The 57,671-nt window shown below is 59.9% G+C and carries 42 protein-coding genes and 1 pseudogene (1 of these 43 cut by a window edge); 32 read left to right on the plus strand and 11 right to left on the minus strand.

Going from position 1 to position 57,671, the window contains the following annotated elements:
- Position 1 precedes the first annotated feature (1 nt).
- The gene (gene kefC, locus HZ993_RS19620) at positions 2-1,819 is read right to left on the minus strand and encodes a glutathione-regulated potassium-efflux system protein KefC (RefSeq protein ID WP_209394389.1); all 1,818 of its coding nucleotides are present in this window, start codon (positions 1,817-1,819) and stop codon (positions 2-4) included.
- A gap of 35 nt (positions 1,820-1,854) precedes the next feature.
- Between kefC and HZ993_RS19625 the strand changes: the two genes are divergently transcribed.
- Together HZ993_RS19625 and HZ993_RS19630 are read left to right on the plus strand one after the other, a co-directional pair.
- Positions 1,855-2,472: a ParA family protein gene (locus HZ993_RS19625; RefSeq protein ID WP_209394390.1), complete on the plus strand. Its 618-nt coding sequence runs from the start codon at positions 1,855-1,857 to the stop codon at positions 2,470-2,472.
- A gap of 28 nt (positions 2,473-2,500) precedes the next feature.
- Positions 2,501-2,956, plus strand: a complete 456-nt coding sequence (locus HZ993_RS19630) for a MaoC family dehydratase (RefSeq protein WP_209394391.1) — start codon at positions 2,501-2,503, stop codon at positions 2,954-2,956.
- Positions 2,957-2,962: 6 nt separating this feature from the next.
- Here the strand turns inward: HZ993_RS19630 and trmL are convergent, their stop codons facing one another.
- Together trmL and HZ993_RS19640 are read right to left on the minus strand one after the other, a co-directional pair.
- Positions 2,963-3,430: a tRNA (uridine(34)/cytosine(34)/5-carboxymethylaminomethyluridine(34)-2'-O)-methyltransferase TrmL gene (gene trmL, locus HZ993_RS19635; RefSeq protein ID WP_209394392.1), complete on the minus strand. Its 468-nt coding sequence runs from the start codon at positions 3,428-3,430 to the stop codon at positions 2,963-2,965.
- A gap of 91 nt (positions 3,431-3,521) precedes the next feature.
- Positions 3,522-4,217 (minus strand): phosphoribosyltransferase family protein, encoded by a 696-nt coding sequence (locus tag HZ993_RS19640; RefSeq protein ID WP_371816945.1) that lies wholly within the window; start codon positions 4,215-4,217, stop codon positions 3,522-3,524.
- Positions 4,218-4,273: 56 nt separating this feature from the next.
- Here HZ993_RS19640 and HZ993_RS19645 point away from each other — a divergent pair, with 56 nt between their 5' ends.
- From HZ993_RS19645 to HZ993_RS19675, 7 genes are all read left to right on the plus strand, one after another.
- Positions 4,274-5,188 carry a methyltransferase domain-containing protein gene (locus HZ993_RS19645; protein WP_209394393.1) on the plus strand — a complete coding sequence of 305 codons (915 nt, stop codon included), beginning with the start codon at positions 4,274-4,276 and terminating at the stop codon, positions 5,186-5,188.
- A 164-nt stretch (positions 5,189-5,352) separates the two neighbouring features.
- Positions 5,353-6,540, plus strand: coding sequence for a cytochrome c oxidase subunit II (gene coxB, locus HZ993_RS19650; protein WP_209394394.1), 1,188 nt, complete (start codon positions 5,353-5,355; stop codon positions 6,538-6,540).
- A gap of 55 nt (positions 6,541-6,595) precedes the next feature.
- Complete coding sequence (gene ctaD / locus HZ993_RS19655) at positions 6,596-8,206, plus strand: cytochrome c oxidase subunit I (protein ID WP_209394395.1); 1,611 nt, start codon at positions 6,596-6,598, stop codon at positions 8,204-8,206.
- Between the two features lie 2 nt (positions 8,207-8,208).
- A complete protein-coding gene (locus tag HZ993_RS19660; RefSeq protein WP_209394396.1) occupies positions 8,209-8,322 on the plus strand; it encodes a cytochrome oxidase small assembly protein in 114 nt (37 codons plus the stop codon).
- A gap of 3 nt (positions 8,323-8,325) precedes the next feature.
- Positions 8,326-8,925, plus strand: a complete 600-nt coding sequence (locus tag HZ993_RS19665; RefSeq protein WP_209394397.1) for a cytochrome c oxidase assembly protein — start codon at positions 8,326-8,328, stop codon at positions 8,923-8,925.
- On the plus strand, positions 8,925-9,140 hold the full coding sequence (locus HZ993_RS19670; RefSeq protein WP_209394398.1) for a DUF2970 domain-containing protein: 216 nt from the start codon (positions 8,925-8,927) through the stop codon (positions 9,138-9,140). The genes HZ993_RS19665 and HZ993_RS19670 overlap by 1 nt, the downstream gene beginning before the upstream one ends.
- A gap of 73 nt (positions 9,141-9,213) precedes the next feature.
- Positions 9,214-10,095 (plus strand): cytochrome c oxidase subunit 3, encoded by an 882-nt coding sequence (locus HZ993_RS19675; RefSeq protein ID WP_209394399.1) that lies wholly within the window; start codon positions 9,214-9,216, stop codon positions 10,093-10,095.
- Between the two features lie 54 nt (positions 10,096-10,149).
- On the opposite strand, the gene HZ993_RS19680 is transcribed toward HZ993_RS19675, so the two are convergent.
- On the minus strand, positions 10,150-10,371 hold the full coding sequence (locus HZ993_RS19680; protein WP_209394400.1) for a twin transmembrane helix small protein: 222 nt from the start codon (positions 10,369-10,371) through the stop codon (positions 10,150-10,152).
- Positions 10,372-10,386: 15 nt separating this feature from the next.
- Here HZ993_RS19680 and HZ993_RS19685 point away from each other — a divergent pair, with 15 nt between their 5' ends.
- The 6 genes from HZ993_RS19685 to HZ993_RS19710 all read left to right on the plus strand — a co-directional run bounded on the left by HZ993_RS19685 (position 10,387) and on the right by HZ993_RS19710 (position 15,348).
- Positions 10,387-11,127 (plus strand): SURF1 family protein, encoded by a 741-nt coding sequence (locus HZ993_RS19685; protein WP_245213702.1) that lies wholly within the window; start codon positions 10,387-10,389, stop codon positions 11,125-11,127.
- Positions 11,120-11,809 carry a hypothetical protein gene (locus HZ993_RS19690; RefSeq protein WP_209394401.1) on the plus strand — a complete coding sequence of 230 codons (690 nt, stop codon included), beginning with the start codon at positions 11,120-11,122 and terminating at the stop codon, positions 11,807-11,809. Before HZ993_RS19685 ends, HZ993_RS19690 begins: the two co-directional genes overlap by 8 nt.
- Positions 11,810-11,830: 21 nt before the next feature.
- Positions 11,831-13,000 carry a heme A synthase gene (locus tag HZ993_RS19695; RefSeq protein ID WP_209394402.1) on the plus strand — a complete coding sequence of 390 codons (1,170 nt, stop codon included), beginning with the start codon at positions 11,831-11,833 and terminating at the stop codon, positions 12,998-13,000.
- Complete coding sequence (cyoE, locus tag HZ993_RS19700; RefSeq protein ID WP_209394403.1) at positions 12,997-13,896, plus strand: heme o synthase; 900 nt, start codon at positions 12,997-12,999, stop codon at positions 13,894-13,896. The genes HZ993_RS19695 and cyoE overlap by 4 nt, the downstream gene beginning before the upstream one ends.
- Positions 13,897-13,908: 12 nt before the next feature.
- The gene (locus HZ993_RS19705) at positions 13,909-14,508 is read left to right on the plus strand and encodes an SCO family protein (RefSeq protein WP_209394404.1); all 600 of its coding nucleotides are present in this window, start codon (positions 13,909-13,911) and stop codon (positions 14,506-14,508) included.
- Positions 14,509-14,616: 108 nt separating this feature from the next.
- The gene (locus tag HZ993_RS19710) at positions 14,617-15,348 is read left to right on the plus strand and encodes a Crp/Fnr family transcriptional regulator (protein ID WP_209394405.1); all 732 of its coding nucleotides are present in this window, start codon (positions 14,617-14,619) and stop codon (positions 15,346-15,348) included.
- A gap of 21 nt (positions 15,349-15,369) precedes the next feature.
- Here HZ993_RS19710 and HZ993_RS19715 read toward each other — a convergent pair whose 3' ends face one another.
- Complete coding sequence (locus HZ993_RS19715) at positions 15,370-16,734, minus strand: CHASE3 domain-containing protein (protein ID WP_209394406.1); 1,365 nt, start codon at positions 16,732-16,734, stop codon at positions 15,370-15,372.
- A 50-nt stretch (positions 16,735-16,784) separates the two neighbouring features.
- Between HZ993_RS19715 and HZ993_RS19720 the strand changes: the two genes are divergently transcribed.
- Entirely contained in the window at positions 16,785-17,423 is a 639-nt protein-coding gene (locus tag HZ993_RS19720; RefSeq protein WP_209394407.1) for a response regulator transcription factor, read from the plus strand.
- Between the two features lie 6 nt (positions 17,424-17,429).
- Here HZ993_RS19720 and HZ993_RS19725 read toward each other — a convergent pair whose 3' ends face one another.
- Positions 17,430-17,840: a response regulator transcription factor gene (locus HZ993_RS19725; RefSeq protein ID WP_209394408.1), complete on the minus strand. Its 411-nt coding sequence runs from the start codon at positions 17,838-17,840 to the stop codon at positions 17,430-17,432.
- 201 nt (positions 17,841-18,041) lie between these two features.
- Positions 18,042-18,983 carry an RNA polymerase sigma factor RpoH gene (gene rpoH / locus HZ993_RS19730; RefSeq protein ID WP_209394409.1) on the minus strand — a complete coding sequence of 314 codons (942 nt, stop codon included), beginning with the start codon at positions 18,981-18,983 and terminating at the stop codon, positions 18,042-18,044.
- 699 nt (positions 18,984-19,682) lie between these two features.
- Here rpoH and HZ993_RS19735 point away from each other — a divergent pair.
- Positions 19,683-20,444 (plus strand): hypothetical protein, encoded by a 762-nt coding sequence (locus tag HZ993_RS19735; protein WP_209394410.1) that lies wholly within the window; start codon positions 19,683-19,685, stop codon positions 20,442-20,444.
- 35 nt (positions 20,445-20,479) lie between these two features.
- The gene (locus HZ993_RS19740) at positions 20,480-21,502 is read left to right on the plus strand and encodes a type I restriction endonuclease (RefSeq protein ID WP_245213703.1); all 1,023 of its coding nucleotides are present in this window, start codon (positions 20,480-20,482) and stop codon (positions 21,500-21,502) included.
- Between the two features lie 52 nt (positions 21,503-21,554).
- On the opposite strand, the gene HZ993_RS19745 is transcribed toward HZ993_RS19740, so the two are convergent.
- Together HZ993_RS19745 and HZ993_RS19750 are read right to left on the minus strand one after the other, a co-directional pair.
- Positions 21,555-22,925, minus strand: a complete 1,371-nt coding sequence (locus tag HZ993_RS19745; RefSeq protein ID WP_209394411.1) for a DUF3987 domain-containing protein — start codon at positions 22,923-22,925, stop codon at positions 21,555-21,557.
- 15 nt (positions 22,926-22,940) lie between these two features.
- Positions 22,941-23,396, minus strand: a pseudogene (locus HZ993_RS19750) (plasmid partitioning protein RepB C-terminal domain-containing protein); the annotation flags it as partial.
- A 211-nt stretch (positions 23,397-23,607) separates the two neighbouring features.
- Here HZ993_RS19750 and HZ993_RS19755 point away from each other — a divergent pair.
- The 9 genes from HZ993_RS19755 to HZ993_RS19795 all read left to right on the plus strand — a co-directional run bounded on the left by HZ993_RS19755 (position 23,608) and on the right by HZ993_RS19795 (position 47,828).
- On the plus strand, positions 23,608-24,189 hold the full coding sequence (locus HZ993_RS19755) for a Panacea domain-containing protein (protein ID WP_209394413.1): 582 nt from the start codon (positions 23,608-23,610) through the stop codon (positions 24,187-24,189).
- 68 nt (positions 24,190-24,257) lie between these two features.
- Positions 24,258-24,593, plus strand: coding sequence for a hypothetical protein (locus HZ993_RS19760; RefSeq protein ID WP_209394414.1), 336 nt, complete (start codon positions 24,258-24,260; stop codon positions 24,591-24,593).
- Between the two features lie 700 nt (positions 24,594-25,293).
- Positions 25,294-31,614, plus strand: a complete 6,321-nt coding sequence (locus HZ993_RS19765) for a carboxypeptidase regulatory-like domain-containing protein (RefSeq protein WP_209394415.1) — start codon at positions 25,294-25,296, stop codon at positions 31,612-31,614.
- A 130-nt stretch (positions 31,615-31,744) separates the two neighbouring features.
- Positions 31,745-40,126 (plus strand): RHS repeat-associated core domain-containing protein, encoded by an 8,382-nt coding sequence (locus tag HZ993_RS24905; protein ID WP_305847099.1) that lies wholly within the window; start codon positions 31,745-31,747, stop codon positions 40,124-40,126.
- 89 nt (positions 40,127-40,215) lie between these two features.
- Positions 40,216-40,968 (plus strand): SMI1/KNR4 family protein, encoded by a 753-nt coding sequence (locus HZ993_RS19775; protein ID WP_209394417.1) that lies wholly within the window; start codon positions 40,216-40,218, stop codon positions 40,966-40,968.
- A gap of 324 nt (positions 40,969-41,292) precedes the next feature.
- Positions 41,293-41,529, plus strand: a complete 237-nt coding sequence (locus tag HZ993_RS19780) for a hypothetical protein (RefSeq protein WP_209394418.1) — start codon at positions 41,293-41,295, stop codon at positions 41,527-41,529.
- Positions 41,530-42,455: 926 nt separating this feature from the next.
- The gene (locus HZ993_RS24910; protein ID WP_209394419.1) at positions 42,456-44,447 is read left to right on the plus strand and encodes a methyl-accepting chemotaxis protein; all 1,992 of its coding nucleotides are present in this window, start codon (positions 42,456-42,458) and stop codon (positions 44,445-44,447) included.
- A 307-nt stretch (positions 44,448-44,754) separates the two neighbouring features.
- Positions 44,755-47,232: an adenosylcobalamin-dependent ribonucleoside-diphosphate reductase gene (locus HZ993_RS19790; protein WP_209394420.1), complete on the plus strand. Its 2,478-nt coding sequence runs from the start codon at positions 44,755-44,757 to the stop codon at positions 47,230-47,232.
- A 38-nt stretch (positions 47,233-47,270) separates the two neighbouring features.
- Entirely contained in the window at positions 47,271-47,828 is a 558-nt protein-coding gene (locus HZ993_RS19795; RefSeq protein WP_209398630.1) for a nitroreductase, read from the plus strand.
- On the opposite strand, the gene HZ993_RS19800 is transcribed toward HZ993_RS19795, so the two are convergent.
- Both HZ993_RS19800 and HZ993_RS19805 read right to left on the minus strand, forming a co-directional pair.
- Positions 47,825-50,995, minus strand: a complete 3,171-nt coding sequence (locus HZ993_RS19800; RefSeq protein WP_209394421.1) for an ATP-binding protein — start codon at positions 50,993-50,995, stop codon at positions 47,825-47,827. The genes HZ993_RS19795 and HZ993_RS19800 overlap by 4 nt on opposite strands.
- Positions 50,996-51,015: 20 nt before the next feature.
- Entirely contained in the window at positions 51,016-52,002 is a 987-nt protein-coding gene (locus HZ993_RS19805) for a substrate-binding domain-containing protein (RefSeq protein ID WP_209394422.1), read from the minus strand.
- Positions 52,003-52,127: 125 nt separating this feature from the next.
- Between HZ993_RS19805 and HZ993_RS19810 the strand changes: the two genes are divergently transcribed.
- The 5 genes from HZ993_RS19810 to HZ993_RS19830 all read left to right on the plus strand — a co-directional run.
- Positions 52,128-53,033 carry an EamA family transporter gene (locus tag HZ993_RS19810; protein WP_209394423.1) on the plus strand — a complete coding sequence of 302 codons (906 nt, stop codon included), beginning with the start codon at positions 52,128-52,130 and terminating at the stop codon, positions 53,031-53,033.
- A 66-nt stretch (positions 53,034-53,099) separates the two neighbouring features.
- Positions 53,100-54,332: a multidrug effflux MFS transporter gene (locus tag HZ993_RS19815; protein ID WP_209394424.1), complete on the plus strand. Its 1,233-nt coding sequence runs from the start codon at positions 53,100-53,102 to the stop codon at positions 54,330-54,332.
- Positions 54,325-56,370 carry a GGDEF domain-containing protein gene (locus HZ993_RS19820; protein ID WP_209394425.1) on the plus strand — a complete coding sequence of 682 codons (2,046 nt, stop codon included), beginning with the start codon at positions 54,325-54,327 and terminating at the stop codon, positions 56,368-56,370. Before HZ993_RS19815 ends, HZ993_RS19820 begins: the two co-directional genes overlap by 8 nt.
- A gap of 81 nt (positions 56,371-56,451) precedes the next feature.
- Positions 56,452-57,171 carry a translesion DNA synthesis-associated protein ImuA gene (imuA, locus tag HZ993_RS19825; protein ID WP_209394426.1) on the plus strand — a complete coding sequence of 240 codons (720 nt, stop codon included), beginning with the start codon at positions 56,452-56,454 and terminating at the stop codon, positions 57,169-57,171.
- A protein-coding gene (locus HZ993_RS19830; RefSeq protein ID WP_209394427.1) for a DNA polymerase Y family protein crosses the window boundary here: on the plus strand, positions 57,140-57,671 show its beginning. 881 nt of this gene lie beyond the right edge of the window; only the first 532 of its 1,413 coding nucleotides appear in the window; its start codon is at positions 57,140-57,142; the stop codon falls past the right edge of the window. The genes imuA and HZ993_RS19830 overlap by 32 nt, the downstream gene beginning before the upstream one ends.

The following is a 57,671-nucleotide window of genomic DNA, read 5'->3' on the forward strand; positions in this document are numbered from 1 at the left end:
GTTAGGCGCGCCGGGCCGTCTGCTGCTCGGCACGTTCCTTGGCCATTTGTTCTTCCAGTTGCTGGCGCCCCTGCTTGACCACCGAGATCAGCTTGGCGTTGTCCTTGTAGTGGGGGTGCAACTTCTCAAACAGCTCCAGGTTGTGTTGGCGGAACACCTGCACGGTGGCCTGTGCGGCCTCGGGTGCCTGGCCCAGCAGCTCCAGCACACTCTTGGCGCTGAGCAGGCTGGATTCAAACAGTTCACGCTGCACCAGCATCACATCACGGTCGCGTAACTGGTTCCAGTGTGTCACGTCGCGGGCACGGGCCACGATCTGCAGCTGCGGAAAATGTTCACGCGCCAGGTCCACAATTGCCAGCGATTGCGTTACGTCGTCCACAGCCACCACCAACACCTTGGCCTTGGCTGCACCGGCGGTGCGCAGCAGGTCCAGCCGGGTGGCATCGCCATAAAACACGCGGTAACCAAAGTTGCGGGCGGCCTCGATCATCTCGGCATCGTGGTCCAGCACCGTGCAGGACTGGCCCTGGGCCAGCAACACACGCGACACGATCTGCCCGTAGCGGCCGAAACCGGCCACCAGAATCGGAGCCTCCTGCTGTTCTGAGATTTCCTCCATGACCGGTACGCCGCAGTTGGCATAACGGGGCAACAACAACTTGTCGATGGCGACCAGCAGCAGCGGGCTGACCAGCATGGACACGGCCACCGCGGCCACCAGCAGCGATGCGGTCTGCGCCGGCAGCACATTGGCACCCGCCGCGGCCTGGAACACCACAAACGCAAATTCGCCACCCTGGGCCAGCAGCAGGGTGAACACCGGCCGCTCCTGGAATGGCAATTTCATCAGCCGGGCAATCGTGAAAATGACCACACCTTTGACGGCCAGAAAACCCACCACCACGGCGGCCATCTGCAGCGGGGCGTCGCGTAACACGCCCAAGTCCACGCCCATGCCCACGGCGATGAAAAACAGGCCCAGCAACAGGCCCTTGAAGGGTTCGATGTTGGTCTCCAGCTCGCGCCGGTATTCGCTCTCGGCCAGCAGCACACCGGCCAAAAAGGCGCCCAGCGCCATGGACAGGCCGACGATCTGCATCAGCGCGGCAATGCCCACCACCAGCAAGAGCGAGGCGGCGGTGAAGATCTCGGGCGTCTTGCTGCGGGCAATCCAGCGCAACAGCGGGCGCAGCAGGAGTCGGCCACCAACCACGATACCGGCGATGACTGCTATTATTTTGATAGCTTCATAAATCCGTTCCACGGGGGCTACAGCCTGATTTGGCTCAAGCGACCCGGCCAGCAGCGGCAGCAGGGCCAAAATCGGAATGGCCGCCACGTCCTGGAACAGCAGAATGGAAAAACCCGCCTGGCCGCTGCCGGTGGGCAACAGGTTGCGTTCACCCATGACCTGCAGCGCAATGGCCGTGCTGGACAGCGCCAACCCCAGGGCCGCCACCACGGCGATGGGTGTGGACACGCCGCAGGCCCATGCCAGTACAAAGATCCCTGCGGCGCAGCCCGCCATCTGGGCGCTGCCCCAGCCAAAAATGGGGCGGCGCAGACTCCACAGGCGCTTGGGCTCCAGTTCCAGCCCCACCAGGAACAGCATCAGCACGACGCCGAACTCGGCGAAATGCAGAATATCCTGCACATTGGTGACCAGGCCCAGCCCCCAGGGACCAATGGCAATGCCGGCTGCCAGGTAGCCAATGATGGAGCCCAGGCCCAGGGCCCGGCTGAGGGGCACCACGATGACGGCGGCGCTGAGGTAGATAAAGCTGTTGATCAGCCAGGAGGGTAAATGTGGTTCCATGGCGCTAACATAGCATTACTTCGAGAGGAATAAGCATGCCCATCATCGTTGTAGCCAATCCCAAAGGCGGCGTCGGCAAGTCCACGTTGTCTACCAATATTGCCGGCTACTACGCATCACGCGGGCATGCGGTGATGCTGGGTGATGTAGACCGCCAGCTCTCCTCCAAACTCTGGCTGGGCCTGCGCCCCTCGGCCGCCCGGCCCATCACCAGTTGGGAGATCGACGCCGACGCCATCGCCAAACCCCCCAAAGGCACCACCCACGTGGTGCTGGACACGCCAGCCGGCCTGCACGGCAAACGCCTGAACGAAGTCGTCAAGATGGCCGACCGCATCGTGGTACCGCTGCAACCCAGCGTGTTCGATATTTTTGCCACCCGCGCCTTTCTGGACGAACTGATCCAAAGCAAACACGCCAGCAAGACGCAGATTGCGCTGGTCGGCATGCGGGTGGATGGCCGCACCATCGCGGCCGACCACCTGCACGAGTTTGTCGACAAGGTCGGCGCGCCGGTGGTCGGTTATCTGCGCGACACCCAAAACTACATCCACTTGGCGGCCCGTGGCCTGACGCTGTTTGACGTGGCGCCGGGCCGGGTCGCCAAGGACCTGGAGCAGTGGCAGGATCTTTGTCGCTGGCTTGACAGCTAGAGTGAGCGGCTGGCCCTACAGTGGGCGCATGAAAACCATCCAAACCCTGGCAGAAATGCCGGCCCTGATCGGGCAAGAAGTCGTCGTCAGCGACTGGATCACTATCACCCAGGAACAGGTCAACCTGTTTGCCGAAGCCACCGGAGACCACCAGTGGATCCACGTGGACGTGGAGCGGGCCAAGGCGGGCCCCTTTGGTGCGCCGATTGCACATGGTTTTTTGACGCTGTCGCTGCTGCCGCGCTTCTTTGAGTCTTCGCTACGCATCGCCGAGACGCGCATGGGCGTCAACTACGGGCTGAACAAGGTGCGTTTTGTGTCGCCCGTGCCGGTGGGCAGCCGCCTGCGCGCGCGCATGAAGTTATTGGCCTGCGATCCTATCGACAATAACGGTATGCAGATGACCTGGGAGGTCACGACCGAGCGCGAAGGTGCGAGCAAGCCGGTGTGTGTAGCCGAGTCGATTGCGCGGCATTACCCCTGACGCGACTTAACCAGCCGCAAATCCGTTTTGCCGCCAGGCCTCGAACACCGTCACCGCTACGGCGTTTGATAAATTGAGGCTGCGCTGGCCCGCCACCATGGGCAGTTTCAGACATTGCGGCGGCGCAAAGTGGGCACGCACCGCGTCTGACAGACCCCGTGTCTCGGCGCCAAACACCAGCCAGTCACCGGGCTGGAAGGCAGTCTCGAAGACTTGGCCCGTGCCCTTGGTGGTCAGCGCAAACAGGCGGTCCATCGCCGGTTGTTCGGCGTCCATAAAAGCCTGCCAGCTGGCGTGCACCTTCAGCGTGGCGTACTCGTGGTAGTCCAGCCCGGCGCGGCGCATGTGTTTGTCGTCCATCGAGAAACCCAGGGGCTCGATCAGGTGCAGCGTGCAGCCCGTATTGGCCGCCAGGCGGATGACGTTGCCCGTGTTGGGCGGGATTTCGGGTTCGACGAGGACGATATGGAACATAGGCTTGGTATTGTCGCTTCTAATGAAATCGGCCTCTAGCCCCCGTCCTTGCTCATTGAGTTGCTATGTAAATAATAGTGACTGTGTGCGGCTACTCGGTGCGAGCCAGCACCAGGGCCGTAGTGTGCGCCGCCCCGGCCTGCCGCACCACGCGTGCCGCGGCGTGTAACGATGCGCCGCTGGTCATCACATCGTCCAGCAAGACCACGTGTTTGCCTTGCACCCTGTGGACCTGCAGCGGGTCGATGGCGAATGCATCCTTGACAGCGCGCAGGCGTTCGCTGCGGGGCAGGGTGCGCTGCGGTGGTGTGTCCCGCACCCGCAGCAACACGCCGTGTGCGACCTTGGGAGCATCCAATGCGCGGGCCAACACATGGGCCTGGTTGTAACCGCGTTCACGCAGCCGCTCTTTGGACAATGGCATCGGTATCAACAGATCGGCGGCATCGATTGCGGGTTCTACCCATGGCGCGGCACGCAGCAGTGCGGCAAAACTACTGGCCCAGCCCGGGTGCTGGTGGAATTTGAAGTCGGCCACCAGGGTGGACCAGGGGTAGGCATAGGGCAGGGCGGCTAGGCAGGCATCCAGCGGTGGCGGGTTCAGCATGCAGGCGCCGCACTGGTGTACGCCGGGTGCAACGGGCAGGGCGCAGGTGGTGCAGCGGGCCACCGGTTGGGCAAACGCGGCCACGCAGGCCTCGCACACACTGTGGGCAGGCCAGGCATGGCAGACCGCGCACTGGCTGGGCAGGTGCCTGGAGAGACCTTGAAACAGTTTTCGCAACACCGAACCAATATACTCGGGCCGCCCGTTCGTCTTGGCTCCCACGCCACCTTCGCCCCATGCCAGCCCAGCCTTCCGATTTGCCACCCACCATTGCGCCCGTAGCAGCCGCCCGCTGGGCTGCCAGGCTGCCCAGCGCATCCCCGTGGTTGCATGAAGAAGTGGCGCGCCGCATGGAAGACCGTCTGCAGTGGATGACTCTGCAGCCCGAAAGCTGGGTGCACTGGGAGCCGCTGCAAGGTGGCTTGCAGGCCCAGGCGCTGCTGGCTGCCCGTTACCCCAAGTCCCAGTGCTTTGTGGCGCTAGCCCGGGCAGAACATGTACAGGCCGCTAGCAAATTGATAACACCTGCCTGGTGGAGTCCGTCCCGCTGGACTGGCCCGGCTCTGCATTTCGGCCTGCCCGAACAGCCTGCCCAAATGGTATGGGCCAATATGGCGCTGCACATGGCGGCCGACCCACAGGCCTTGATAGCCGAGTGGCACCGCCTGCTGCAGCCCAAAGGTTTTTTGATGTTCTCCTGCCTGGGGCCTGACACGCTGCGCGAAATTCGCGCCCTGTATGCGGCCCAGGGCTGGCCGCCGGCCTCGCATGCTTTTACCGATATGCACGACTGGGGCGACATGCTGGTGCACGCCGGGTTCTCAGAGCCGGTGATGGACATGGAACGCATCACGCTGAGCTTTGCAACGCCTGAGCGATTGTTGGTGGAGTTGCGCGAGCTGGGCCGCAACCTGCACCCGCAGCGGTTTGGGGCCTTGCGCGGCCGGGCCTGGCATGCGCAACTGCTGGCGCAACTGGGACAGTTGGCCCAGACCGACGGCGACGGCCAGCTGCGCCTGACCTTTGAAATCGTCTACGGCCACGCTTTCAAGGCGCCGCCCCGTCTGACGGTGGCGAGCGAGACCGCGGTGTCGCTGGATGCCATGCGTGAAGCCCTGCGCCAAGGCCGCAGAAATGGCGCTTCGGGTTGACTTCGGGGCTTGACACGGGTCTAAGACCCCAATTCTCAGAGGGTTGGTGGGCTACAATAATAGACAAACCGCGTTCTTGCCCTTCCTGTCTGCCCGTGACTTTTTGCATGGGCGGGGCCAGGTTTTGGCACTGTTTAATCTGATTCGACGAAGAAATGACCAAGATGAAGAGCATTTTCAATAAATCGGCTTCACTGCTCCTCGCGGCAAGCGCATGGGCCGGTACTGCAGCCTTCAGCCTGGCGCATGCGGTCAATGACCTGCCTGGCGGCCCAGCAGTTAACCAGTTGAACCTGCACCCTGCGGTTACTGTGATTGCCAAAGAGCAGGCCTGGTTGCACTGGTTTATGCTGATTGTGTGCAGCATCATCTTTGTGGGCGTGTTTTCGGTGATGTTTTATTCCATCTGGAAGCACCGCAAGTCCCAGGGCCACAAGGCTGCCACCTTCCATGAGTCTGTGCTGGTGGAAGTGATATGGACCATCATTCCCTTCATCATCGTGATTCTGATGGCCCTGCCAGCGACCAAGGTCGTGGTTGCCATGAAAGACACCACCAATGCCGACCTGACAATCAAGGCCACTGGCATGCAGTGGAAATGGGGTTATGACTACCTGCGCGGCGAAGGTGAAGGCATCAGCTTCCTGTCCACGCTGGACAACTCCCACCGCATCATGTCGGACAACGGCGGCCCCAAACAAGGCGAAGTCGCACCGGATGACTACCTGTTGAAGGTGGATAACCCTCTGGTGGTGCCTGTGGACCGCAAGATCCGCATCATCACCACGGCCAACGACGTGATCCACGCTTTTGCGGTGCCATCCTTTGGTATCAAGCAGGACGCCATCCCCGGTTTTGTGCGCGACACCTGGTTCCGCGCCGAAAAAACCGGCGACTTCTATGGCCAATGCCAGGAGTTGTGCGGCAAGGAACACGCCTACATGCCTATCCATGTGAAGGTGTTGTCCGCAGAAGACTACTCCAAGTGGGTCGCTGGCGAAATGAAGAAGCTGGCCGCCAAAGCGGATGATCCTTCCAAGGTCTGGGAGCTCGCAGACTTGGCCAAGCGTGGTGAGAAGGTCTACGCCGCCAACTGCGTCGCTTGCCACCAGGCCAACGGCAAGGGCGCTGGCCCCATCAAGCCGGTCGACGGCTCGGCGGTGGTGCTGGATGCCGACAAGACCAAACAAATCGCCGTCATGCTGAACGGCCAGAACAATGGTGCCATGCCAGCCTGGAAGTCGCTGAGCGACACCGATATTGCTGCCGTGATCACCTACACCAAGAACAACTGGTCCAACAAGACCGGTCAGGTCGTGCAACCGGCGGACGTGCTGGCCCAGCGCAAATAAGCGCTGCCAGACCCCGTCCATTGACCGAAATTAGTGAATTGAGAAGGAAACCAGGATGAGTGCCGTTCTAGACCACCACGACCACGCCCATGACCACCACGCCCCTGCGGGCTGGCGTCGTTGGGTCTACGCGACCAACCACAAGGACATCGGCACGCTGTATTTGCTGTTTGCCTTCACCATGTTGATGATCGGCGGCGTTCTGGCGCTGCTGATCCGTGCCGAGTTGTTCCAGCCCGGCCTGCAGTTGATGCAGCCCGAGTTTTTCAACTCCCTGACCACCATGCACGGCTTGATCATGGTGTTCGGCGCCATCATGCCGGCCTTCGTCGGTTTTGCGAACTGGATGATCCCGCTGCAAATTGGCGCGGGTGACATGGCTTTTGCCCGCATGAACAACTTCAGCTTCTGGCTGATGGTGCCCGCCGGTGTGATGCTGGTCGGCTCCTTCTTCATGCCTGGCGGCGCACCCGCTGCCGGCTGGACGCTGTACGCACCCTTGACCCTGCAAATGGGCCCCTCCATGGACGCTGGTATTTTTGCCATGCACATCCTGGGTGCTTCGTCCATCATGGGTTCAATCAACATCATCGTCACCATCCTGAATATGCGCGCCCCTGGCATGACCCTGATGAAGATGCCGATGTTCTGCTGGACCTGGCTGATCACGGCCTACCTGCTGATCGCTGTGATGCCCGTGTTGGCTGGCGCCATCACCATGACGCTGACCGACCGCCACTTTGGCACCAGCTTCTTCAACCCCGCCGGCGGCGGTGACCCCGTGATGTACCAGCACATCTTCTGGTTCTTCGGCCACCCCGAGGTCTACATCATGATCTTGCCGGCCTTCGGAATCGTCAGCCAGGTGATCCCTGCGTTCTCGCGCAAGAAGCTGTTCGGTTACGCCTCCATGGTGTACGCCACATCGTCGATTGCCATCCTGTCCTTCATCGTGTGGGCTCACCACATGTTCACCACCGGCATGCCGGTGACAGGTCAGCTGTTCTTCATGTACGCGACCATGCTGATCGCCGTACCCACCGCCGTGAAGATCTTCAACTGGATCGCCACCATGTGGCAGGGTTCGATGACCTTTGAGACACCCATGCTGTTCGCAGTCGGTTTCCTCTTCGTGTTCACCATGGGTGGCTTCACCGGCCTGATCCCGGCTGTTGCACCTATCGACATCCAGCTGCAGGACACCTATTACATCGTGGCCCACTTCCACTATGTGCTGGTGGCGGGTTCGCTGTTTGCGATGTTCTCCGGCGTGTACTACTGGCTGCCCAAGTGGACCGGTGTGATGTACTCCGAGACGCGCGGCAAGATCCACTTCTGGTGGTCGCTGATCGCGTTCAACGTGACCTTCTTCCCTATGCACTTCCTGGGTCTGGCTGGTATGCCCCGCCGTTATGCCGACTACCCCATGCAGTTTGCCGACTTCAACATGGTTGCGTCGATTGGTGGTTTCTTCTTCGGTTTTGCACAGGTCTACTTCTTCCTGGCCATCATCATCCCCGCCATGCGTGGCAAGGGTGAAGTTGCGCCCCAGAAGCCTTGGGAAGCTGCAGAAGGCCTGGAGTGGGAAGTGCCATCACCTGCGCCTTTCCACACCTTTGAGACGCCTCCCAAGCTGGATGTCACCGCTACCAAAATTGTTGGCTGATCATGACCACGCCTGAGCAGAAGAAAGCCAATACACGGACCGGATTGATTCTGGCGTCCATTGCGGTGCTGTTTTTTGTAGGCTTCATGGTTCGAATGGTTTTGTTGGGCGGCTAAAGCATGTTTTTGCAGCGTGAAAATCTCCGGATGGTGCGCAAGCTGGCGGTGATAGCCGTCGGCATGTTCGCATTCGGTTATGCGCTGGTCCCCATGTACAAGGCCATTTGCGAGATGACGGGTATCAACATCCTCGCCCTGGGTGAGCAGGCGATACCGGGCGCAAAGCCGGGTGTCCCCGCCAATACCCAGGTGGATACAAGCCGCACCATCACGGTTGAGTTTGATGCCAACAGCCGCGGACCGTGGGAGTTCAAGCCCGCGCAGCGCTCGTTGCAGGTACACCCTGGCGAACTGACCACTGTGGTGTACGAGTTCCAGAACACGCAAAACCGGCGCATGGCCGCGCAGGCCATCCCCAGTTATGCGCCGCAGCAGGCGACCGCGCATTTCAACAAGCTGGAGTGTTTTTGCTTCAACCAGTACACGCTGGAGCCGGGTGAAAAGAAGTCCTGGCCTGTGGTGTTTTATATCGATCCCAAGCTGTCCAAAGACGTGACGACGATTACCTTGTCCTACACGTTTTTTGAGGTTGGTGGCAAAACGCCTGCAGCACCGGTTGCGGTGGCGCCGCCCGCAGTTGCGGGTGAGGGCCAGTCGTGATGGTCAAGGCAACGGTCAATACCGATGCGCCGCCCTCCGTGTGGCGCAGCATCAAGCTGGTCGCCTGGTCTTTTTTGGGTATACGCAGCAAAAGCGGGTACCAGGATGATCTGAGCAAGGTTAACCCCTTGCATGTGCTGGTGGTCGCCCTGGTGGGCGTGCTGCTGTTGATCGTGGGCTTGATCAGCTTGGTGAATTGGGTCGTTGCAACGTAAATAACGTGCGGGACAGTTGGCAGCCGCAGGCCGGCAGAAACTGTCCCCCGAAAGATTGGAATAGGAGAAAGAAATGAGTTCATCAACACACGGCGCAACACCGTACTACTTTGTCCCTGGTCCGTCGCGCCACCCCGCGATGGCTGCTCTGGGCCTGTTCTTTGTCATCCTGGGCGCAGGCCAATGGATCAATGGTGCTGATTGGGGCAAATACTCGTTGGCCGCCGGTATGGTGGGCTGGTTGTTTGTGCTGTACCAGTGGTTCCGCGATGCGGTGGCCGAAAGCCAGGGCGGCCAATATGGTCACAAGATCGACATCTCTTACCGTTGGAGCATGACATGGTTCATCTTCTCCGAGGTGATGTTCTTCGGCGCGTTTTTCACCGCACTGTGGTGGGCGCGGGCCCATTCGGTTCCTGAACTGGGCAGCCTGAACAACGCCATTCTGTGGCCCGACTTCAAGGCCGTGTGGCCCAGCATGGCAGCCGGCGCCACCGCTTCTCCCGCCGGTATTGTTGAGCCCTTCACCACCATGGGCCCCTTCTGGTTGCCCACCATCAATACCGCATTGCTGTTGACATCGGGCGTTACGTTGACCATCGCCCACCATGCACTGGTGGCTGGCAACCGCAGCAAGACCATTGCCTTCATGTGGATCACCGTGCTGCTGGGCGTGACCTTCCTGGGCGTTCAGGGTTATGAGTACTACCATGCCTACTCTGCCTACAACCTCAAGCTGAGCTCGGGCATCTTCGGTTCCACGTTCTACATGCTGACCGGTTTCCACGGTTTCCACGTGTTGGTCGGTATGCTGATGCTGTTGTTCATTACCCTGCGTTTGCAAAAGGGCCATTTCACACCGGAGCGCCACTTCGGTTTTGAAGGTGCCGCCTGGTATTGGCACTTTGTGGACGTGGTGTGGTTGGGCCTGTATATCCTGGTGTACTGGCTCTGATTCCGCTGGACACACGGCATTAAAAAAAGGCACCGCTTGCGGTGCCTTTTTGGTTTACTGCCCTGGTCGGAAGCCGGTGGGTTGGATGTAACCCAGCTTCCAGGCAAGCAGAACACACACGAACAACACAATGGAAAACCCAACCCGAGCCGCCAGTGCACGTGCCATTTTTTGCGACGCGTTGGTGCCACTGCGCCCGCCCCGCATCATGAAGAACAGGGCCACACCCAGGCTGGCAAGAATGGCCACAAAGGCGAAGATTACAAGGTATGTCATGGGCAGGATTATCCCGTGAACACCCGTCTGAAGTTTGTGCTGATCACCGTAGCCACCGTGCTGGCGGTGGGCACAACGGCCAGTCTCGGCTTTTGGCAATTGTCGCGTGCCGCGCAAAAGCAGGCACGCCAGGCATCCATGGACACACAAGGCGCCAAACCGCCATTAACTGCATTCAGCCTGTTGGCTGCAAGTGACCCCACGGAAGTGCTGCACCAGCGCGCCCGACTGCGCGGGCATTGGGCGCCGCCTAACACCATGGTGTTTCTCGAAAACCGGCCCATGGCGGGCCGGGTCGGTTTTGTGGTGGTCATGCCTTTTATTCTGGAGGGTGGGCGGGATGCGCTGGTGGTCCAGCGGGGTTGGGTACCGCGGGGTCTGGACGACCGCACCCGCGTGCCCCAGATCGCCACCGCGGCAGGTACGGTGGAAATCGAGGGCCGTATGGCTTTGCCACCCTCAGACCTGTATGCCCTTGGCGCCCCGACTGTCGGCGCAATCCGGCAAAATCTGGCCCTGCCACAATTCAGTGTGGAGACCGGTTTGAAACTGTTGCCGCTCACTTTGCAGCAAACTGGCGACAGCCCCGAAGGTTTGTTGCGCGACTGGCCCGTGGTGAATCTGGGCATCGAAAAGAACTACGGTTACGCCGCCCAGTGGTTTGGCATGGCGGCCCTGTTCAGCCTGTTGTACCTGTGGTTTCAAATTATTCGACGTTTTATTGGCCGTCCAAAGGACCTTACTCCCGATGTCTAGCGCACCCTCCCAGCATGATCAGCCCTTGGGTCTGACCGTTCACAACTTGCCAGAGCCCTTGGATGCGGAAGTGCAGCTTGCCAGCCGCACCCGCATGGGTCGCCTGAAAATGTTGGCGGTTCTGTTGGTTTGTGCATCACCGGTGATTGCCTCCTACCTGACCTATTACGTGTTCCGGCCCGAGGGCCGTCGCAACTTTGGTGAGTTGGTGCAACCCCAGCGGGCGTTGCCAAACCTGGCGGCCCAAACGCTGGATGGCAAGGCTCTCAACCTGGCGGATCTCAAGGGCCAGTGGCTGCTGGTCAGCGTTGCGTCGGGTGCCTGTACCGAAACCTGCGCGCGCCACCTGTACCTGCAACGCCAACTGCGTGAAGGACTTGGCAAGGAAAAGGAGCGGCTGGATTGGGTGTGGCTGGTCAACGATGCCGCGCCCGTATCCGACGCCCTGATGCCCGCACTGAAAGAGGCAAGCACCCTGAGTGTGCCGCCCACCGAATTGGCGAAGTGGTTGTCGCCCCAGGAAGGCCATGCGCTGGAAGACCACTTGTACCTGGTCGATCCACTAGGTAACTGGATGATGCGTTTTCCAGCCAAGCTGGATGCCCAGGACGCCGCCAAGGTCAAACGCGACCTGGATCGCCTGCTACGTGCTGCCGTGCACTGGGACAAGGCCGGCCGCTAAAAGGCGCCGGCAGAATAAACCATGCAATCTGCGTTGTACGATCTTTCGCCCGCTTTGCGCCTGATGCTGATAGGCGCGCTGTTGGCGTCCGGGCCCCTGCTCATGGTCTACCTGCGCACCCGGCGCAGCAGCCCCTTGGGCCGCGCCCATGCCTTGGCACTGGTCACGTTGTTCCTGACGTTTGACCTGGTGTTGTTTGGAGCCTTTACCCGACTGACCGACAGTGGTCTGGGCTGCCCGGATTGGCCCGGTTGTTACGGCAGTGCCAGCCCACTGGGCGCCCATGGCGCTATCACGGCGGCCCAGCAGGCCATGCCCACAGGCCCGGTCACGCAGGGCAAGGCCTGGATCGAGATGGTGCACCGCTACCTGGCTACCGGAGTGGGTGTTCTGACCCTGGTGCTGGCAGGCATGGCCTGGTCACAGCGCAAACCGCATGAGGGCCTGCCTGCCATAAGCCCCTGGTGGGCCATAGCCACGGCGGTCTGGGTTTTGCATACAAGGGGCTTTGGCGCGCTGACGGTGACCATGAAGCTGTTTCCCGCCATCGTCACGCTGCACCTGTTGGGGGGTTACATCCTGCTGGGTCTGCTCACGGTACAAGCGACCCTGTTAGGCCAGCGCCACCTGCCAGCGCCCAAGGCTGCAGTGCCTACCAGTCTGCGCACCTGGACGGCACTGGCCCTGCTGCTGTTGGCCGTGCAAGCCGCCTCGGGTGCCTGGGTCAGCACCAACTACGCAGTGCTGGCCTGTACGGAATTCCCCACCTGCCAGGGCAGTTGGTGGCCACAGATGGATTTTGACCAGGGCTTTGAGATCTGGCGTCCGCTGGGTTATCTGCAAGACGGCTCCCATATCAGTTTCCAGGCGCTCACCGCCATCCATTTCACACACCGCCTGCTGGCGTTTGTGACCTTGACCCTGTTGGCAGGGCTGGCCTGGCGGGTCTTTGGCGTTCCCGCACTGCGACAGCACGGACGCGCCCTGGGTGCCTTGCTGGCCCTGCAATTGGCCACCGGCTTGAGCAACGTGGTGCTGGATTGGCCACTGGCCGCTGCCGTGTTGCACACCGGTGGCGGCGGTGCGCTGGTGGTGGTGCTCGTCTGGCTGCTGGTGGCAACCCACCGCAATATTTCCCAACCGTCCGCTGTAGCCAGCGGAGCCCCCCACCCATCCGGACTGCGCGCATGACCACCGACACCACCTCCCTGCCCACCCCGTCGGTGTTTCGGCAGTTTTATGCATTGACCAAACCCCGGGTCATCCAGCTGATTGTGTTTTGTGCGCTGATTGGCATGGTGCTGGCCGTGCCCGGTGCGCCAACCTGGCCGCAGGTCGGCCTGGCTGCCATCGCCTGCCTGGGCATCTGGCTGGTTGCCGCCGCGGCGGCGGCCTTTAACTGCATCGTGGAGCAGGGCATTGACGCCAAGATGAAGCGCACCGCCTGGCGCCCGACCGCCCGCGGTGAGCTGAGCAACACGCAGACGCTGCTGTTCTCCGCCATTTTGTGTGTGGCCGGATCGGTGCTGCTGTACGTGTGGGTCAACCCACTGACCATGTGGCTGACCTTTGCCACCTTTGTTGGTTATGCCGTCATCTACACCGTGATCCTGAAACCGCTGACGCCGCAGAACATTGTGATCGGTGGTGCCTCGGGCGCCATGCCACCGGTGCTGGGCTGGGCGGCCATGACCGGTGACGTGGGGCCGGAGGCGATGATTTTGTTCCTGATCATCTTCCTGTGGACGCCACCCCACTTCTGGGCGCTGGCCCTGTACCGCGTGGAAGACTACCGCAAGTCCGGCCTGCCGATGCTGCCCGTGACCCACGGCAGCGAGTTCACACGGCTGCAGATTCTGCTCTACACCTTTGTGTTGTTCGCCGCCTGCCTGCTGCCCTTTGTCTATGGCATGAGCAGTTGGCTCTACCTGGCGGCGGCCGTGGTCCTGGGTTTCGGGTTTTGTTTGTACGCCTGGTGGCTGTGGCGCGACTACTCGGACGCACTGGCGCGCAAGACCTTTCGCTTTTCGCTGATACACCTGAGTGTGTTGTTTGCGGCGCTGTTGTTGGACCACTATCTCTTGTGAGGCCTTGCCGGTATGAATCCAAATACTATCAAATCAATAGCAATATATGCAGTATTCGCGGGGGCTATCGGCATATTTGGCGCATGTACTCCCCAGCAGCCGGTGTTTTCGTCCATTGATGTCACCGGTGCCGATTACGCCAAGGGATTCGAGCTGACCGACCACAACGGGCAGGTGCGCACGCTGAAAGACTTCGCTGGCAAAGTGGTGGTGCTGTTCTTTGGTTACACGCAGTGCCCCGATGTCTGCCCTACCACCATGACCGAACTGGCTGACGTGAAAAAGGCGCTGGGCACAGACGGTGAACGTCTGCAAGGCATCTTCATCACGGTAGACCCGGAGCGCGACACGCCCGAGCTGCTCAAGGCCTATATGGGCAACTTCGACCCCAGCTTTGTGGCCCTGCGCGCCACACCCGACAAGCTGACTGCACTGGCCAAGGACTACAAGATCTACTTCAAGAAGGTCGAGGGCAAAACCCCCACCAGCTACAGCATGGACCATTCGGCGGGCAGTTATGTGTACGACACCCAGGGCCGGCTACGTCTGTTTACCCGTTACGGAAGCGGGCCCAAACCCCTGACGGAGGACATTCGCCAGCTGCTGAAGTGAGCGGGCGGGGCGTGTAGGACAAGGCTGACAGGCAAACGCGGTTTTCGCTGATACCGAAACGTGCACCAATTGGAGAACATGGGGCCTCAACTTTTTGAAGGAGACTCCATGACGGCAAGTTACCAAAACCCTTGCGCTACCCAGCAAAACCATTTACTGGTTGCGCTACCGCAAGACGACATGGACCGTTGGCAGGGCCGCCTTGAACTGGTCGAGTTGTCGCTGAACCAGATTCTTTATGCCGCAGGCCGGGCACCGGAATACGTGTACTTTCCGACGACCGCGATTGTGTCCCTGATGTCCATGACCTTGGAGGGCGCGACCGCCGAGGTGGCGCTGGTGGGCAATGACGGTGTGGTGGGCATCTCTTCACTGTTGGGTGCAGATGCGGCTGCTACAGACGCGGTGGTGCAAAGCGCCGGGCGCGCCTACCGCATCAGTGCGCAGTTTGTGAAAGCAGAGATCGAGCAATCCTGCGGCGTCATGAAAGTTGTCATGCGTTACGCCCAGGCGGTGCTGGGGCAAATGGCCCAGACGGCGGTGTGCAACCGCTACCACTCCATCGACCAACAGCTGTGCCGCCGCCTGCTCTTGGGTCTGGATCGCTTGCCAACCGACGAGCTGGACATGACGCATGAGTTGGCCGCGAACCTGTTGGGGGTACGGCGTGAGGGAGTCACCGTGGCTGCCCACAAGTTGCAGGAAGCCGGTTTGATCCGTTACCGACGCGGTCACATTGTGGTGCTGGACCGTGAGCGCCTGGAGCAGCGGACCTGTGAGTGTTATGCCGGTGCCAAGAAAGAATACCAACGGCTCCTGCCGATGGCACTTGCGGCCTGAGGCTGCGCCCCCGCGTGGGGGTCAAACCTCGGCATCAACCTGAGATTCTGGCAGCCGGGCACGCACCAGCGTGCCTTTGCCGGGGCTGGAAATGAGTTCCAAACCCCCGGCTTCGGCCTCCACCCGGAACCGCATGCCCAGCAGGCCGTGGGCCTTGTTGCCAATCTGCTGGGTATCAAACCCTATGCCATCGTCACGGACCGTCACTTCCACTTCACCCTGCACGCTTGCGAGGCTGAGCCATACGTTGCTGGCCCTGGCGTACTTGGCGATATTGGTGGTGGCCTCTTGCACCAGGCGGTAGACCACCAGCTCCGCGTTGGGCGTCAGATGCACCGCCTGCAGGGTGCAGTGCACCGGAATACCCGCACTCTTGGAAAACTCGCGCCCCAGAATCTCCAGCGCAGCGACCAGTCCCAGATTGGCCAGGGCAGATGGCCACAGGTCTTCGATGATGCGGCGCTTCATTGCAATGCCAGCATTGAGGGTCTCCACCAGATGCTGCAGCCGCTCCTGGGCCTCGGGCGCGGTCGAACCCAATCGCGATTTGATGCGGGCCACATCCAGCTTGGCGGCGGTTAACAGCGCGCCCAACTCGTCATGCAGATCGCGGGCAATGCGGTGGCGCTCGTCCTCTCGCGCGGTTTGCAAGTGGTTGTTCAATTCGACCAGTTGCAGGGTGCGCCGTATCACTTCACGTTGCAGATGCTCCTGTTCGGCCAACATCGCCTTCTGGTGCATGTCCTGCTGGGCCTTCAAGGCCTGGTTGTGCCGCATGTTCAGCAGCACCAAGAATAGGCTGATGACCGCCAGCAAAGCAACCCCCAACCGGCTGAAGAGCAGGATGTCCGAAACCTCTTGCTGGCTCTTCTGCAGACGACGGGTTTCCACGTTCAGTAGGTCGGCTCCCGTTGTGCGGATGGCGTCCATGTACTCCTGGCCTATGCCGCTGAGTGTGAAGTCCTTGCCGGACTGGCGCTTGCCCTCTTTTACCATTTGTACCGTGATGGCGAGTTCCGACAACTTGGTCTCGGTCAGGGTGCGCAACTTCTTCAGCAGCGCGGCCGACTGCGGCTCCTGGCTGTACGCGGCGTCCAACTTTTCGAAGGCTGCGGCAATGTTTTGCAGCGCCGCACGGTAGGGCACCAGGTATTCCTCCTGGCCCGTCAACAAGTAGCCCCGCTGGCCCGACTCCGCGTCCAGCGCGCCTTTGGTGAGGTCGTACAAATGAAGCCGGTTGTCCGCAATGGCGCCCAGCCGCTGCACCAGGACGGCGGCGCGCTGGTTGGAGTCTTCGGAGATCAGCACCATGGCAATAGAGGCGAGCACCAGCAGCAAAATAGCCAACGGATTTCGCTTCACAACAGTGGGTAAATGGGTGTGCATGGGCTGGCCTAGAATGCAAAAAAACCGAATACGGGAGCGCACGAAACACCATGATCCGGATAGCCATCGTTGACGACCATGCCATCGTGCGCGCGGGTCTGCGGCAGTTTTTTGCCGACCATGACGACCTGGACGTGGTGGCTGAAGCGGCCAACGGGCGGCAGGCCCTGGATCTGGTGCGCGACGGCGGGATTGATGTTTTGGTGATGGACCTCTCCATGGGCGAGCAGGGGGGTGTCGAAGCCCTTGTGGCCATCCGCGCGCGCGCGCCCGAGCTGCCGGTGCTGATATTTAGTGCCCTGCCGGAGGCGCATTACGCCACTGCTTTGTTGCAGCAAGGGGCCAGCGGGTACCTGGGAAAGGACTGTGATCCCGAGCATATTGTGAGCGCCATCCGCACCGTGTCGCGCGGCCGCAAATACATCAGCCCCTCGGTTGCCGAGCTGCTGGCGGACACGCTGGCAGGTGGTGGAAGTTTGGAGAAGCCGCCGCATCAAAATTTGTCGCAACGCGAACTGCAGGTGTTTTTGCGGCTTGCGGCGGGTGAGGCGGTGGGCAATATTGCCGAACACATGTCGCTCAGCATCAAGACCGTGAGTACATACCGTGCACGCATCATGGAGAAGCTAGGCCTGGCATCCAATAGCGACCTGACCTATTACGCGCTGAAAAACGGGTTGATCCAGTAGAGGCATTCAGTTGAGTTCGCCGCGCACGCTGTTGCCTGCCTCGCCGCTGGCCAGGCGCTCGCAATACAGCATCAGCGCATCCAGCTCATTGGATTTGTCGAAGACCTTGCGAGCACCGAGCTCGGTGCATTTGCGGCGTATTTCGGGCGTTGCATGGTTGCTCAAAACCACCAAAGTACGGGAAGGCTGTGTACGGTCCGCGGCCCGCAACACGCCCAGGCCGGAGCCCCGTTTCAGGAAAATATCGACGATGACCAGGTCTGCTGCATTGTTCGATTCGGTCAGCCAGTGCACGGCGCTGGCTTCGTCCTCCGCCACACCAACCACCTCAATGGGGGTCATTTCCTCCAGCGCGGCAATCAGACTGTCGCGTATGACGGGGCTATCTTCGACGATGTACGTTTTGAGTCGTTGCATGGGGCGGTGACCATTACCACATGGGAGGCATGGTAGCGCCAATGCATCGGCTTGTCTCGCAACTGTGCAGATCGTCAGGTCTATTTACGCTGTGTAGTACATCGCACAGACAGGTCCGCAGCGTGTGGCCAAACATCGAGGCAAAAAAACACCCCTGGGGGCAATGCCCTTCAGGGGTGTTTTGTCGAATGCGTCTGGGGATCAGGCGTACGCGGCCAAGGTGGTCTTCATCTTCTTCATGGCGGCCACTTCAATCTGGCGGATGCGCTCGGCGCTGACGCCGTACTCGGCGGCCAGTTCGTGCAAGGTCATGCCACCCGAGTTGTCGTCGTTGACCTTGAGCCAACGCTCTTCCACGATGCGGCGGCTGCGGGCGTCCAGGCCTTCCAGGGCTGCGGCAATGCCGTCCGTGGCCAGCACGTCGCGCTGGTGCGCCTCGATCATGGCAACAGGCTCGTGGTTGGTATCGGTCAGGTAGGCAATGGGGCCAAAGGCATCCTCACCGTCGTCTGATGGAGAGGGGTCCAGCAACACGTCGCCACCCGACATGCGGGTTTCCATTTCGATGACCTCTTCAGGCTTGACCTTGAGTTCACGCGCCATGGCATCGATCTGCTCGGGGTTCAGCGTGTCGCGGTGGGTACCCAGGTCGGCCGCGGCGTCTTCACTTTTGAAGCGCTGCTTCATGGACCGCAGGTTGAAGAATAGCTTGCGCTGGGCCTTGGTGGTCGCCACTTTGACCATGCGCCAGTTCTTCAGGATGTATTCGTGGATTTCGGCCTTGATCCAGTGCAGCGCATAACTGACCAAACGCACGCCCTGGTCGGGGTCGAAGCGTTTGACGGCCTTCATCAGGCCCACATTGCCTTCCTGGATCAGGTCGCCGTGGGGCAGGCCGTAACCCAGGTACTGGCGGGATACGGACACCACCAGTCGCAAGTGAGAGAGCACTAACTTACCGGCAGCCTCAACATCGTTGTCAGTCTTGAACTTGCGTGCAAAAGCCTGCTCTTCTTCGAGCGTCAGCATGGGCAGGCGGTTGGCCGCCGAGATATAGGCGTCCAAGTTCCCCAGCGATGGCACAACCGACCAGGGGTTGGCCAGTGCTACGGCTGCGGTGGAAGGTCCAATTTGGTATGACATACCCGAACTCCTTGTGTCTTGATGTCAATATTAGCACTCTCTGTGATCGAGTGCTAATAAAGAAGTTCAATGCCCCCAATACATAAAAGTGGATAGCGGGACATGACGCCTGTCGATTTTCGGAAGGTTTTGAACTTTTTTCACGAAGTTTTGAACTCTTGTTGCGGCCTATTTTGCACATAACTCATTGATTCAATTGAACTAATTGAGAATGAAGCCACGTCTCAGTGCTCGTAATTTCTATGGCTACTTCCAGAAACCGCGAAATATAGATCGGGGTACAAAGTCCCCTTTTCAACCTCCACCGGAAGAAAAACCTAACAAGCGCTGGTGAGTGATCGCCCATAGGTTATTTGGAAACTTCGGTGACGACTGTGTGTCTGCGTACACAATATGCGGAGCCATCCTGCTAACGACCTCTCAGTGAGTTGGTATCGTGAGACGACTCTCAACCCATGGAATCTTCCGATTCAAACAACGGGGTGTTGATTTCCCTCGAAATCTGACCCCCGAGTGGTCAGCTTCCGGTTGGTGGCAACAATCTGGTGTGCCACTGGTAAAACCAATCTAAAAGCCTCTCGTTGCGTCCCACACTAGGCAATCAGTAATTCAGCCCCTACTTTGGTCACTCGAAGTTGATGCGAATTCCGGGTGCTGCAAGTTTTCTTACGTTAGCGCCAATTTGCTTATGATCGACACGTGACAAATAAACAGTGGCTCATTTCTTGGATTGGCAATGCTGATCAACTTGCATCCGAAGAAGCTACCGCGGGCTTGGGTCCGATTGCGACTGCCTTACTTGGAAATATGCGCTACGACCGCGTCTGCCTGTTGACCAATTATGCGCATGAGCGGAGTGCAAAATTTTGTACTTGGCTCGAAGAAAAGAGCGACTACAAAGGTACCCATCGTGATTTAGCTGCTGACGTCGCTGCGGGGCGCTTCCGTGAAGACCTTTTTCACCGACTTGCAGTCGGCATTCTTCGCTTGCCACCCTTGCGCGAACGAAGCGAAGACGTTGACTTGCTTATAGATGTCTTTCTTGATCAGATAAATGCAGACTCACGCGGAAAACCGGAAGTGCAGGAGAAAAATATTTCCGAAAACGCAAGAAAACTTCTCATCTCTCACGCTTGGCCCGGAAATATTCGCGAACTCTATCATTCACTCTTGCGTGCTTCAATCTGGTCTACCAGCGCAGAGATTCAGGCCGAGGATATACAGTCAACGTTGCTTCAAATCCAGAGGCAAAGTGAAAACGTCCTGGGACGCCCCATAACGCAAGGGTTTGATTTACAAGGGCTTTTAGACGAAATATCACGTCACTATATCGATCGAGCGCTCGGACAATCGGGCCACCGAAAGAGCTCCACAGCCAAGTTGTTGGGATTTGCTAACCATCAGACGCTGGGCAACTGGATGAGACGTTTGGGGCTGGAAACGGAAGAGCACAAAGACTAAAAGGAGGCTGGCACGGCTTTCGCAGAACAATAGGCATGACTGCGACGAAAGCCCACCAGATATTGATGCAAGACATCAAATCGCTGAACTTCGAGCCGCTACGAGCGGCTTATCCGGAGCTCGCCAATATGGGCGGCTACGCGGAGCACTACGCGCACACTGACCCGGAAAGTGCACTTGTCAAGCTGCGCAACTTTGCAGAGCGTTTGGTCGATCGCATCTACCTCAAGCTGAAGCTGGAGCGAGTGCCGCAGTCTAACTTCGTGGATCTGCTGCACAACGCCAGTTTCCATACGGTCGCCCAGCCCTTGGTGCTCGACAAACTGCACCTACTGCGGCGCCTGGGCAACCGAGGCGCCCACGGAGAAGACGTGGATGCCTCTGACACGATTCGCTGCCTTCAAGAGGCATGGCAACTCGCTCGCTGGCTGCATGTGACCTTCCTCGGGGGCAAGGTCGAGGATTTCAATGCATTCAAGCAGCCCCCTGTCGAAGGCATCGATAGCAAGGCAGATTTCAAGCGCAAGGCTAAGGCGCTTGCCGAAGAGAACAGCCTCAAGGAAGAGCGCCTCAAGCTTGCACTACAAGAGCTTGCCGAGCTGCGAGCTGCCGACAGGGCCGCAACGCCTGTTGCAGTTGCGTTTACTCCGCCCACGGCTCAGGCGCTGGAGCAAACGGGCCAATTCTCCGCCGCTACGGCGAACCAGCTTCGCTTTACCGAAGACAACACCCGCAAGTGGCTGATTGATCGCGATCTGCGTATGGCCGGTTGGGACGTCCCCAAAGGCACCGCTAGCAACGACTCGTTGGGCCAGGAGGTCGGGGTTCTGCATCAAGCCACCACGACTGGCAAAGGCTATTGCGATTACGTCTTGTGGGATGACAACGGAAAGCCGCTTGCGGTTGTCGAAGCAAAAAAGACCCTTGTCGATGCTCGGGTCGGCCAGGAGCAGGCCAAACAGTACGCTGACGGGCTGGAGAAGCAGTACGGCCAGAGGCCGATGATCTTCTTCACCAACGGTCACGACATCTGGGTCTGGGATGATGCCGGCGGCTAGTTTGCACCCTCGTGCAATTTGCGAACTGTGCGAACCGAGGTCTCGGCCACCATCAGGTCAGGCAGTAAATTTTGGTCGGCGTGCCCGGACACTCCCTTGGGCGACTGACCAACTGAACCTGAATTTTCGGTGGTGAAGAGCCCAGCAGATGTTCAAGCGCTTCGTCAATGCGCGCTTTGGACACATGCCGTTTAAAGCAGTCCACGGTAATGTCGCGCCGGGAGCCTGCCCCGCGCTCCTGCAAGAATGTGAGTATGCGCTGGGCCGTTTCAATCACTTGTGCTGTTCTTTCGTTCTCCGCCGCACTGGTAAAAATGTATTTGACGGACGCTGTTGTATACCGGACCCAGGCCATCGCCGCCTCAATATGCGGGACATCAATGCACAACTGTAGGTCAGCAAGTGCAAATAGCAAGGCGATGCGCAGAAGCATGGGTGCCCTTCGTTCCAGCAGGGCTGCAACCAGGGGGCTGCCACTGTCCTCGTTGAGCTCACCTCGGTACAACTGGGCATACCGCCACTGAGCCTTGGGTGAAAGCTCAACCCTCAGCCGATCCATGGTGTCGTGCCAGTTTGCATGGACAAACTGCAGAATATCCAGAAGCCGCTGGGCCAATGCCGTCACGATTGCTTGCGGCGTTTCCCTAGGAAAAGGCACGACCTGTGAACGTTCAGCCCAGATTATCAAGAACCGGTTGGCAAAGCCATTGGTCAGTTCGCGATGCTGGACCAGGCTGAGTAACTCAATCGGTGAAATGGCGCCACTTAGGCATACATGGGGATCTGTCGCATACAGCCGGTTGTTCTTGGTGGCTGGTTTCAGTGATACGCCGTCCCAACAATCCCGCAGCGCCGCTGATAGTGTGTTGCCGTCCCGGCGGCTCTGGTGCAGAACATTGGCGAACTCCGATTCGACGACCCAGAGACGCTTGTCCGCGATGGACGGAACTTCAAGTCTTCCCTGCCTGTAGCCGTCGTGCATCAGCGCAACCAGGCCTTCACGACTGGAGAGGCCCCCGCGGTGGACCTGGGGTGCAAACGCCGCATTCAGCTCTCGCAATGCATGATCCAGGCGAATGACCAGCGATACAGCGTCCCCTTTTCGCCCGCGGCCAGATCGGCCGACATGCAACAAGAACATCCGGGTGTGATGCCAGGTGTTGCCCACCGGGAGGTAGGGGCCGCGCCCAATGGCACAGGACAGGTAGCTCATCAAATTCGCTGCAATCGCATAGGCATTCGTCTCGCTACCGTCGCTGCCGGCGCGCGCCACGTCCCCAAATACGCCATGCAGGCAACTGAGTTCCGGTTGCGGCGCGTTGCGATGCGTACTCAGGGGCCCACCATCATCAGCCTCCCACGCTTCCCACTCAGCAGCGGGGTTGTCAGGCAGTGCGCTCCTGGACGTGACGCCGTGCTCCATCAGCTATCGGTTGAATTACTTGTCCAGCGATGCAGCTTGGACGATGCTTGCAAACTCAGCGAGAACGTCAGGCTGGTGCTGGGTTAGAAACCGGATCACCGCTTCGTTGTCCAGCAACTTGGTCAAATAGCCTTTGGCCAGAACAAGATTCAGAACATCCTGACCGTAGGACTGTTCGATGGACTTGAACTGCCCTTGCAGGTTTCCCATCTCGCGCTCCATCTTTGCCATCTGCTCTGAAGTGACACCCGCCAACTTCTTGGGCTTTACTTCGCCCACCAGCATGGCGCTGGGTGTCGCAGCAAGAAGTGCCTGTGCATACGCCACGGTGATGTTGTTGGTCGCCACCATCAATTCCACGCATTCGATCTGCCGGGTTGGCTTCATCTTGCGGATCACACCGCCAATATTGGCTGAAAAGTGCTGGTCTTTCAAAAGACCAGCGGCTTCAGCGCAGATGTCGTGGAGCAAGACAGGGACTCTGCGATGTACGCCATGCTGGAGTCGAACTACAAGGACGCCTCAGCCTAAAATTGCAGCAAAACTACATAGAAAGGCGCGGTTAGTGCCGGTTTATGGTCAAAACAGTATCGGTTTTGATCAATTTTGATCAAGCGCCTATACTTGGTTTGTATCGCCGAACGGACCGATTTGTTGTCTGCATAGGCGTTTAACACGCTCCATGGCTACCCCTACCAACTTCAACGAACGCAGAACCGCGCAGGCGGCGGCTTTTTTGCTGCACCGCGCAGGGGGACGGCTGCCTTCCATCAAGCTCGTGAAGCTGCTGTACTTGGCGGAACGAAAGTCTCTTGAAGAGTACGGGGTCCCGATCTCTGGCGACAGGTTGATGAGTCTGCGCCACGGTCCAGTTATGTCGATTACGCTGGACCACATCAACGGATTCATTCCGTCGTCACCTGGCGGATGGGATACGTGGGTAGCCGACAAGGCCAATCACTTCGTGGCCCTGAGTGATCCCAGCATGATTGCCGACCCAGCAGTGGACTTGGGCGCCTTGAGCGAGAGTGACGTCGAGGTGCTCGATCAAATTTGGGCTGACTTTGGAAAGTTCGAGCGCTGGGCTCTTGTGGAGTACACGCATACGAATTTGCCGGAGTGGCGCGACCCCGGCGACTCGAACCTGCCCATCACGTATGAGAGCTTGCTGGCCAATTTGGGCTACGATGAAAATCAAGTCAAGCTGATGGTCCAGCATTTCACAGAGCAGGCCGAACTCTCCAAAGCTGTTGCCGCTGCGTAGACGTGGTGGCACCTTGGGTCCCTGCGGTTGGCGAAGCCTTTTGGGCACTGTCCGGTCCCAAGCTTCACTTGCATGTCATCATCCACGGGCCGATACCGTTGCCGCTTCGAGGCCCAGCAGACCAGTTCATCATTGTGAACGTGACGACGCTTCACGCTGATGTCAAACACGATCCTGCCTGCCTCTTGGGTGCCGGTGATCACCCCGGCATCATTCACGACAGCTACGTGACTTACCGTTTTGCACGCATTGACACCGACGCCGACGTGCGAAAGAACGTGAACAGCGGGGTCTGGCAACTGTGTCAGCCGTGCAGCGCCGACCTAGTCGCCAAAATTCGCCACAGCGCCTGCAGGTCGAAACTGCTGGACAAAGATGCAAAGCAATTTTTAGGGTGCGTGTAGCACCACTCCTAGCAGCTCCAGGATCCGCGCAAGGAACGAACCCGACCGACGGGACAAGCCCTCTCCCGACGGAATACGAAGGTACGCCGAACGAATCCAGTTCAGCACGGCTGATATACGGGGATGATCGTTGAGGTGGACATGAGTGGGCCATTTGGGGTAGTTGGAACTGCCAAGGTCGGGTACAGCAGCTCACACATTGTTCAAATTACCTTTTGAGTTCCCCCCCCCCCGACGTTTGAGCACAATGGCACTTGCTGCAAGACTCGCTCAGGAGCCCTTGGCTATGTCGGCGCCAATCGAATACTGCCCACCTGTGCCAATTGAAGTTTGACCAGGGGTTAACGCTGGCAGTTTGAATGCCAACTGCGGACACCAGATTTGCGCAACCTGTGCTTACGGTTTGCGTCCATTCTGTAAGTTTGTGTAACTTATGTTTCGGTGGCTGGGGGTGCTTCCTCCCCGTCAAGTGCTTGACATACCGTCTCTGCATTTTCAAGCCGTGCATGTTGTTACATCTTCAATCTCCTACTGATACCATCCGCCGCGCAACGCGTTGCTGAGTTCGTTTGCCCCAAGGTTCCAGGGGGTTGGTGAGTCCAGGCAACTAAAAATAATCAGAGGTCAGGGAGTAGTCATGCAGAGCTTTGTGCGCTGGGTTTTTCAGTGCCTGGTATTTTTTAGCGTTTTTGCAGGCGTTGTGGCGACCGCACAAGCACAGGTCACTCCGGAAGTGACCAACGGTCTTGCATGGTTGGATGCACAAGTCCTTCAAGATGGCCAGATGGTCGCCGACTCGCAGATTGCGACTGCGCAGCAAGCGCGCTGCGAAACCGCAACCACGCTGCTGAAGTTTCTGGGTAGTACCCTCAAAAACTCCGCACTGGTCGCCACGTTAAACCAAAGTGGCGCAGAAGTCCCAACGCAAAACCTTGCCTGTCAGCAACAACTGCGTCAGCAACTTGGTCAGGTGCTGCTCGCACCTGAAATCGAACTCCGTCGCATTGGTGGTGAGGGTTTTGGTGCCTATGAGGGGTATGCCGTTCCCAACGCTTTAGACAGCGGGTGGGCCAGCTTGCCACAGTTACAAAACCTCACACCACAAGACAAGTCTCGCCTGCTGGCCTGGTTTCAGGCCAATCAGGCTGTCGACGGCCACTTTGCATTGCATTCGGGCGCCGACCTGCTGGCGACCGCCGCCGTTTTGCGCGGTCTCAAAGGCGAAGCTTCACTAAACCCAGTCGCGGCAGCAATTGCCAGCAAAGCTGCTGCCTACCTGTTGGGGCGCAGAAACGCTGCCGGTCATTGGAGTGACGACACGGCTAGCACTGCGTTGATTTTCGAGGCAGTGCACCCCTACACCGGCGGCGACCCGACCATTGCCACGGGCGTTGCAAGTTATCTGCTCGGCAAGCAACAGCAGAATGGTTCCTGGGATGCCGACCCATTCACCACTGCGGTGGCGCTCAGGGCGTTGGGCCTAAGCGCGCAGCCCGCGTTGAACCCTACTTTGGCGGTACTGCGTGTAAGGTTTGTTGATGCTAGCAACAACGCCCCTCTACCAGGTGTTGTATTGGTGTCGCCCAGCGCACCAACGGTCAACGGCACCAGCAATGCACTGGGCCAAATTGAACTCGGAGCACTTTTACCAGGGTCTTACCAACTACAGGCCTCACTAAACGGCTACGCCACGCTCAACTTTACTGTCTCTCTGACAGCAGGGCAGGTGTTGGATGCTGGTGTGCTGCAAATGCTGGTAGCTGGCAACACGAGCCTGTCCGTTGTTACTGGCCAGGTGCGTGACCAAAGCAATAACGCACCGCTGGATGGCGCAATAGTCAGCGTTTCTCCGCAGAACTTGACTGCCGTTACAACGGCGGATGGCCGCTACCTGATCAGCGGCGTAACGCCCGGCAATATCACCGTCAGCGTTGACAAGACGGGCTTTGCCAGTGCTGCAGGCTCAGGGACCGTACTTGCAGGTCAAGTGCTGAACTTCTCACCGCTATTGGTTCCCAGCAGTGCTCCTGGTCAAGCAGGCGATTGCTCTGTGCAGGGTCTCATTACCGATGCAATATCGCACGCGCCCCTTGCCGGGGTCACCGTAAATCTCGGTGGCGTAGTAACGCGCACTACCGTTACAGATGCGCAAGGGCGCTACAGTTTGCCAGCACTGGCCAGCGGCGTAGTGACTGTGTCAACGGCAAAGGCTGGCTACGACAGTGTGAATGCTTCTACCCGGCTGGTTTGCAGCGTGGATCGAGCCACTGTGGTGGACTTCTCTCCTCGACTCTACGCCACTGGGCAAACACCGCCAAACGCCAATACATCGGGCCTGAGCGGGGTGGTGATGGATGCGCGCACCAACCAGCCCATTGCCAATGCGGCACTGCTTGTCACGCCCGAGGTTGGCGCCCCCGTCAATGCCTTGAGCGCTGCAGACGGAACGTTCTCTATCGCCGGTCTCAACGGGGCCAGTGTTCAATTGAGTGTCACAGCCACCGGCTACCAAGGCATTGCTCTGCAATTTGCACTGACGCCTTTGACCGTGACCGACTTGGGTCAGATACGCCTGAGGCCACCGACTGTTCAGCAATTGTTGCCAGACTTCAAGGTAATGGTGGTCAAACGGGGCAATGCCCTTTCGGATCCACAAACACTGCAGTTGTCCGGCACCGTAGAGGTTGATGTGAGTAACGTCGGTACACAAAGCACGCCCGCAGGGGCCACTGTGCTGGCCTTTAACGACGTGAACCGCGACGATGCCTTCGATACAGCGGTTGATGTGGTGCTGGGCCAAACTACATTGGCTACGGCATTGCCACCTGGGCAAACCACCACAGTGCAGATCGACGTCGGCGGCACTTTGGCGTTTCGCGATGCACCAATCCATGTGATCATTGACCCAGCGCAACAGATCCCAGAGATCAGCAAAGCCAATAACGTGCGGTCTACATCGCAGGAGGCGCTGTACACACCAGTTGCGCAGAACTTCAATCCCGCGCTCAAGTGGGCATGGTCCGGAAGCACCAATAATCCCCAATACAACCAGGTCATGATGACTCCCGTGGTTGGCCAGTTTGTCGATACGAACGGTGATGGTGTCGTAGATACGCGTGACAACCCTTGTGTGATATTCACTGCATTTGCGGGGTCATCCTATGCCGGCTCTGGGGTGATCAGGGTTTTGGATGGTGTCACTGGCAATGAGTTGATGTCGATAGTTGACAGCCAGAATGGCGTGTCAGGCTCCGGCGGCTTGGCTCTTGCTGACTTAGACGGCGATGGAAGACCAGAACTGATTGCAATCACACGCAACGTGAAGGCGGTGGTCTTCAAGAACGATGGCTCACGTTTGTGGACTTCAGAAGTACTTGGACCCATGCCACCCTATGGTGTTTGGTCAGCGCCTTCTGTCGCGGACTTGGATGGCGATGGCAGTCCGGAAATTATGATTCAGAGAGCTGTCCTCAACGCGAATGGGACCATCAAGTGGACTACATCTGGAAGCAGCTACGGAGCGAACACAACAATCGTTTCTGATTTGTTTGACGCGGGTCAACAAAACGTCATCCAGGGCGGGTCGGTTTATACGGCCGGCGGCACTCTTATCTGGCAGGGCAATGATGGGTTCTCTGGCGTCGCAGACTTTGAGGGCGCTGGTCGACCTTCCATCGCAGTTGTCGGAGGCGGTTTTGTACACCTCTATAGCCGCGAAGGTGTGCTTAAGTGGCGTGTTGCGGTGCCGGGTGGAGGTGGTGGACCACCAACCATTGCCGATGCCGATGGCGACGGGGTTCCAGATATTGGCGTGGCAGGCCGTTCTGCTTATACCGTGTTCAGGGCCGATGGCTCTGTGATGTGGTCAAAGTCGGCGCAAGACTATTCTTCTGCAATCACAGGATCAACCTTCTTTGATTTTGATGGAAGTGGCTCTGCTACGGCGCTGTACGCTGATGAGAAAAACATGCGAGGTTTTAAGGGTTCTACTGGGCAAGCCGTTTGGTCCATTCCCAACCCATCAGATACCTATGTTGAATACCCAGTGGTTGTGGACATTGATAGAGACGGCCATGCAGATCTTGTTGTTGTCGCAAACAACCATGCGCACCCGGGTGTTAGAGGCATTCGCGTCTTCCAAGACGTCAACAACGCCTGGGTCCCCACCCGCAGCATTTGGAATCAGCACGCCTACAGCATCAACAACATCAACGACGACTTGACCGTACCCCGTCGTCCCGTGCCCAGCTGGAAGAGCCACAACACCTTCCGCTTGAACAAACGTATGGACGCAGACGCGCGCGCCATTGCCGACCTGACTGTGGGCTACCTGCGTGTAGCCGATGCGGGTGCTGGTGGTGGCTCCACTCTGACTGTGCGGGTGGGCAATGCGGGGTCGTACCTCATACCGGTTGGCACCAAGCTTGCGGTTTACAACACCAATCCTTCATTGGGCCAACCCGTGCCATCGGCAAGACTAGGCATTGCCAGCACCAGCCAAGCGTTGCAGCCTGGTGAATGGCAAGACGTCGCAATCCCCGTCACGGGCAATTTGGCGACCTTGAGCGCCGGTAACACCATTTGGATAGTGGGCGACGACGACGGCACTGGTAAAAAAACCATTGCCGACTTTGACCGAAGCAACAACACCCTTATGGGGGACTTGTCTGCCATTGCGCTGAACCTGAAGATCGCTGTATCGACCAATCTTGCGGTTTATACCGAGCGGGATCAGGCCATTTTTACCGGCACCGTTAGCAACCAAGGCAGCTTTGCGCGTGATGCGATCGTCCGCTACACCGTGCTGGATGCGCACGGTCGCGCGGTGCAGACATTGCCTGTTGGCAATGCTGTGGGCGTTGCTGCGGCTGCCAGTGTGACCGTGCCAGCCCTTTGGGCTACTGTGGGCACCCTTGCAGGCAATTACCAAGTGCGTGCTGAGTTGGTCACACCTCTGGGTGTGGTCTATGGCAGCGCCACCGCCAACTTCGCCATCCAGGCCGGCCAACCCCAGTTCAACAGCGCCCGCGTTACAACAGACCGCAGCAGCTACACCAGTGCGCAAACCGTGCAACTGACAGCGCGGGTCAGCAACCTCACCAGCAATCTCGTGCAGGCAGACCTACGGGCGCGCACCACGGTACTCAGCAGCACTGGCGCCAGCGCCTTCAGTCAGACCGAGGCCATAGCCCAGCTGGTAGCAGGCGGCCAACGCCAATTCACCTACAACCTGCCGGCCGCTGGGCTGGCGGCTGGCTCATACAACACACAGCTCCAACTGCTGGATGCCCAAGGCAACGTTTTGGCACAACACACCGGTGTATTTACGGTACAACCTGCCGATCAAAACGGCGTGGGGCTTAGCGGCAGCATACAGGCCAACCCGGCTACCACGGCCGCCGGTGGCACCGTGGCCCTGTCTGCCTCTGTGCGCAACCTTGGCAACGCCGCCATCAGCAATGCGGCGCTCACCGTTTCTATCGTGGACCCCATTGCGCAAAGGACCATTGCCAGCTGGCCCTACAACCCATCCATCGCCCAAGGCGCCTCCTTTGCCATGACCCCGGTGTGGAACACCACAGGCAGCGTCCCCAACACCTACGTGGCGGTGCTGAGCACCACGCTCGGTGGCAGCAGCCAAACCCTGGCCAGCACCAACATCGTGGTTACCGCTGCTGGGTCATCCACCAAACCCCGCGTGGGCCAATACCCCTTGCGCCAGGGCCGCGTACTGCTTTTGGTAAGCTGCCGCAACCGTGAAGACGGCTATGCAGACCAGGGCACTGTGCCGGTAGCCATACCCGACGGCCCCGGCGCTGATGACGCCAGGTGCACCGCATCGCGCACTGCGTTTGTTAAACGTCTGCTGACCACTGCCGGTGTGCCGCACTACGTGACGTCCAATGTGGACGACTTCACCTACGCCTTGCGCAGTGGCCAGTTCAACATCTATTGGATATCTGGTGGTGCAGACAAACTCACCGACGGCCTTGCCCTGGAAATCCGCGAAGCCGTCAACCGTGGCGATGGCCTGTTGATCGACGGCATACACGACGCGCGCAACAAGCTGCTGGATGAAGTGGTGGGCGTGGGCTACCGCGGCCAAGTACTGGTGGTCAACCAGCCAATCACCTTTGCCAACGGCCCATTGGTTGGCTCCACACTGCAGACCACCGGGCGCGCACTCACTTACAACAAAGGCACGGCAATCCAGGTCGCCAAGTTCCCCGCAGGGGTCGTCTGCGCCAATTGCAACGCTGCCGACGATACCGCCGTGGCTGGCAACACCTATGGCCGTGGCAAAGGCGTTGTGATGGCCTTTGACCTGATTGGCAGCCTTCAGAGCCATATAGCCGATCCCAAGTGGAACACCGCGCTGCAGCAGGCATTTGAATACCTGTTGCCCCAGGTTGCAGACCCCTTGACCGCTGGCGCCTATGCCGCCGTGCGCACCACCGTGGGCTACCAGGGTGCTATGGCGAACTTCAACGTTGCCTACACCGTGCCAACCGGCGCCAAAGCCCTTGCGGGTGAACCTGTGGTCACCATCCTCAACGGTGCCCCCCAGGCCCAGTGGGACTTCAGCCTGGCCAATGGCCAAAGCAAAGACTTCACCCTGTACCTGCGTGCGCCCACCAGCAATGGCACCCACTTCTTGGGAACGGCCGTCAACCTCATGGTCGGCGGGCAGATCAGCCTGGCAGGCAGCTACCCATTTGCACTGCAGGTAGCCGTAGCCAGTGATGCGGCTGCCACCAGCAAGTTGATAGCCGACCTCAACGCCTTGAGTTTTACCGTCGCGTCAGACGGCCTAAACCGCAGCCAGGCGGTGCGGTACCTGCAAAGCGCAGTTGCACAAACACGGCCCGAGTTGGCTATCACCAACTTGATCAGCGCGGTGGACACACTGCGCCTCATCACCAGCAAAGACATGTCTGCCTACCGCCTGCAGATAGACCGCTGGATGCAAGAGCTGGCCTACCAGTGGCAAACCGCGCAGCCGGTTCGCAACATCCCCTGATATGCACCCGTCAATCTTTACCAGAGCAGCCCTGTTGAAGGCCCGCATGATGATGAAACCTGTTTCGCACACGAAGACCGCCGCGCCAATAGGGCGCCCGATTTTGCGCCGCCCCTTGCGCACCTTGGCAATGGTCCAACTGGCCCTGGCTGTCTGGACTTGCATGGCCCCGGCGGTGCAGGCGCAATCCCAGCCTGCGCCAGCTACCGGCACCCGCATCGCTGCCCCGATCTCTGCCGACGTGGCAGCCCAGGACCTTGAGCAACGCCTGCGTGACGCCCGTGAACTGGTGCGCCAGTTGCAAAGCCAGGGCAATACAGTCAGTGAAGCCCAGCGCGCCGCTTGGACCAAACAACTGCGCCAGCAACTCAACGCTGCTGTCTCCACCACGGCCGCACTGCGCAGCAGCTTGTTGGCAACCCTGAGCGACACAAGTGCATCTGGCGCAACTGGCGCTACGCTGGCCCGCCAATCCCTGCAAACATTTACTGAGCGCGCCGATGCATTGAACAGGGTCGGCAAAGCCTGGCTGGCCAATCCGTCTGCCGGCAGCCTGGCTGACCTGGCGGCATTCTTTACCCAATACACACAAGTTGGCGCCCGCCTGGCCGCCACCCACAACCAATTGCCCTGGGGCAGCCTGCGGGGCAAACCCCGCGCGCCACAAAAGGCCAATGCGGCGATGCAAACGCCGCCAACGCAGTCACTGCAATCCCAGAGCCAGGGCGGTGGCGCTCCTGGCATGGTGCAGGCCCAGGGCATGACCCAATTGGCGGGTCTCCAATTTAGTACAGCACCGGACCCCGCACAGGCTCCGCAAGCGGCCGACGTAGCCGAGACCGCATACGTCACTCTGACCCCGGTCATCCGCGCCAAGGCCGCCGAGTTGGGCAACAACCCGGTCACCATTACCAACTGGGTGCGCAATACCATTGCCTTTGCACCCAACGCAGGCGCCACGCAAAACGCCCAGACCACCTTGGCCGCCTTGCGCGGCAACGCCACCGACATCGCCAGCCTGCACATTGCGCTGTTGCGCGCCGCCGGCATTCCGGCCCGCTACCAAACCGGCACCATTGAGCTGCCCAGCGCACAGGCGCAAAACTGGTTGGGCGGCTTGCAGCACCCGGAGGCCGCACTCGCACTCTTGCAACAAGGCGGCATTGCCGCAACCGGCATCAGCACCGATGGGCGCATCACCAGCATCCGCCTGGAGCATGTCTGGGTCAACGCGTACGTGAACTGGAGCCCCAGCCGGGGTGCCAAGGACGGCGGCGCCAATCTGAGTCCCAAACAACACCCCAACCCCAACGCCAATCTGAACGCCTGGACCCCGCTGGACGCTGCCTTCAAACCCCACGCCTACGGCGCGGGCATCAACCTGTCTGAAGTGGTGCCACTCAATGGCCAGTCACTATTTGGTCGTGCCAAGCAAGGCGCCATCTGCACACCCGCCGCCGCCAGCGGCTTGTCAATTGCAGCCCTGACCAGCGGTTACACCGATTTCAACACCCAGGCCCTCAACCAACTCGCAGCGCTGGGTGCAGACGTCCAAGTCACCCAGATCCTGGGCACGGCCGGCATAAGCCAACGCCAATACTCCATGCTGGCGGGCACCTTGCCCTATGCCACCGTGGTGGCAAATACCCCCGTTCCCGACCTGGCTCCTGCCGCCAGCTGGTCCTTGCAACTGAGTCTGTTCAATGGTGCCGCCCCGGTGTTTACCGCCAGCCGCCCACTGGCCGATCTGCAAGGCCAATTGCTGAGCCTGGCTTTTGTGCCCGCCAGCAGCGCCGACGCCACCACGCTGGCTAGTCTGCTGCGCCCCGTTTCGGGTACTGGCATTGACCCGGCCACCGGCTTGCCCACGCGCATACCCGCCTACCTGGCACAGCTCAAAGCCCAAGTCAGCCTCAATGGCCAGGTGGTGATGGAGGGCGGTAGCTTCACCCTCGGCCAAAGCCTGGTGCTGCGCTCGGTACTAAACGGCCCCGACGGCGCCCAGCTTGCCGCCGACAACACCGTGGTGGTGGGTGAGACCCATGCCTGGGCGGTACAAGGCCAGGCCCTGGGCGCCAGCGCACCAGCGGCCGTGTCTGCCGGCCTGATGGCCCTGCGTAACCAACTGCAAAGCAACACCTTGCCCAGTGGGCCGGTGCAAACCGCACAACTGCTGTCCGCATTGGCCGGCACCTACCAGGCCACACTGGATGCCAAGGCACGCCTGTACCAAAGCGCAACCGGCATGGTCGACGTGCGCCTGCCCAGTTTGGTGCGCGCCTCTACCCGCCTGGAAGCCGACACCGTGCTCGGTGTCGTTACCCACGTGCGCCCAGCGGGTGTAGGCCTGCATGTGGACCACCAGGCCAGCGCCAGCGTCAGCCGCAGTGGCACCGGCGCCGCGCCAGCCTACCAGCAACAAAGCCTGGAGCGCGCCAGCGCCAGCGCCCACCAATTGTTGGACAAAGTGTTTGGCCCCACGGGCAGCCCTGCACAGTCCGCACTGTCGGGCCTGGCCACCGCCGCGCTGCAAGGCCAGACCCTGCTGCGCGCCGACAGCGCCACGCTGCCTAGCGTGCTCGCCAGCCTGAACGCCAATTCCAATCTGCGCACCGCCATCCAGGACGCAGTAGCCAGCGGCCAACAGGCCCTGTTCAGCCAGAATATGGTGGATATGGGTGGTCCCTTGTCGCCATTGCCCATGGAGCCCCTGGTACTGAACGACCCGCTCAGTGGCGCGGCCAGCTACACCGTTACCAGCCACAACGCACCCCTGGTGCAGCTCACCACCCAGCGCGCCGGCCTGGTCGGTTGGTTGGGCCTGGCCGATGCCCAGGCCAGCAAGGTCTTGCTCAGCCCCGTGCTCAATACCAGCCTGGCCCAGCTCAACACCCTGCAAGCCTTGTTGGGTGATTGGACGGGCATGCGCTGGCAAGGCTTTGCAGGCCAAACCGAACTGATCGACGGCCTGTTCTTGAGCCGCGTCAGCGAAGCCGCCCAGACCACCAACACCTGTGACTGGTTGATCTCGTCCCTGGCCAGCCAGTTGTCGCACGGCCTGCCCGGCACGGCCCAGCTCAACCGCCCACCCGCCATCAGCAGCGAGCCGCCCACCACCGCAACCGTAGGCCAGGCTTACAGCTATGCCGTGCAAGCCAGCGACCCCGATGGCGACGTGCTCACCTACAGCCTGAACGGTGCCCCCACCGGCATGACCATCAGTGCCGCTGGCCTGATCCACTGGCCGCGACCCGTGGCCGGAGAGTTTGACCTGCTGGTGCAGGTTGACGATGGCCGCATTGCCGTGCAGCAGCCCTATGTGCTCAGCGTCACCGGCTCCGCCAGCGGCGTGCAGCTCAGCGCCGCCATGGACCCCAGCATTGCCGATGCCGGGCAATTGGTGAAGCTCACCGTGCATGCCACGGCCCCCGCAGGCGCCGCCACTCCTGTCACCAGCGCCACGCTCAACGGTGTGGCTCTGTCGCTCAACGCCCAAGGCGTGGCCCAATTCACCGCGCCGCCCACCGGCACCCACAGCGTATTGGTCAAGGCCCAATCCGGTGCCCTGGTCACCAGCCGCGAGCTGCTGCTCACCGTGCGCGACACCACCGGCGCGCCACCCACCGCACAAGCCACCATCACCAGCCCGCTGGACGATGCCAGCCTGCGCGGTGTGGTCACCATCGCCGGCACCGCCAGCGCCAACCGGTTTGCGTACTACGAGCTGCTGCTGCGCCCCGTGGACGCCCCCAACAACGCCTGGACCATAATCAAGCGCAGCCTCACCCCCGTGCAAAGCGCCAGCCTGGGCCAGCTTGACACCAGCCTGATGGCCAACGGCCTGCACCAGATCGTGCTGCGCGTGGTGGATGTGAATGGGGTAGAGACCCTGGCCGGCATCACCGTAGACTTTGTGGGCAACCTCAAACTAGGCCAGTTCCGCCTCAGCTTTGCCGACGTGCGCGCAGAAGCCCCCGGCCTGCCCCTGATGCTCACCCGCACCTACGACACCGCCAAGCGTGGCGTGGCCGGCGACTTCGGCTACGGCTGGTCCGCCAGCGCCCAAGACATCAGCGTGCGCAAGAACATGAGCTTTGGCCTGAACTGGCAAGTCAGCCCCCAGCAGTTCAACCTCTGCCTCAAACCCGTGGGCAAACGCCGCGTCAGCATCACCCTGCCCGACGGCGCCCTGTACCGCTTTGATGCCGCCAACAGCCCCGAATGCAGCTTTGGCCAGGTGCCCCAGCCCAACATCGACTTCATCCCCGTGCCTGGCCCCAGCGGCGGCAGCGTGGCTGGGCGCACCAGCGGCGGTGGCCAGCTCAAAATCATCAGCGGCACCCTGGTCATGGCCCAAGGCGGCCGCCTGGTAGACGCCGACACCGGCGAAACCTGGAACCCCACCGACTTCGAACTCACCACCGAAGAAGGCTTCAAATACGCCCTTCGTGAAAACGTCGGCATCCTCTATGTGACCGATCCCTACGGCAACCGCGTAACCTACGGCGCAAACGGCTACCAGCACAGCGGCGGTTTAAGCGTAACCCTGACCCGTGACCCCCAAGGCCGCATCACCCGCGCCACGGACCCCCGGGGCCAAACCCTGGTCTACACCTACAACGCCCAGGGCGACCTGGCCAGCGTGACCGACCGCGCAGGCGGCGTGACCACATTCGCCTACGCCACAGACCCCACCCAGCCACACCTGCTGCAAAGCATCACCGACCCCCGCGGCGTGGTTGTCATGGCCAACCAGTTTGACGAGTATGGCCGCCTGACCGCCAGCGCCGACGCCCTGGGCCAGGCCACCACCCAAGAGTTCGAACCCAGCAACAACACCCAGACCGTCACCGACCGACGCGGCAACAAGACCGTCTACACCTTTGATGCCGACGGCAACATCACCCAGGTCGTCAACCCCCTGGGCCAGACCAGCACCTACACGTTTGATGCCAACGGCAACGAAACGCGGACCACCAACGCCCTGGGCCAAACCACCAACCGCACCTTTGATACAAACGGCAAACAAACGAGCGAGACCAACCCCCTGGGCCACATGACCCGCACCACCTACGGCAGTGTGGGCACCCAGTGGCAACGCCTGAACCCCCTGAGCAGCATCGACGCCCGTGGCGCCACAACCACTTATGGCTACCTCCCCGGACAGGACAAACAACCCGGTGCCACGCCCAACGCCATCACCGAACCCCTGGGCCGCAGCACCAGCATCGGCATCACCCCCAGCACCGGCAACCTACACAGCCTGAACATCGCCGGTGAAGCACTCAGCTACACCTACGACACCCAAGGCCGCCGCACCCAAGAGACCAACGCCCTGGGCCATGAGACCCGCTACACCTTTGATGCCAACGGCAACCAGACCAGCCGCACCGTCACCAAAACCATCAACGGCGCACAACAAACGCTGACCACCACCAGCACCTACGATGCCGAGAACCGCCTGGTAGCCGAGACCGACCCCCTGGGCGGCACCCGCAGCATGGTGTACAACAGCGCCGGCAAACTCACCAGCCAGACCAATGCACTGGGTCAAAAAACCAGCTACACCTACGACGCCAACGCCCGCCTGATTGCTACCCAGTACCCGGACGGCAGCAGCGAATCCACCACCTTTGATGCCGAAGGCAACGAAACCACCAAGACCGACAGGGCAGGGCGCACCACCCGCATGGAGTTTGATGCGCTGAACCGCCTCGTCAAAACCACCTACCCCGACGGCACAACGGAAACCACCACCTATGACGCAGCAGGCCGCGTCACTGGCACCACCGACCGTAAAGGCCAGCTCAGCAAGATGGAATACGACGCTGCCGGCCGCCAAACCGCCAGTGAAGACGCCACCGGCGTGCGCACCACGCAAACGTTTGACGCCAACGGCAACCGCACCAGCACGACGGTGGCCGGGCGCACCACAACGTTCACCTACGACGAATTGAACCGGCTGACGCTGACCCAGTACCCGGACGGCAGCACCCACAGCACCGTCTACCGCCCAGACAACCGCAAACAAAGCGAGACCGATCCGCGGGGCATGACCACCACCTACGGCTACGACACCGCAGGCCGATTGACCAGCGTCACGCAAAGCCTGAGCGCAGGCAGCACCGCCACCACTGGCTATGGCTACGACGAAACTGGTGCCAAGACCACCCAGACCGATGCGCTGAACAGGACGACGACCTGGAGCCTGGACGCCGGTGGCCGCATCACCAGCCGCAAAATACAGGACGGAACAACGGAGAGCAACAGCTACGACCTGGAAGGCAAACGCGTAAGCCACACCAGCTTTGCGGGTGAGCAGTTCACCTACCAGTACGACGCACAAGGGCAACTGACCGGCATGGTGGTGCCACAGGGCAATGGAGCCAACAGCACCATCCCCCAAGCCAGCGTTATCTATACCTACACGCCCAGCGGCCAGGTGCAAAGCCAGCAAGAACAGGGCACCACCACCCTGAACGGTACGCAAAGCTACCGCTACGACGCCAACGACCGCCTGATCCAAAGCACCAGCCCACTGGGGCAGTTGAACTACACGTTGGATGCGAATGGAAACCCCATCGAACGCAGTGTGTCAAACAGCACCAGCGATGCGGGTACGGCCACCAGCACCTTTGATGCCGCAGGCCGCCTGGCAAGCGTCACCGCACCCGACGGCAAACAAACCCGCTACAGCTACGACACGGCAGGCCGCCTGGTACTGACCGAACGCGACCTGAACGCCCAAGGTGCCCAGGCCCAAGTGCTGCGCACCCACCACCGCTATGACAGCGCAGACCGCACCGTAGCGATCGCCCATGTCAAACAAACCGGAGCCGCCCAAACCCTGATGGTCGGCCAGGCGCTTACGCGGGATGCCGGTGGTGCCGTGAGCCGTATTGAGATGTACCGCGCAGGCTTTGGACTAACCCCAGCCAGCTTTGATGCAGCGACAGGAACATTCACCGGCACCGTAGCCAGAACCCAAAACTTTGAGTTCGATGCCAATGCCCGCCTCACCCGGGAAAACAAGATTGATGCGGCCAACCCGACTCTTAGCTTGGACACCCGCTACACCTACGATGCTGTGGGCAACCGCAGCGGCAGGACTGCGACCAGCAGTGCAGGTACTGACAGCACAACCTACACCTACGACGCCGCAGACCGGTTGACACAGGAACAGGTGACCCCGGCAGTAGGTGGCACCAAGACCACCACCTACACCTGGGACCAAAACGGCAACCTGGCGTCGAAGACCGAGACGGGCAAGGCAACCCTGTACCGGTTTGACCCGCAGAACAGGCTGATTGACATTCGGACTGGGGCCACGCAGGCAGCTGCGCAAGCGGCCAGCCCAAGCGTGAGCTACGCGTATGACGCCAATGGCAACCGCGTCAAGAAGACCGGCCCAGCGGGTACCACTGGCTATCTGGTGGATGCCAACCAGACCTACGCGCAGGTGGCCTTGGAAACCACAGGCACGAACAGCACCGTCTATGTGTGGGGCAACCAACTGATTCGCCAAACGCAGGCAGGAGCGGGCAACCTATTTGCCACTGCGAATGCGGCCAATGATGTGTTTCCGTTGCAGGGGCATCTCAATACCAGCTTGGGCGCGATTGATGCCAATGGCAATGCCGTGGAGCAATCGTTAAGCGACGCGTTTGGGCAACTGGACACGCCTACGGGTTTGAAGCAGAACCATCTGTATACGGGGGAGTACTGGGACCAAGACAGTCAATTGCTGTACCTCAGAGCGCGTTGGTATGACCCCAAGATTGGACGGTTTGTTTCTGCTGATCCGTTTGAAGGCAAGCAGAGGGACCCACGAAGTTTGAATCGGTACAGCTATGCGAGTAGCGACCCTGTTCAATACACGGATCCGAGCGGAAAATTCAGCATAAGCGACGTGGGCGCAGCATCGGTTATATCGGGACTCAGCACGGTCACAGCCTCTTACGCGACATCTACGATTACCGTGGGCTTGGCAACGAGAGTGGCATTGGCAATGATCTCTGGAGTTGTGGGTGCTTATCAAATCCTAGACATAGCGACCAAGGCAAAAATTGAAGAATGTATTGAGTCTTCCCGCAGCGGGATAAATAAATGCAGGCCGGGCATAAATATGTTTATTCTTGGAGATGACACCGCGTCAGTGCGGGACCACATCGGCGATGCAATGACCTCCAACTTTTCTCCTTCAATTCTCACACGAGGACCAGACCAAGGTCGAGGTTGGCTTGAAAAATACAAAGGTCCAGGCAAGCCCTGTTCAGGAGGCTCGTCAATGGATTGCGACGAGTACCCTTTCAACGCAAGTCGTCAGGGCGGGGAGGCGAACTACCCGGCCAAAGTTTCTCTTCGGAGTGTGCAGCCGGGTGAGAACCGACGTGCCGGTGCTCACCTAGGATGGTTTCATGAAAAGTGCAATATTTCAGAAAGCGGCACGACCCAGTACAAAGTAGTAGCTATGAAGGGTATTCCTCGCACAGGTTACATATGCGCGCACTAGCCATGCGTCGACACATGTTTTTTGTTGTGCTGTGTTGGGGGCTTAGTGCTTGCAACAAGAGCGCACCTGGTATTGACCAAGGGTACATGATGACAATCGAAACGCCACTCTCCAGTAAATCATCCGGTTATGCAGCGAGCCCCGCTGACTGGAGCAATTTCTTGGACTGCTGGCGAGAGACTCTACGTCATAGGCCACATGATCTCCCAAAGGATCAGTTTGGTGTGCCAGTTTTTTCGATGATGGCGACATACCGAAAGGGCAGTCAAAAAAACAGTTCAAGTGACTCTGACGCGGCGTTGAAGTCGATTGAGCAGTTGCAGGTCAAACTGAATGTAGTGCTTCCACCATCCTACGTCGATTTTGTGATTGCGTTTGGTCCAACGGCATTCCCGGAAGTCATTCCTGACACGGACAGCCATGCGCGGGGCTTCTACCCGCTAGAAGAAGTTGATTTCATGAAGCGCCGTAGACCTGACATAGTTGAGATTGAGGAGAGCTACCCTCGTGATAGTGGCAGCGAAAAATATTTTGTGTACGGCACCAAGCAGGACGACGTAGCCGTTCGCACCAAATATTACAGAAACGCCATCGTAGTCGGAGCCTATTCCAAGCACGAACTTTTACTGCTCAACCCAGTTGTAAAGACGCAAGACGGAGAGATGGAAGCCATATTGTTGATGCATTCTTCTTCGTTTAGGGCGCCTTCCTTTGCCGAGTTGGTTCGACAGGTGAGTGTCGCCGAAACTGTAGATGTAAAACGGAGTCCTCCTTACCCGCAAGAAAAACTTATTGGGACTTGCGCCAGCAAGTTACCTATGAAGAATATTTGGTGGGAGTAATAGCCTTTTAAGGGCGGAGAAACTCAATCAAATCCATTCATCTGAAATGGCTCGTTATTCATCGCTAGGGATTTTTTTTGAGACCGATGTCTTTGATGGTTTCCAAGTCAAATGGAATGCTGATTGCTATTTTTGTATAGCGCACCTATCATATTTCACGGGGGCTAGAGTCACTTTTTGCTCTTATGCGTCAGTCTTATCCAATGAGGTTTTATCCTGAACGGCTTTTTTGATTCCAACGAGGTTTGATCCTCAGGCGATTCAGTAAATTGGAGCCGGCGGCAGGTGAGCAAGCCAGTCGATCATCAATGAATGGTGATTGACATGAACCTATTAAAGCTCAAGACGATGGCGCAGTTGCGCCAGTTTTTGGACAGTACACAGGCTTTGGAGTTCGCAAGCCTGGCCGACACCACAGCGTGTTATGCCCATGTCGCGCAGACCATCCAACGCTTCGCCTACGCCAGCCTGTGTCGCTCGGATCGTTCCGTGGTGCTGCGCTACCTGGAACGCACCAGCGGCTACTCCAGCGCACAGGTCATCAAGCGCACTCCAGCGTAGTCTCAGTCGTCAGTACTGACATTTGCGAATTCCAAACGTGTTTCCGGTGCTGACCTGCCTTGCACAACAGAAAGGTGTGCCCGCTGAGTGCTACTGTTTATGTAGCGAACTGTGTATGGTTTACGCGGGATTGCGGCAAATTTTGCGGCGGATTCAAGTACAAAGCGCAACGGAATGCAGTGTAAGAGGTCTGACGGGTAGGTTGTAGAAGACCTCATGCGGTGTGCGATAGCCCAGGCACTTACGAGGCCGATGATTGAGTAAGTACACAACTGCTACAGCAAGGGTTTTCAGAGTTGGATAGCCCAATGGGCTGAAGTCATTCAATGTTCAAATAGGCTTGTTTACTGTGTAAGTGCACAGTACTATTGAGCCATCATCATTACCGAAGAAGTCTATTTTTGGCGTATCCAATGGGCGGGAACTTGGATGATCACAAGCAAACGTTTATCTGAACGAGACGTTAAGGTTGAGCATCCAGAAGCCATCTGCATTACAGATTCAAGACAGTTGCTTCTGACACCTGAAACCGTTCAAGAGCGAATGCATGCTACGGCTATGACTCGAAACAGCAGCCCAGATGTTCGCTATCGAATATGAGGCTGAATTTGCGAGGGGTCGCAGCCGTGGACCAGGCCACGGTGCGTGGTGCAGGAAAAGCGGAAATTCAAGAATTGGTGAAAATTCTTAGGGAGAATTCAAAACTTGGTGGAAAGAAAATTCAATACCAGTTTCGAGATCGCTCGTAAGTTATTGATCTCAAAGCCCCTTGATTTCTAAACCAAATGAAAATCGACAACGCCAATGGCGTATGGACTTTTTGCCCAGGCTGTGCCTACACTGCGGCCACGGTGTTGGAACGTATGCCGCCAGGACTTCCCCACAGCGGGAAGCGGGGCGTTGTTGTCACAGCTAGGGAGCGTGCCATGGGTTCACTGATCCGCAACTTGCCGTTTTCACGTAAATTTTTCCTGATCGCCTTGTTGGCGATGTTGATGATGGCGGTTCCTACCGGCATTTTTGTGCGGGACAAGCTGGCGAATATCCGGCTGGCCCAACAGGAGGTGCGGGGCTTGGGCCCCATCCAGCATGCCATGCGCCTCACGCAGTTGTCCCAGCAGCACCGGGGCTTGTCCGCCGTGGTCTTGGCCGGCAACGAAGCCCAGGCGCCGGTGCGCCAGACCAAGGAGGCTGAAGTGAGCCAGGCCTTGGCCCAGGCGCAGACCGCCGTGGCCGAACTGGCTGAGCCCAAGCTCGACGCCAAAATTGGCAAGATCGCCAGCGACTGGCAAACCCTGTCCAGGGCCGTGGGTGCCAAAGCGCTGGCCGGCCCCGAGAGTTTTGCGCGGCACACCGTGCTGATTGCAGAGCAGATGACCCTGGTAGAGGACATCGTCAACACCACCGGCATTGCGCTGGACCCCAACCCGGCGGGCAACTTCTTGCAGATGGCGGTGTTGCAGCACATGCCCCGTGTGACCGAAGGCCTGGGTCAAATGCGGGCCCGCGGCGCCACGCTGCTGGTGCGTGGCAGCGCAGCGCCAGAGGACAAGGTGCGCATCGAACTGTTGGGCAACAGCATACGCACCAGCATGGCCGCCGCACGCAAGGCCATAGAACTGGCCACTGCCGCCAACCCGGCATTGCAATCCACAGTAGGCGACGCATTGGCCAAGGCGCAACGTGCAACCGAGGAGGGCCTGCAGCTCATGGAAGACAAAATTGTGCGGGCCGAGACCCTGAACCATCCGTCGGCAGACTACTTTGCCGCCATGACCCGAACCATCGACGCGCAGTTTGGACTCATCAGTGTGGCCTTTGACGCGCTACGTGCACAGCTGGGTGATGCGGTGGCCCAGGCCCAGCGCCAGTTGCTGCTGGGCGGTGCGGTCGTGCTGGCCTTGACGCTGCTGACCGCTTGGATCATGGTGGCCATAACCGGCACCACCACGGCATCCGTGAACCGTGCGTTGGTGCTAGCCCGTGGTGTGGCGGCAGGGGATCTGAGCCAGGAAATCCGGCCCCAGGGACGTGATGAGATGGGGCAACTGCTCCACGCCCTGGCTGCCATGCAGACCAGCCTCTCAGGCGTGGTCACCCAGGTGCGACAAGGCTCCGAAGGCGTGGCCAGTGCCAGTGCCGAGATTGCCCAGGGCAACAACGACATGTCGTCTCGTACCGAGAGCCAGGCCAGTGCGCTGGAGCAAACCGCCGCCAGCATGGAAGAGCTCAGTGGCACCGTGCGCCAAAACGCGGACAGTGCACGCACGGCCAATCAACTGGCCCAGAAGGCCTCCACCGTTGCCGTCAAGGGCGGAAGTGTAGTGGCCCAGGTGGTCGACACTATGAAGGGCATCAACGATGCGTCGCGCAAGATTGCCGACATCATCCAGGTGATCGATGGCATCGCCTTCCAGACCAATATATTGGCATTAAACGCCGCAGTCGAGGCCGCACGTGCGGGTGAGCAGGGGCGTGGTTTTGCCGTGGTGGCCAGTGAGGTGCGTTTGCTGGCCAGCCGCAGTGCCGAGGCGGCCAAAGAAATCAAATCCCTGATACATGCCAGTGTGGAGCGGGTCGAGCAGGGCACCGTATTGGTCGACCAGGCCGGCGCCACCATGGACGAGGTTGTCAGCAGCATCCAGCGCGTGACCGACATCATGGGAGAAATCAGCGTCGCCAGCGGCGAACAGGCACTGGGCGCCGCACAGGTCGGCGAAGCCGTCAAACAGATGGACGAGGTCACCCAGCAAAACGCAGCCCTGGTGGAAGAAATAGCTGCCGCCGCGAGCAGCCTCAAAAACCAGGCGTCTGAGCTGGTGCAGGCCGTTGGGGTCTTCAAGCTCTCCTCGCAAGAGCTGGTGTTGGTTCGCGCAACGTGGCCTTGCCCCACCCCTATCGGCGGCAAAAATATATAAATAATATTTTTTTACAACGCGGTCCCTGCCCGCCACGGTGCGCGCTAGCAAAGCGATAGCTGCTGCGGTAAGCCTTGCGGGGGCTATCGGGTCATTTCGTGATGTGGGATTTGGCCGGAGAGTGGGTCCCCGCCCGTGCACCGGTTTTACACAAAAAACCACACACCAAAGTTGCTACGATGGCGGCCGAACAGCACCCCGCCATAGGCCACCCACGGTCTCACTCCGCATGGTTTAAAGGCCCAAGAGCCTCCAGCGGCAGCGCACGGCACGGCGTGTTGCAGCACTTTTCTCAGGAGATAACGACATGAAACGCGACCCCATCACCCCCACCCAAAACCAGATCGTGATCCAGCCCATCAGCCACGACGTGCTGGCCGAGAAATACCTTAAACCCGGCGAAACGGGCATCGAGGACCTTTTTGCACGCGTGGCACGGGCTCTGGCTTCGGTCGAAAAGGAAGAAGACCGCGCCAAGTTCGAGGCCATCTTCCTGGAAAATCTGTACGCAGGCGCCATTGGCGCAGGCCGCATCATGAGCGCAGCGGGCACCGACATCCAGGCCACGCTGATCAACTGTTTTGTGCAGCCGGTGGGTGATTGCATCCAGGGGGTGGATGAAGACGGTTACCCCGGCATTTACGAAGCCCTACGCGAAGCCGCCGAGACCATGCGCCGCGGCGGCGGTGTGGGCTATGACTTCTCGCGCATCCGCCCGCGTGGCGCGGCAGTCAAGGGTACGGCGTCCATGGCCTCCGGCCCTTGCAGTTATATCAATGTGTTTGACCAATCCTGCTCTACCGTGGAAAGCGCCGGAGCACGCCGCGGCGCCCAGATGGGCGTGCTGCGAGTGGATCACCCGGATGTGATGGAGTTCATCACCGCCAAACGCACGCCGGGCCGCTGGAACAACTTCAATGTGTCGGTGGGTATGACCGACACGTTTATGGAAGCCCTGATCGCCGACCAGCCCTGGGAACTGGTGCACACGGCCAAGCCGGGTGCGGGCCTGCTGGAGAAAGGCGCTTTCCAGCGCGCCGATGGCAAATGGGTCTACCAGACCCTGAAGGCGCGTGAACTGTGGGACACGGTCATGCGCTCCACCTACGACTTTGCCGAGCCCGGCATTTTGTTCCTGGACCACATCAACACCGACAACAACCTGCGTTACTGCGAGACCATTGCCGCCACCAACCCCTGCGGAGAACAGCCCCTGCCGTCCTACGGCTGCTGCGACCTGGGCCCCATCATCCTGACGCGTTTTGTGCGCCACCCGTTTGGGTTTGCTGGCGTACCCGCGTTTGACTTTGAGGCCTTCGAGAAGTCGGTGGCCATCCAGGTGCGGGCTTTGGACAATGTGCTGGACGTGACCTTCTGGCCCCTGCAGCAACAGCGCGACGAATCGTCGGACAAGCGCCGCATCGGCGTCGGTTTTACCGGTATGGGCAACACCCTGGCCATGTTGTGCCTGCGTTACGATAAGGCGGAGGGGCGTGAGATGGCCAAGCGCATCGCCACCAGCATGCGCGACGCTGCCTACATCGCCTCGGTGGCGCTGGCGCAAGAGAAGGGCGCTTTTCCCAAGTTTGATGCCGATGGTTATCTGGAAGCGGGCACCTTTGCCAGCCGCCTGCCCGCCGCGCTGCAGCAGTCCATCCGTAAACACGGCATCCGCAATAGCCACCTGCTGTCGATTGCGCCCACCGGTACGGTCAGCCTGGCCTTTGCCGACAACGCCTCCAACGGTATCGAGCCACCGTTCTCCTGGATGTACAAACGCAAGAAGCGCGAAGGTGACGGCACGTACACCGAGTACTCGGTGGAAGACCACGCCTGGCGCCTGTACCACGAGCTGGGTGGTGACGTAAACCAGTTGCCGGACTACTTTGTGTCCGCACTGGACATGTCGGCCACTGACCACATTGCGATGATGGAAGCGGTGCAGCCTTTTGTGGACACCGCCATCTCCAAGACGGTGAATGTGCCGGCGGACTATCCGTACGACGATTTCAAGAACCTGTACCAGCAGGCCTGGAACGCCCGCCTCAAAGGGCTGGCCACCTACCGGCCGAACGCCATTTTGGGTTCGGTGTTGCATGTGACGCCAACCGAAACCGCAGCAGCCCCAGTAGCCCCCACACCGCCCGCACCGGTGGTCGACCCGATGCGGACCGTGATTGAACGCCGCCCCAAGGGCGCGCTGTCGGCCGTGGCCGAAAAGGTGGACTACTGGACCCAGGAAGGCCACAAAACGCTGTACCTGTTGGTGTCCTTTTTGCCCGTGCCGCTGCCCAATGGTGGCACCGTGGACCGCGCCATCGAATTCTTCATGCCTGTGGGCCAGAGCGGGGAGTCGCAGCAGTGGATCACGTCCAGCATGCGCCTGTTGTCGCTGGCGGCACGTGGTGGTTTCCTGGAGCGAGCGCTCAGCGATATGCGCAAGGTGGCCTGGGACCGCGGACCGGTGCGTCTGGGCACCCACCAGAAGGAAGACGGCACCCAGGTGCCGATGTGGCATGACTCCGAAGTGGCGGCGGTGGCCTTTGCCATCCAGAACATCCAGGCCCAGCGCAACCGTTCGGTGACCAACAACTACAACCGCCGCGCCACCGACACGCAGAACGAGTCCGACACCCTGTTGCCCCAACAGGAAAGCGCGCTGGCTACCGCGCCCCTGCCGGTGATGGCCGGCAAGAAGTGTGGCGAGTGTGGTGCCCATGCCGTGATCCGCAAGGACGGGTGTGACTACTGCACCCAGTGCGGCCACGTGGGAAGCTGTGGGTGAGCCTGGACACGGAGCTGGCCGGCGCGGTCAGCGCGCTGATGCAGTCGCGTCGGACCATTCTGCCCAAGCGTCTGGCCGCACCCGGCCCTGACACTGCACAGCTGCAGCAAATACTCGTCGCGGCCGCGTCTGCGCCTGACCATGGCCAGGTGCGGCCTTGGCGCTTTGTCATGGTGCCCGACGGCGCCCGTGCTGCACTGGCCCAGACTTTTGGTGATGCGCTGCTGGAGCGCGACCCACAGGCTGGCCCCGAGCACGTGCTGCAGGCCCAAGAGAAAGCACATCGCAGCCCCTGCCTGATGCTGGTGGTGGTCCGCACCGACTGCGGTGACCCGGACATCGACTTGCCAGAACGGCTTATCTCCACCGGCTGCGCCGTGCAAAACATCCTGCTGGTGGCTACGGCACTGGGTTATGGCTCGGCGCTGACCAGCGGCAAGGCCTTGAAGTCCCATGTGCTGCGTGCCCTGTTTGGCCTGCTGGGCGGCGAACATGCCCTGTGTTTCATCAGCCTGGGGACCGTGCAGTCCCGCAAACTCAGCCCCCGCCAGCGCCCCGTGCCTGAGGATTACGTCAGCACACTGGTTGTGAGTTAAGCGCCGCCGCCCATTCCCCGGTGTTGCGAATTGTCTGAATGGGGGCGCGCACCCGCATACTTTTGCAGTGCTTGTCCAAGGGCTGTGCGTGTTGCATCGACGGCGCCTTGCAAAAGAACCAGTACATCACCATGCGCTTCAGTCGTAACTCCCTTCTTTAGGCGCTGTTCCAGGTCTGCTGCCACACTTGAAAGAAGGTCTGCGCCAGCCGTAGCCGCAAGCCCCATGAGCGTATGCATGGCGAGTACGGCTGCTTGTTGATCGGATGCCTCCAGGTGGGAGCGCAATTGGTCTGGTGCCAGTTCCATGTCCTTGGCAAAAGCCTGCAGCACTGTGCCCAAAAAGTCGGCATCGCCTCCCAGACGATGCAAGGCTGCGTCGGCGTTCAACGCTGCGGGAGCGGGTGCCGACTGGTTGGTGCTAACGGGAGCCAAGTGGGTCGGAGTTCCATCTGCAGACGCAATTGAGCGGCCGGTGAACTTCAGTAGAAGTGTTACGAGATGGTCAAGATCGAATGGCTTTCCGACATGTTCACACATGCCCGCCGCAAGGCATGCCTCGCGATCGGAGGGCATGGCGTTGGCCGTCATGGCAATGATGGGCAACGAGGTCAACCCCAGTTCAGTCTGTATCGTGCGGGTGGCGGTGTAACCGTCCATCACGGGCATTTGTACGTCCATCAACACCGCGTCAAAGCCGGGCTCGGCGCGTGCCACAGCGGCCACGCCCAGAGCGCCATTCTCTGCCAGGCTCACCTCAGCACCTTCCTGACTCAACAGGCCCTGGGCGACCATCTGGTTGATTTTGTTGTCCTCCACCACCAGCAACCGCAGGCCCGCCAGGCGCTGGATTTTTTTGGCCCGTGCTGGAGGATTGGACGCTGCTTCTTTGGTTGCTACAGGTTCTGGCGATGCCAGGGCAAAGTGGATCTGGAAGTAAAACCGGCTCCCCAATCCTATGGAACTATCGACTTTTAGCTCTCCACCCATCAGCGATACCAGTTGCCTCGAAATTGAGAGCCCCAGGCCAGTTCCACCAAATTGGCGTGTGGTATTGGAGTCCGCCTGGGAAAAACCGCTAAAGATGTGTTCCAGCTTGTCTGCAGCGATACCGATGCCGGTGTCGCGCACGGCAAACTCCAGCAGCACGCCGCGTTCACTTTGATCCACCACGCGAACCATCAGTACGACTTCTCCCTGGCTGGTGAACTTAATGGCATTGCTTCCCAGGTTGATCAGCACTTGCTGCAGACGCATGTCGTCACCCAATAACCCCCGGGGCACGTCTGTCGCGATGTCAAAGCGCAAGGTAATCGGTTTGTTATTCAGGCTGGATGTGAGAACCAGTCTAAGGTCCTGCAACAGGCGGTCCAGGTGAAATGGCCGGGGGTCCAATGTCATCTTTCCGGCCTCAACCTTTGAGAAGTCAAGGATGTCGTTGAGCAAACCCAACAAGGAGCGCGCAGCGCTTTCGGTGTTGGACGCATAGTCCCGCTGGCGTGGGTCAAGCTCGGTGTTTTGCAGCAGTTTGAGCATGCCCAGGATCGCGTTCATGGGTGTGCGAATTTCATGGCTCATATTGGCCAGGAACTCACTCTTAGCCCGGCTGGCCGCTTCCGCCGCCTGTTGCGCCTTCTTGAGCTCGGTGATGTCGACCCTGAAGCCGACCGTTTGTCCCATTTGGGTCTTGCGCTCTACCACCCGCAGCCAGCGGCCGTTGTCGAGTTGTTGTTCAAGCCGCGTGTTGCCGCTGCGATGAGCGGCTAATCGTTCCGCTATCCATTCTTCTAGCCGGCCAGCGGCTGCAGGGTAATGCCCGCGCTGCGCACCGTATCGCAGAATTTCTTCAAACGTTTTGCCCGGCACCATGATTTCTGCCGCACCACTGTAGACCTCACGGTACTTTTCATTGCAGAACAACAATCGGTCGTTGGCGTCGTACACCACAAAAGCCTCATCTATGGATTCGATGGCCGCGACCAGCATGGTCTGGGTTGCATCGCGGGCCACCTCAGCCAGTAACAGCTCACTGGCGCTCTCCCGCTGGGCATTCAGTGACACCAGGTGTTTGTTGTAGCCCTCGACCAATTGGCCGATTTCGTCCTGGGCACTGGGTGTAGGCAACGGCATGTGGTTTGCCGCAGGTGCCAGGCCAAGGCGTCGAAAGCCGTCCGACACGGCCCGGATCGGTGCGACAACGGTGCGAGCGAAGCGCCATGTGAGTGCCAGAATGGCCAACAGGCAAAGGGCAAACAGCGCGACGGTTGCCAGTGTGAGTCGGTCGACCCTGCCCGTGACCAACTGACGCGGCGTAATCATGACCAGGTAGCCGTGCCCCGGGTCGGCCGCATGGACGTCCATGATGACGTCCTGCCCGTCCAACGTGAGTTGTTGTGTGCCCCGCTGATTCCGGACGATCTCCATCAGAGCCGGCGCAAACAACTGGCCGGAGGCCGGTCCATCGGACTGCAATGCAATCCGTCCTTGCGGGTCAATCTGCAGCAGCCGCTGACCCGCAGGAAGTGGCACCCGCTGCAGGTATTCACGAATGATGTCGTCGGAAAGGCTGATCACCAGCACCCCCACTGTGTCTGACTTACCCGTTTTTGGCGAAAAATAGCGTATTCCTCGCACGACGCTGGTCACCTGCGCGAAGCGGGAGTTGCTGTTGACGTTGTTCCCGATTCCGCGCCATTGCGTGTCGGCGTTGGAGTTGTCGGCCAAGTCGAGCAGCCTACGGGCCGTCTCAGGAGCGACGTCACTTGCGCTCAGGGTCTCCCCAACATGAAAGCGGGTACCCGCTAGTGAAAAAAGATCCAACGAGACCAGACCTTTGACACGCACATAACTGTTGAGGGTGTAGCCGACCTGGGCCCGAACATTGAGGGCGTCAAAACCGCTTTTTGACCCTTCATCGGCACTGTACAGCGCGCTGCCAATGGCTTCGTTACCGGCGATGTTGGTTGCCAGGTCTTCGATCTGGTCGTGGTATAGCGCAAGGTAGGATGCAAAACTCCCCAATACGCGAACATTTTGTTCCTGGGCCTGCTCCAGAACGATTCGCCTTGCAATTTCCAAGGCGCTAAAACCCAGGACCATCAGTGGAACCAGACTCGCCACCAGCAGGTAGCTCAACAACTTGACGGTAATGTTGAATTGCAGTTTCACCGTACCGCTCGGGGTGATGTCTATTTGAGGCTGTCTGCGGTTATCAGCCGGGTATCGATCAAGGTGACTGCCGGCACTTTTTCGCCATTTAGCAGTCGAAGTGCCAGTGCCACGCCCTGATAACCCTGTTCCGCTGCTTGCTGGTCGACCGTTGCAGCCATGCGACCATTCTTGATCTCTGCGATGGCTTCGGACAGCGCATCGTATCCGACGACCAAGACTTTGGTTTTTCCAGACTCTTGCAGGTACTTGACCGCACCAATGGCCATCATGTCGTTGGCCGCGAAAAGTAGACGGATATCGGGGTTTTTGGCGAACAGCGCCTTGCTGACCGAATAGGCTTCGTCGATCTTCCAGTTGGCTGTTTCGGAGGCGACCAACCGGATTTGCTTGTTGGTCGCCAGACCGCGCTTGGCACCCTCCATGCGCTGGCGGGCATTGTCCGCACTGCGTATGCCTTCCAAAATTGCTGCCTGGGTAGGGGCGTCAATCTTGTCAGCCAGAAATTTGCCGGCCTTGTAGGCGCCTGCCTCATTGTCTACGCTGACAAATGGAATCTCTCCGGCCCCCGCCTGTTGCACGGCTACGGGGTCCAGTCGGTTGTCAATGTTGACGATCTTGATGCCGGTATCAGCGGCCTTCTTGAGCGTGGCCACCAGGCTTTGGGAGTCGCCAGGGGCGATCACAATGGCATCGACTTTTGCCGCGATGAGGTCGTTGACCAGCTGAATCTGCTGCTCAATCGATGTCTCCTGGGCCGCCGTCTTGACGATCAGCGAAACGCCGAACTCCTTCTCCGCGCGTCGCGCACCCTTTTCCATTTCAATGAAAAAGGGGTTGGTCAAGGTTTTCATGACCAGGCCAATCTGGCGCGAAGGTTTGGCAGCGGGCGCAGGGGCCGAGACGGCCGCCGCGGACGTCGTGTTGACGTTGGGCCCATTGGACTGGCCGCAGCCCAGCAAGCCCAGTCCCATAACAGTTGCAGAAAACAGACGGGTGAAACTCATGGCAGGCTCCAGTGCGGGATGGGGTGCTCAGACTTCGCCATCGTAGCCTACGTGCGTCTCTGGCGTTCAGCGACTATGAGCGACGCACTAAGATCAGTTGCTTATTTGAGATTCTTCGGACAACCATGACCCACGTCAATTTACGCCCCAAAGATCTGTTGCTGATACTGACCGTCATCCTGGTGTGGGGTGTCAACTTCGCGGTTATCAAGGTAGGGGTTGCTGATGTGCCGCCGCTGATGCTGGGTGGCCTGCGGTTTCTGCTGGCGGCCTTTCCGGCGCTGCTGTTTTTGCGCGCCCCCAAGGTGCCGATCCGCTTGTACGTGTTGTATGGCATGACCATTTCGGTGGGGCAGTTCGCGCTGCTGTTCACCGCCATCCATGTGGGCATGCCCACCGGGCTGGCATCGCTGGTGCTGCAGTCGCAGGCATTTTTCACCATGGTGTTTGCGGCGTTCTGGCTCAAGGAGTCGTGGCATGCCAACCAACTGGCGGGGCTGGTACTGGCGGCCGGTGGCCTGGTCTTGATCGGCAGTGCCCATGGTCTGTCCATGCCATTGGCCGGTTTTATGCTGACCATCGCCGCGGCGGCCATGTGGGCCTGCGGCAATATCGTGACCCGTGCCGTAGGCCGGTATGGCCCCATGAACCAGTTGGCGTTTGTAGTGTGGGCCAGCCTGGTGCCACCGATACCCTTGCTCCTGTTGTCCGCGTGGCTGGAGGGGCCACCCGCCATGGCCGCTGCACTGGCGCACTTCAGCTGGACGGCGTTTGGCGCAGTGGCCTACCTGGCCTGGGCCGCAACCCTGTTTGGGTATGGTGTGTGGACGGCCCTGTTGTCCCGTTACCCGGCCAATCGCATTGCGCCGTTTTCGCTGCTGGTGCCACTGGTAGGTTTGACCACCGGTTGGGTCGTGTTTGGCGAGGTGCTCCAGCCGGTGCACTTTGCCGGGGGAGCCCTGTTGATGGCCGGGCTGTTGGTCAACCTGTTTGGGGGCCGCCTGTTTGCCCGCTTGAAATGGCAGACGTGAGGACCACCTAGAGCATGTAGCCTACTATTGCACCAGGCGTTTAGATAGGCGTGTTCCAATAGCTGCATGAACCCCGACGCACACAAACTTTGGCTGGCCCCGCAATGGGCTTTTGCGGTTTTGCTGGCCCTCTTGGGCATGTTGGGGCCTTTCTCCATCGACACCTATTTGCCGGCCTTTGCTGACATTGCGCGGTCGCTGGACGCGACACCGGTGCAGATGCAGCAGACGTTGTCGGCCTACCTGTTTGGTTTTGCCTTCATGAGCCTGTTCCATGGCGCCATCTCCGACAGCTTTGGCCGTAGGCCCGTGGTGTTGTGGGGCCTGGCGGCCTTTACCGTGGCCTCGGCAGGTTGTGCGTTGTCGCACAGCATTGGTCAGCTGATCTTTTTCCGCGCCATGCAAGGCCTGTCCACCGGCGCCGGCATTGTGGTGTCGCGTGCGGTGATACGTGACATGTTTCCGCCCTCGCAGGCGCAAAAGGTCATGAGCCAGGTCACCATCTTTTTTGGTGTGGCCCCGGCCATTGCACCCATGGTGGGCGGCTGGATGCTGGCCCATGTCAACTGGGCGGGCATCTTCTGGTTCTTGACCGGTGTGGGTGTGGTGCTGTGGGTGGCCATTTACCGGGCGCTGCCGGAGACCCTGCACGTGACGCAGCGCCAAGACTTTCATCCCCGGAACCTGATGGCCGGTTACTGGCAACTGGGCTCAGACCCGCGTTTCTTTTTGCTGGCTCTGGCCAGTGGCATACCGTTTAATGGCATGTTTTTGTACATCCTCAGCGCGCCGGTGTTTCTGGGGGAGCATTTGCAACTGGCACCGCAAGAGTTTTTCTGGTGTTTCCTGATCACCATTGGCGGCATCATGGGTGGCGCTATGGTCAGCGGGCGGGTGGCGGGCAAGATCACGCCCACACGGCAGATACGCATAGGCTTTTCCATCATGCTGGTCATTGCGGTGGTGAACCTGGTTGCCAATCTGCTGTTCAAGGCCCATGTGAGCTGGGCGCTGTTGCCCTTGGGCATCTTTTCGTTTGGCTGGGCGCTGATGGTGCCCGTGGTCACGCTCCTGGTGCTGGACCTGCACCCGGACCGCCGGGGCATGGCGTCGAGCCTGCAGATGTTTGTGGGCTCCACGGCCAACGGCATTGTCGCCGGGGTGATCTCGCCGCTGGTCATGCACTCCACGGTGGCGCTGGCCGTGTCGTCCCTGCTGATGCTGAGCCTGGGGCTGGTGGCGTGGACCTATATTCGCCACCGCTGGCCCACAATCGGGCATACCATTGCGCATGGCTAGGCCCCTCAAGCCCCTTGTTTGTCTTCTTGCCACACTGCTGGTCTGGCACGGCGCTGTCTTTGGCCAGCAGGAGACCCTGGACCGTATCGATGCGGTGTATGGCCTGTCCCAGCGCAACAATACCGAGGCGCTGGCGCAGATCCGCACACTGGGTGAACAGCTGTCCCCCACCACGCCCTATGTGGTGCAGCGCGAATACCTCATCACGCGGATCGACCTGGAGCTGGACTCTGGCTTGAATGACGCTGCCAAGGTTTCTATTGCCAAGCTGCTGGCCTTGGCCCGGGCCCAGCCCAAGCCGGATGACACAGGCTTGGCGATGGGTATGGGCTTTGAAGCCTCGGTCATGGTCTTGGCCGCACAACATGCTGGCGCCATCCTCAAGCTCGATGAAGCCCGGCCCTTTGCAGAGCGGTCTGGCGACGCGGTTGCGCTGGGGCAGCATTACCGGATATTGGGTACAGCCCAGTTATCCACCGGCAAGTTTGAGCCCGCCCTGGAGAGTTACCTCAAAAGCCTGCAATACGCGGACCAGCAAACCCGCCATCCCAAACAATCGCGCCTGCGATCACTCAACGGCCTGAGTAATGTGTATGCGGCGATGAAGAACCACGAGAAAACGCTGGTTGTCATCGATGAGGCGTTGGCGCTGGCCACCGAGCTGGACTCCCGCAAGATGTTGGCCACGCTCTACCTCAACCAGGGTGGTGAATTTGCGGAGATGGGGCGCCATGCGGACTATGCGGCGGCCAACGCGAAGGCCCTCAAGATCAGCCGCGAAAGTGGCTTGGTTACCGTGGAAGCCACCATCCTCAACAACATGGGTGATGCGTATTTGCGCAGCCGCGACTACCCCAAGGCCGAACAGCTGGCGCGCCAGGCCCTGGCCAAATACCGCGAGATCGATGACCGCGGCGGCCTGATCACGGCGCAATGCAATATCGGTTTTGCGCTGATGGGCCAGGGCAAGGTGGCGCAAGGTGCGCAGGAAGTCCGTGCCGCCCTCACGCTGGCCCGAGAAGCAAACCTACTGGCCGATGAAGAAGACATACTGGGCGAGCTGGGCCGCATGTACGAGCAACTGGGGCTGCACAAGGATGCCGTGGCCACCATCCGCGAACAGCAAAAACTCAGCGCGCAACTGTTCCAGGCAGACCGCGAGAAATCGGTCGCCGCCCTGCAAGAGCAGTTTGATACGGTGCAACGGCAAAAGCAGATCGAACTGCTGGCCCGCGAGAACAGCCTGAAAGACGCCACCATCAGCAACCAGCGCCTGCAGCAAGTCGTCACCCTGTTGGGGGTCATCGTGACTGTGATGGGTGGTGTGTTTGTGTTTCTGCTGTACCGGCGTGTGCGCAAGACCAACCAGAAGCTGCGCGAGGCCAACAAGCAGCTGGAATTCCACGCCGTGCGTGACCCGCTCACTGGTTTGTTCAACCGCCGCTCGTTCTTCGATTTGATGAACCGGCGTGCCGGCGCTACCAATGGCGGACGCCGCGAAGACGACAACCCCGATGGTCTGATGATTCTGGACATAGACCACTTCAAGAACATCAACGACACCTTGGGCCATGCCGGTGGCGACGCGGTGCTGATCGAGATCGCCAAGCGCCTGCGCAGCACGGTGCGCGACACCGACATGGTGATGCGCTGGGGCGGCGAAGAGTTTCTGGTATTTTCCCCCAAGGCCAATGCCGCGCACCTGAAAAGCCTGGCGCAGCGCGTGCTCAACGTGGTGGGCCAGGAGCCCATTGCCGTCGGGGACAAGATGATGACCATCACGGTCACCGGCGGCTTTTTGTCGCTGCCCTTCTCCGGCCTGTCCGAGACCGATTGCAACTGGGAAAAAGCCATGCAGATCGCCGACATGGCCCTCTACCTGGGCAAGGTCAACGGGCGCAACCGTGCCTATGGCCTGAACCGTTTGCTGGCGCCGTTTGAGCAGGTCATGCCCGTGCTGGAGCGCGATATCTCGGCTGCGCTGAAAGCCAACATGGTAGAGCTGGTCGAGGTGCTGGGGCCCACTCCCGCCGGGTAAAAAACGGCCGCTAGGCCCCGCCCACAAACGCTGGCATAGGCGTATACTGTACACAAATACAGTTAAAAGAATGCGTCACCCATGCCTGCCTCAGCCCCATTGCCCTCCTGGAAGGGCGTCCACGCCGACGTCTGGCAGGCCGATGCGCTGGCCAGCGCAGCCGGAAGGGTGTTGGCCACGGGCGACGCCGCGTTAGACGCCCAGTTACCCGGCGGCGGCTGGCCCCTGGGGGCCCTGAGCGAAATCCTGCAGCCCCCCGGCGTGCACAACGAATGGCGCCTGCTGCTGCCGGCGCTGGCCCGTAGCGGCACCGGTGCCGTGGTGCTGGTGGGGGCACCGCACCTGCCGTTTGGCCCCGCGCTGGGGGCGCAAGGTTTGTTACCCCAGCGTCTGTTGTGGGTGGCCGCGCCAGAAGGGGCCAAAGCAGGTGTTAAGGGCGGCGCACAACGCCTGTGGGCCACTGAACAAGCCCTGCGCTGCGCCGATGTGGACGCCGTGCTGGCCTGGCTGGTGCAGGTGCGGCCCGAGCAGTTGCGCCGCCTGCAGATGGCCGCGGCCGAATACAACAAGCTGCTCTTTGTGCTGCGCCCCGAGCAGGCGCAACACGAATCCTCGCCCGCCGTGTTGCGCCTGTGGGCAGCCCCTTCGGAAGACGGGGCCGACACGCTGGAGGTGCGCACCCTCAAACGCCGTGGCCCGCCCATGGAGCAGTCCTTGCATTTGAGCGCCCGCACGGCGCTGCTGGCGTGTTTGCTAAAAGCGAGCAACGATGCACTGGATCGCACTGCAGCCCAGGCCTGAAGCCCCCGGCACCGAAGCAGGGGTGGACCCGCACAGCGCCTGGGCCTGGTGGGCGCTGCAGTTCACCCCGCTGGTGGCGCGGGTGGAGGCCGCGCTGCTGCTGGAAGTGTCCGCCAGCGTCCGCCTGTTTGGTGGTGGTGATGCTCTGCTGGCCCAATTACTTAAGCCAAATTGGCCTCTAGCCCCCGTCGAATATGCCCAAGGTGCTACATCTTTAGTAGCGTTTGGGCGCTTGCAGCTTGCCAGCACCTCGGATAGCGACCACGCCGCCATTGCGGCTACCAGCACCTTACCCGCAGACGCCTTGCCCCTGCACACCCTAGTCGCCGCACGCGCGCACCTGCACACACTGGCCCGCCTGGGCCTGACCACCTGGGGGCAACTGCGTGCCTTGCCACGCGGGGGCGTGGTGCGCCGCTTTGGCGCGGGCCTGGTGGACGCGCTGGACTGTGCCTATGGCCAGCAGGCCGAGGTCTATCCGTGGTTGACCCTGCCCGATG

Source organism: Rhodoferax sp. AJA081-3, assembly GCF_017798165.1.
Lineage (GTDB): Bacteria > Pseudomonadota > Gammaproteobacteria > Burkholderiales > Burkholderiaceae_C > Allorhodoferax.

Coding starts and splice junctions, on each gene's coding strand:
- kefC (WP_209394389.1), bottom strand. CDS start 1,819: ATGGAACCACATTTACCCTCCTGGCTGATCAACAGCTTTATCTACCTC.
- HZ993_RS19710 (WP_209394405.1), top strand. CDS start 14,617: ATGACGGCAAGTTACCAAAACCCTTGCGCTACCCAGCAAAACCATTTA.
- HZ993_RS19745 (WP_209394411.1), bottom strand. CDS start 22,925: ATGGAGCACGGCGTCACGTCCAGGAGCGCACTGCCTGACAACCCCGCT.
- coxB (WP_209394394.1), top strand. CDS start 5,353: ATGAAGAGCATTTTCAATAAATCGGCTTCACTGCTCCTCGCGGCAAGC.
- cyoE (WP_209394403.1), top strand. CDS start 12,997: ATGACCACCGACACCACCTCCCTGCCCACCCCGTCGGTGTTTCGGCAG.
- HZ993_RS19820 (WP_209394425.1), top strand. CDS start 54,325: ATGGCTAGGCCCCTCAAGCCCCTTGTTTGTCTTCTTGCCACACTGCTG.
- HZ993_RS19625 (WP_209394390.1), top strand. CDS start 1,855: ATGCCCATCATCGTTGTAGCCAATCCCAAAGGCGGCGTCGGCAAGTCC.
- HZ993_RS19670 (WP_209394398.1), top strand. CDS start 8,925: ATGGTCAAGGCAACGGTCAATACCGATGCGCCGCCCTCCGTGTGGCGC.
- HZ993_RS19665 (WP_209394397.1), top strand. CDS start 8,326: ATGTTTTTGCAGCGTGAAAATCTCCGGATGGTGCGCAAGCTGGCGGTG.
- ctaD (WP_209394395.1), top strand. CDS start 6,596: ATGAGTGCCGTTCTAGACCACCACGACCACGCCCATGACCACCACGCC.
- HZ993_RS24905 (WP_305847099.1), top strand. CDS start 31,745: ATGGTCCAACTGGCCCTGGCTGTCTGGACTTGCATGGCCCCGGCGGTG.
- HZ993_RS19780 (WP_209394418.1), top strand. CDS start 41,293: ATGAACCTATTAAAGCTCAAGACGATGGCGCAGTTGCGCCAGTTTTTG.
- imuA (WP_209394426.1), top strand. CDS start 56,452: ATGCCTGCCTCAGCCCCATTGCCCTCCTGGAAGGGCGTCCACGCCGAC.
- HZ993_RS19645 (WP_209394393.1), top strand. CDS start 4,274: ATGCCAGCCCAGCCTTCCGATTTGCCACCCACCATTGCGCCCGTAGCA.
- HZ993_RS19815 (WP_209394424.1), top strand. CDS start 53,100: ATGAACCCCGACGCACACAAACTTTGGCTGGCCCCGCAATGGGCTTTT.
- HZ993_RS19790 (WP_209394420.1), top strand. CDS start 44,755: ATGAAACGCGACCCCATCACCCCCACCCAAAACCAGATCGTGATCCAG.
- HZ993_RS19775 (WP_209394417.1), top strand. CDS start 40,216: ATGACAATCGAAACGCCACTCTCCAGTAAATCATCCGGTTATGCAGCG.
- HZ993_RS19755 (WP_209394413.1), top strand. CDS start 23,608: ATGGCTACCCCTACCAACTTCAACGAACGCAGAACCGCGCAGGCGGCG.
- HZ993_RS19725 (WP_209394408.1), bottom strand. CDS start 17,840: ATGCAACGACTCAAAACGTACATCGTCGAAGATAGCCCCGTCATACGC.
- rpoH (WP_209394409.1), bottom strand. CDS start 18,983: ATGTCATACCAAATTGGACCTTCCACCGCAGCCGTAGCACTGGCCAAC.
- HZ993_RS19705 (WP_209394404.1), top strand. CDS start 13,909: ATGAATCCAAATACTATCAAATCAATAGCAATATATGCAGTATTCGCG.
- HZ993_RS19795 (WP_209398630.1), top strand. CDS start 47,271: ATGCAGTCGCGTCGGACCATTCTGCCCAAGCGTCTGGCCGCACCCGGC.
- HZ993_RS19805 (WP_209394422.1), bottom strand. CDS start 52,002: ATGAGTTTCACCCGTCTGTTTTCTGCAACTGTTATGGGACTGGGCTTG.
- HZ993_RS19675 (WP_209394399.1), top strand. CDS start 9,214: ATGAGTTCATCAACACACGGCGCAACACCGTACTACTTTGTCCCTGGT.
- HZ993_RS19660 (WP_209394396.1), top strand. CDS start 8,209: ATGACCACGCCTGAGCAGAAGAAAGCCAATACACGGACCGGATTGATT.
- trmL (WP_209394392.1), bottom strand. CDS start 3,430: ATGTTCCATATCGTCCTCGTCGAACCCGAAATCCCGCCCAACACGGGC.
- HZ993_RS19810 (WP_209394423.1), top strand. CDS start 52,128: ATGACCCACGTCAATTTACGCCCCAAAGATCTGTTGCTGATACTGACC.
- HZ993_RS19630 (WP_209394391.1), top strand. CDS start 2,501: ATGAAAACCATCCAAACCCTGGCAGAAATGCCGGCCCTGATCGGGCAA.
- HZ993_RS19695 (WP_209394402.1), top strand. CDS start 11,831: ATGCAATCTGCGTTGTACGATCTTTCGCCCGCTTTGCGCCTGATGCTG.
- HZ993_RS19690 (WP_209394401.1), top strand. CDS start 11,120: ATGTCTAGCGCACCCTCCCAGCATGATCAGCCCTTGGGTCTGACCGTT.
- HZ993_RS19720 (WP_209394407.1), top strand. CDS start 16,785: ATGATCCGGATAGCCATCGTTGACGACCATGCCATCGTGCGCGCGGGT.
- HZ993_RS19680 (WP_209394400.1), bottom strand. CDS start 10,371: ATGACATACCTTGTAATCTTCGCCTTTGTGGCCATTCTTGCCAGCCTG.
- HZ993_RS24910 (WP_209394419.1), top strand. CDS start 42,456: ATGGGTTCACTGATCCGCAACTTGCCGTTTTCACGTAAATTTTTCCTG.
- HZ993_RS19740 (WP_245213703.1), top strand. CDS start 20,480: ATGACTGCGACGAAAGCCCACCAGATATTGATGCAAGACATCAAATCG.
- HZ993_RS19715 (WP_209394406.1), bottom strand. CDS start 16,734: ATGCACACCCATTTACCCACTGTTGTGAAGCGAAATCCGTTGGCTATT.